The 57,671-nt window shown below is 42.1% G+C and carries 51 protein-coding genes and 3 CRISPR repeat arrays (1 of these 54 cut by a window edge); of the genes, 33 read left to right on the top strand and 18 right to left on the bottom strand.

The genetic code is table 11. The features are described from left to right. Positions 1-358: 358 nt before the first annotated feature. The 10 genes from MHUN_RS03915 to MHUN_RS03870 all read left to right on the top strand — a co-directional run bounded on the left by MHUN_RS03915 (position 359) and on the right by MHUN_RS03870 (position 13,202). Positions 359-991, top strand: coding sequence for a hypothetical protein (locus tag MHUN_RS03915; protein ID WP_011447779.1), 633 nt, complete (start codon positions 359-361; stop codon positions 989-991). Between the two features lie 177 nt (positions 992-1,168). Next, positions 1,169-1,957 carry a CRISPR system precrRNA processing endoribonuclease RAMP protein Cas6 gene (cas6, locus tag MHUN_RS03910; protein WP_011447778.1) on the top strand — a complete coding sequence of 263 codons (789 nt, stop codon included), beginning with the start codon at positions 1,169-1,171 and terminating at the stop codon, positions 1,955-1,957. 1 nt (position 1,958) lies between these two features. Then, positions 1,959-4,430: a Cas10/Cmr2 second palm domain-containing protein gene (locus MHUN_RS03905; RefSeq protein ID WP_011447777.1), complete on the top strand. Its 2,472-nt coding sequence runs from the start codon at positions 1,959-1,961 to the stop codon at positions 4,428-4,430. Further along, positions 4,427-5,089, top strand: coding sequence for an RAMP superfamily CRISPR-associated protein (locus MHUN_RS03900; protein WP_083758393.1), 663 nt, complete (start codon positions 4,427-4,429; stop codon positions 5,087-5,089). The genes MHUN_RS03905 and MHUN_RS03900 overlap by 4 nt, the downstream gene beginning before the upstream one ends. Before the next feature lie 13 nt (positions 5,090-5,102). Then, on the top strand, positions 5,103-6,176 hold the full coding sequence (locus MHUN_RS03895) for an RAMP superfamily CRISPR-associated protein (protein WP_158498151.1): 1,074 nt from the start codon (positions 5,103-5,105) through the stop codon (positions 6,174-6,176). After that, positions 6,176-6,655 (top strand): hypothetical protein, encoded by a 480-nt coding sequence (locus MHUN_RS03890; RefSeq protein WP_011447774.1) that lies wholly within the window; start codon positions 6,176-6,178, stop codon positions 6,653-6,655. The genes MHUN_RS03895 and MHUN_RS03890 overlap by 1 nt, the downstream gene beginning before the upstream one ends. A 3-nt stretch (positions 6,656-6,658) precedes the next feature. After that, entirely contained in the window at positions 6,659-7,246 is a 588-nt protein-coding gene (locus MHUN_RS03885) for a hypothetical protein (RefSeq protein ID WP_011447773.1), read from the top strand. Continuing rightward, complete coding sequence (gene csx7 / locus MHUN_RS03880; protein ID WP_011447772.1) at positions 7,246-8,019, top strand: type III CRISPR-associated RAMP protein Csx7; 774 nt, start codon at positions 7,246-7,248, stop codon at positions 8,017-8,019. The genes MHUN_RS03885 and csx7 overlap by 1 nt, the downstream gene beginning before the upstream one ends. Positions 8,020-8,030: 11 nt before the next feature. Next, positions 8,031-9,320, top strand: coding sequence for an RAMP superfamily CRISPR-associated protein (locus MHUN_RS03875; RefSeq protein WP_011447771.1), 1,290 nt, complete (start codon positions 8,031-8,033; stop codon positions 9,318-9,320). Positions 9,321-9,609: 289 nt separating this feature from the next. Next, positions 9,610-12,246: a CRISPR direct-repeat array (repeat unit 36 nt; unit sequence GTTGCAAGTGACCCGAAAATAGAAGGGTATGGCAAC). A gap of 104 nt (positions 12,247-12,350) precedes the next feature. After that, positions 12,351-13,202, top strand: a complete 852-nt coding sequence (locus tag MHUN_RS03870; protein ID WP_011447770.1) for a RecB family exonuclease — start codon at positions 12,351-12,353, stop codon at positions 13,200-13,202. 56 nt (positions 13,203-13,258) lie between these two features. Here MHUN_RS03870 and MHUN_RS03865 read toward each other — a convergent pair whose 3' ends face one another. Further along, positions 13,259-17,107, bottom strand: coding sequence for an AAA family ATPase (locus MHUN_RS03865; RefSeq protein WP_011447769.1), 3,849 nt, complete (start codon positions 17,105-17,107; stop codon positions 13,259-13,261). Further along, complete coding sequence (locus tag MHUN_RS03860) at positions 17,097-18,404, bottom strand: metallophosphoesterase family protein (RefSeq protein WP_011447768.1); 1,308 nt, start codon at positions 18,402-18,404, stop codon at positions 17,097-17,099. The genes MHUN_RS03865 and MHUN_RS03860 overlap by 11 nt, the downstream gene beginning before the upstream one ends. Before the next feature lie 156 nt (positions 18,405-18,560). Here MHUN_RS03860 and cas1 point away from each other — a divergent pair, with 156 nt between their 5' ends. Together cas1 and cas2 are read left to right on the top strand one after the other, a co-directional pair. After that, on the top strand, positions 18,561-19,556 hold the full coding sequence (cas1, locus tag MHUN_RS03855) for a CRISPR-associated endonuclease Cas1 (protein WP_011447767.1): 996 nt from the start codon (positions 18,561-18,563) through the stop codon (positions 19,554-19,556). Further along, positions 19,553-19,840, top strand: a complete 288-nt coding sequence (gene cas2, locus MHUN_RS03850) for a CRISPR-associated endonuclease Cas2 (protein ID WP_011447766.1) — start codon at positions 19,553-19,555, stop codon at positions 19,838-19,840. The genes cas1 and cas2 overlap by 4 nt, the downstream gene beginning before the upstream one ends. A gap of 243 nt (positions 19,841-20,083) precedes the next feature. Further along, positions 20,084-20,609: a CRISPR direct-repeat array (repeat unit 36 nt; unit sequence GTTGCAAGTGACCCGAAAATAGAAGGGTATGGCAAC). Between the two features lie 49 nt (positions 20,610-20,658). Here the strand turns inward: cas2 and MHUN_RS18135 are convergent. Continuing rightward, positions 20,659-21,644 (bottom strand): IS1-like element ISMhu11 family transposase gene (locus MHUN_RS18135; protein WP_143709314.1). Its coding sequence is split into 2 segments (ribosomal slippage): positions 20,659-21,251 and positions 21,251-21,644, totalling 987 coding nucleotides; the frame shifts between segments, so codons are not numbered across the junction. A gap of 105 nt (positions 21,645-21,749) precedes the next feature. Then, a CRISPR array of direct repeats spans positions 21,750-23,970; the repeat unit is 36 nt; unit sequence GTTGCAAGTGACCCGAAAATAGAAGGGTATGGCAAC. Between the two features lie 64 nt (positions 23,971-24,034). Between MHUN_RS18135 and MHUN_RS19700 the strand changes: the two genes are divergently transcribed. Together MHUN_RS19700 and MHUN_RS03840 are read left to right on the top strand one after the other, a co-directional pair. Next, a complete protein-coding gene (locus MHUN_RS19700) occupies positions 24,035-24,160 on the top strand; it encodes a hypothetical protein (RefSeq protein ID WP_275039201.1) in 126 nt (41 codons plus the stop codon). A gap of 36 nt (positions 24,161-24,196) precedes the next feature. Next, the gene (locus tag MHUN_RS03840) at positions 24,197-25,450 is read left to right on the top strand and encodes a TM1812 family CRISPR-associated protein (RefSeq protein ID WP_011447765.1); all 1,254 of its coding nucleotides are present in this window, start codon (positions 24,197-24,199) and stop codon (positions 25,448-25,450) included. 1 nt (position 25,451) lies between these two features. Here the strand turns inward: MHUN_RS03840 and csx2 are convergent, their stop codons facing one another. The 4 genes from csx2 to MHUN_RS03820 form a co-directional block, all read right to left on the bottom strand. After that, complete coding sequence (gene csx2, locus MHUN_RS03835) at positions 25,452-26,729, bottom strand: TIGR02221 family CRISPR-associated protein (protein WP_011447764.1); 1,278 nt, start codon at positions 26,727-26,729, stop codon at positions 25,452-25,454. A gap of 11 nt (positions 26,730-26,740) precedes the next feature. Next, on the bottom strand, positions 26,741-28,423 hold the full coding sequence (locus MHUN_RS03830) for an HD domain-containing protein (RefSeq protein WP_011447763.1): 1,683 nt from the start codon (positions 28,421-28,423) through the stop codon (positions 26,741-26,743). Between the two features lie 70 nt (positions 28,424-28,493). Continuing rightward, positions 28,494-30,692 carry a tubulin-like doman-containing protein gene (locus tag MHUN_RS03825; protein WP_011447762.1) on the bottom strand — a complete coding sequence of 733 codons (2,199 nt, stop codon included), beginning with the start codon at positions 30,690-30,692 and terminating at the stop codon, positions 28,494-28,496. Positions 30,693-30,700: 8 nt separating this feature from the next. After that, entirely contained in the window at positions 30,701-31,531 is an 831-nt protein-coding gene (locus tag MHUN_RS03820; protein ID WP_143709345.1) for a hypothetical protein, read from the bottom strand. Between the two features lie 195 nt (positions 31,532-31,726). Here MHUN_RS03820 and MHUN_RS03815 point away from each other — a divergent pair, with 195 nt between their 5' ends. Beyond that, on the top strand, positions 31,727-32,353 hold the full coding sequence (locus tag MHUN_RS03815) for a hypothetical protein (protein ID WP_011447760.1): 627 nt from the start codon (positions 31,727-31,729) through the stop codon (positions 32,351-32,353). Here the strand turns inward: MHUN_RS03815 and MHUN_RS03810 are convergent. The 5 genes from MHUN_RS03810 to MHUN_RS18915 form a co-directional block, all read right to left on the bottom strand. Further along, positions 32,327-33,100, bottom strand: a complete 774-nt coding sequence (locus MHUN_RS03810; protein WP_011447759.1) for a CRISPR-associated protein Csx14 — start codon at positions 33,098-33,100, stop codon at positions 32,327-32,329. The genes MHUN_RS03815 and MHUN_RS03810 overlap by 27 nt on opposite strands. Before the next feature lie 456 nt (positions 33,101-33,556). After that, positions 33,557-34,279: a vWA domain-containing protein gene (locus tag MHUN_RS03805; protein ID WP_011447758.1), complete on the bottom strand. Its 723-nt coding sequence runs from the start codon at positions 34,277-34,279 to the stop codon at positions 33,557-33,559. Then, positions 34,266-34,400, bottom strand: coding sequence for a hypothetical protein (locus tag MHUN_RS19695; RefSeq protein ID WP_275039200.1), 135 nt, complete (start codon positions 34,398-34,400; stop codon positions 34,266-34,268). The genes MHUN_RS03805 and MHUN_RS19695 overlap by 14 nt, the downstream gene beginning before the upstream one ends. A 36-nt stretch (positions 34,401-34,436) precedes the next feature. Further along, positions 34,437-35,573, bottom strand: a complete 1,137-nt coding sequence (locus tag MHUN_RS03800) for a tetratricopeptide repeat protein (protein WP_048067265.1) — start codon at positions 35,571-35,573, stop codon at positions 34,437-34,439. After that, positions 35,548-37,476, bottom strand: coding sequence for a tetratricopeptide repeat protein (locus MHUN_RS18915; RefSeq protein WP_158498150.1), 1,929 nt, complete (start codon positions 37,474-37,476; stop codon positions 35,548-35,550). The genes MHUN_RS03800 and MHUN_RS18915 overlap by 26 nt, the downstream gene beginning before the upstream one ends. A 289-nt stretch (positions 37,477-37,765) precedes the next feature. Between MHUN_RS18915 and MHUN_RS03790 the strand changes: the two genes are divergently transcribed. Continuing rightward, entirely contained in the window at positions 37,766-38,734 is a 969-nt protein-coding gene (locus MHUN_RS03790) for a histone deacetylase family protein (RefSeq protein ID WP_011447755.1), read from the top strand. Between the two features lie 7 nt (positions 38,735-38,741). On the opposite strand, the gene MHUN_RS03785 is transcribed toward MHUN_RS03790, so the two are convergent. Next, complete coding sequence (locus tag MHUN_RS03785; protein ID WP_011447754.1) at positions 38,742-39,296, bottom strand: hypothetical protein; 555 nt, start codon at positions 39,294-39,296, stop codon at positions 38,742-38,744. A gap of 244 nt (positions 39,297-39,540) precedes the next feature. Here MHUN_RS03785 and MHUN_RS03780 point away from each other — a divergent pair, with 244 nt between their 5' ends. Beyond that, positions 39,541-40,899 carry an IS4-like element ISMhu6 family transposase gene (locus tag MHUN_RS03780; protein ID WP_011447753.1) on the top strand — a complete coding sequence of 453 codons (1,359 nt, stop codon included), beginning with the start codon at positions 39,541-39,543 and terminating at the stop codon, positions 40,897-40,899. Positions 40,900-41,093: 194 nt separating this feature from the next. Here the strand turns inward: MHUN_RS03780 and MHUN_RS03775 are convergent, their stop codons facing one another. Further along, on the bottom strand, positions 41,094-41,501 hold the full coding sequence (locus tag MHUN_RS03775; protein WP_048067264.1) for a hypothetical protein: 408 nt from the start codon (positions 41,499-41,501) through the stop codon (positions 41,094-41,096). Positions 41,502-41,836: 335 nt separating this feature from the next. Here MHUN_RS03775 and MHUN_RS18130 point away from each other — a divergent pair, with 335 nt between their 5' ends. Further along, on the top strand, positions 41,837-42,010 hold the full coding sequence (locus tag MHUN_RS18130; RefSeq protein WP_011447751.1) for a type II toxin-antitoxin system HicB family antitoxin: 174 nt from the start codon (positions 41,837-41,839) through the stop codon (positions 42,008-42,010). A 432-nt stretch (positions 42,011-42,442) separates the two neighbouring features. On the opposite strand, the gene MHUN_RS03765 is transcribed toward MHUN_RS18130, so the two are convergent. After that, positions 42,443-43,006: a hypothetical protein gene (locus tag MHUN_RS03765; protein ID WP_011447750.1), complete on the bottom strand. Its 564-nt coding sequence runs from the start codon at positions 43,004-43,006 to the stop codon at positions 42,443-42,445. 393 nt (positions 43,007-43,399) lie between these two features. On the opposite strand from MHUN_RS03765, the gene MHUN_RS03760 reads away from it, so the two are divergent. After that, complete coding sequence (locus MHUN_RS03760; protein ID WP_011447749.1) at positions 43,400-43,648, top strand: hypothetical protein; 249 nt, start codon at positions 43,400-43,402, stop codon at positions 43,646-43,648. Between the two features lie 99 nt (positions 43,649-43,747). Further along, positions 43,748-43,963, top strand: coding sequence for a hypothetical protein (locus MHUN_RS03755; RefSeq protein WP_048067262.1), 216 nt, complete (start codon positions 43,748-43,750; stop codon positions 43,961-43,963). 524 nt (positions 43,964-44,487) lie between these two features. Here MHUN_RS03755 and MHUN_RS03745 read toward each other — a convergent pair. Beyond that, complete coding sequence (locus MHUN_RS03745) at positions 44,488-44,721, bottom strand: addiction module protein (RefSeq protein ID WP_011447747.1); 234 nt, start codon at positions 44,719-44,721, stop codon at positions 44,488-44,490. A gap of 241 nt (positions 44,722-44,962) precedes the next feature. On the opposite strand from MHUN_RS03745, the gene MHUN_RS03740 reads away from it, so the two are divergent. From MHUN_RS03740 to MHUN_RS03695, 10 genes are all read left to right on the top strand, one after another. Beyond that, entirely contained in the window at positions 44,963-45,199 is a 237-nt protein-coding gene (locus MHUN_RS03740) for a type II toxin-antitoxin system HicB family antitoxin (protein WP_048067777.1), read from the top strand. Continuing rightward, a complete protein-coding gene (locus MHUN_RS03735; protein ID WP_011447745.1) occupies positions 45,192-45,425 on the top strand; it encodes a type II toxin-antitoxin system HicA family toxin in 234 nt (77 codons plus the stop codon). The genes MHUN_RS03740 and MHUN_RS03735 overlap by 8 nt, the downstream gene beginning before the upstream one ends. A gap of 396 nt (positions 45,426-45,821) precedes the next feature. Further along, on the top strand, positions 45,822-46,187 hold the full coding sequence (locus tag MHUN_RS03730; RefSeq protein ID WP_011447744.1) for a hypothetical protein: 366 nt from the start codon (positions 45,822-45,824) through the stop codon (positions 46,185-46,187). After that, positions 46,177-46,509 (top strand): hypothetical protein, encoded by a 333-nt coding sequence (locus tag MHUN_RS03725; protein ID WP_011447743.1) that lies wholly within the window; start codon positions 46,177-46,179, stop codon positions 46,507-46,509. The genes MHUN_RS03730 and MHUN_RS03725 overlap by 11 nt, the downstream gene beginning before the upstream one ends. Then, on the top strand, positions 46,506-46,796 hold the full coding sequence (locus MHUN_RS03720) for a hypothetical protein (RefSeq protein WP_011447742.1): 291 nt from the start codon (positions 46,506-46,508) through the stop codon (positions 46,794-46,796). The genes MHUN_RS03725 and MHUN_RS03720 overlap by 4 nt, the downstream gene beginning before the upstream one ends. Beyond that, positions 46,793-47,668 (top strand): hypothetical protein, encoded by an 876-nt coding sequence (locus MHUN_RS03715; RefSeq protein ID WP_011447741.1) that lies wholly within the window; start codon positions 46,793-46,795, stop codon positions 47,666-47,668. Before MHUN_RS03720 ends, MHUN_RS03715 begins: the two co-directional genes overlap by 4 nt. Positions 47,669-47,760: 92 nt before the next feature. Beyond that, positions 47,761-48,746, top strand: a protein-coding gene (locus MHUN_RS18125) for an IS1-like element ISMhu11 family transposase (protein WP_143709314.1) whose coding sequence is annotated in 2 segments (ribosomal slippage) — positions 47,761-48,154 and positions 48,154-48,746 — 987 coding nt in all. Because the reading frame shifts where the segments join, the coding sequence is not laid out codon by codon here. Between the two features lie 294 nt (positions 48,747-49,040). Then, the gene (locus MHUN_RS17195) at positions 49,041-50,978 is read left to right on the top strand and encodes a hypothetical protein (RefSeq protein ID WP_011447740.1); all 1,938 of its coding nucleotides are present in this window, start codon (positions 49,041-49,043) and stop codon (positions 50,976-50,978) included. Then, positions 50,975-51,286 (top strand): hypothetical protein, encoded by a 312-nt coding sequence (locus MHUN_RS03700; protein WP_011447739.1) that lies wholly within the window; start codon positions 50,975-50,977, stop codon positions 51,284-51,286. Before MHUN_RS17195 ends, MHUN_RS03700 begins: the two co-directional genes overlap by 4 nt. Positions 51,287-51,459: 173 nt before the next feature. After that, the gene (locus MHUN_RS03695) at positions 51,460-52,194 is read left to right on the top strand and encodes a hypothetical protein (RefSeq protein ID WP_143709344.1); all 735 of its coding nucleotides are present in this window, start codon (positions 51,460-51,462) and stop codon (positions 52,192-52,194) included. 52 nt (positions 52,195-52,246) lie between these two features. Here the strand turns inward: MHUN_RS03695 and MHUN_RS03690 are convergent, their stop codons facing one another. Further along, the gene (locus MHUN_RS03690) at positions 52,247-53,353 is read right to left on the bottom strand and encodes an aldo/keto reductase (RefSeq protein WP_011447737.1); all 1,107 of its coding nucleotides are present in this window, start codon (positions 53,351-53,353) and stop codon (positions 52,247-52,249) included. Positions 53,354-53,575: 222 nt separating this feature from the next. Between MHUN_RS03690 and MHUN_RS17190 the strand changes: the two genes are divergently transcribed. Beyond that, the gene (locus tag MHUN_RS17190) at positions 53,576-55,285 is read left to right on the top strand and encodes a sensor histidine kinase (protein ID WP_011447736.1); all 1,710 of its coding nucleotides are present in this window, start codon (positions 53,576-53,578) and stop codon (positions 55,283-55,285) included. Positions 55,286-55,381: 96 nt separating this feature from the next. Here the strand turns inward: MHUN_RS17190 and MHUN_RS03675 are convergent, their stop codons facing one another. Further along, positions 55,382-55,885, bottom strand: coding sequence for a hypothetical protein (locus tag MHUN_RS03675; protein WP_011447735.1), 504 nt, complete (start codon positions 55,883-55,885; stop codon positions 55,382-55,384). Between the two features lie 232 nt (positions 55,886-56,117). On the opposite strand from MHUN_RS03675, the gene MHUN_RS03670 reads away from it, so the two are divergent. Together MHUN_RS03670 and MHUN_RS03665 are read left to right on the top strand one after the other, a co-directional pair. After that, positions 56,118-56,381 carry a hypothetical protein gene (locus MHUN_RS03670; protein ID WP_143709342.1) on the top strand — a complete coding sequence of 88 codons (264 nt, stop codon included), beginning with the start codon at positions 56,118-56,120 and terminating at the stop codon, positions 56,379-56,381. Positions 56,382-56,418: 37 nt separating this feature from the next. Next, positions 56,419-57,671, top strand: partial view of an IS1182-like element ISMhu2 family transposase gene (locus tag MHUN_RS03665; protein WP_011447733.1) — the 5' portion only. It continues 358 nt past the right edge of the window; 1,253 of the gene's 1,611 nt are visible here — the first part of the coding sequence; it begins with the start codon at positions 56,419-56,421; its stop codon lies off the right edge, out of view.

Here is a 57,671-nt window from a genome sequence, read left to right as displayed (position 1 = left end):
TAGGGTTTTCGACCATATCATAGATAAAAAATTTTTACATATTTATGTATTTTTGTATACTTTTATGTGCTTTTTCATAGAAAATTTATATACTCTTACTCTCTGATATCTATTATGCAGAACTCATCTGCCCGGTTATGTATTGCTCATTCCTCTCAAGCAGTATTTGCAGCACGGTATGTGAGCAGTATACATGTTCCTTTCACTAAAGGAATATCAGGTAATATTTTGTTTCCCTCTCAAAGTCATGGATAGTTAAAGAGTAAACCAACTTGGTGAGATTTCTCTAACGAAATCCTGGCGGAGTGAATCTAAAAAACCTGTAAATATTCTCTTGAATGAAAATAGAGGTGAAAGAATGAATAATCATCATCCCAAAGAAGTTACCTGTGCAGTATGTGGATCGTCTAGTTTACAGGATGTTCTGTTGGTTTCAAATTCAAACAGCAGTTTTAATTCGGGATTTTATTCAGTCCCTCTGGCACGGAATACCTTGATGTATCAGATCCAGGAATGTCCCACATGTCGATACTGTGCTCCTGATATTACCTTTGCAGATGTGAAGATAAAAGATATTGTAAAATCCGGGAATTATCTTCAGATTGCAAATAATGGCGAAATATCAGCTTTAATTCGACGATACTTGCAATATTCATACTGTGCCGAGGTACTTGAAGACAACAAAACTGCATTTTTTGGATACCTGACTGCATCATGGATATGTGATGATACGAATGAGATGAGACTGGGTAAAAAGTGTAGAGAGAAAGCGATTGAATTTATGATAAAATGTAAAAATAATGGAGATTATATCTGGAATCACCCGGGATTTTTTGAACTCATGCTCGCCGATCTTTACCGAAGAACAGCGCAATTTGAGAAAGGAAGTAAGATGATTCAGGTTGGATTAAGCAAGGTAGTAGAGCCTATCCTGAAATCTTCCCTTGAATTTACAAGTTCACGAATTAACCGCTGGGATACCTTACCCTGATTGCCTTATGAAATTGTTATTTTATTCATTTAAAGTACTTAAAAAATAAATGATAGAATATAAAAGTTAAAAAGAATTTTTTGTTCATAAAGAGCCATGCGTATCGAGAATTATTTCCAAATCAAAAATCGACAGACATAATTACTCCGAAAAAAATTATCCATATATGAGGTGTCTATGCAAACTACGATAATATCTGTTGATATCAGGACACATCCCCAGCTCGGAGAGGATTATACCGGAACGATCTTCAGAGGATGGCTTGGTGCATCTTTGCACTGTACAAAGCATGGAGACTGTGTTCGTAATTGTCCTGATAAGACTTCGTGCCCATACAATATGGTATTTAAGGAAAAAAATGATATTAAACCATATTCTCTTCTTTCATTCCGGGCAGGTGATCTGATCCGTGGGTTCATTAAAGTGCATGGTGATAAGCAGGAATTTGTTCCAGAAATCGTTTCTAGGATAAATGATCATTCGAATGCCGTTCATTTTAAAGGTCATCATTATTCAGTGGAAGAAATATCGGTCAGAAAGTTAGATCCTTCTCCTCCCGAATGGGGTGACAGGGTAAGGATTCAGTCTCTTTCTCCTTTATATCTTGAAAAGAATGAGAGGATGGAGATTCTGCCTGAATTAGCACATATTCTCTCTGCATCAATTCGTGCTTACAATCGTGTATGTAAATTTTATGCAAGAGATTCATATCCCTATCGGACTGAAATTGATTTAAAGAACCTTCATGCCCCTATTCTTGATTATGATATAAAAACCGTTCAGATTGCTCATAAATCTATGGATGGCAGGATGATTTCCCTTAAAGGGATTTGCGGGAATATTCTGTATGATACATCCACTGTTTCGCCAGAAGCAGGGAAAATCCTTCATTTGGGTTCTCATCTTCAGATTGGTAAGCATAGTACCTATGGTTTTGGTGGTTTTATTGTCAAATGTGAGGTCTAATATGAGTGAAAAAATTGGTGTTATAGACTGGTTTACCAAAGTCCGGTCTGATGTAACATATGGTCATGAAAGTGATGGGAAGACAGGTTTGCTCATCAATGAAATTGCTTTATCTTTTGGATCAAAAAGCCTTTATGATGCTGCAAACCGGATAAGTAAAGTATTAGAACAGAATGATTTTTTACAATCTGTCTGTTCGGATACAAGGCTCCCTGTCTGTTCACTATATCATCATCTTCGTAATACTGCAGCTATTGCGGTCTGTTTACTTGTTGATAAAATCCTTGATGATGAACAGTTTATACAGGGTTCCCTTTCTGAATATGGCCTGACTTCTGATCAGATCGGTCAATATCGAAAGGAGGACCTGGTGGGTCTTGTGCGTATTGGTTCATTACTTCATGATTTAGGAAAGGTTCGTTCATTTTCTTCTGAACGAAAATATGTTAGGTTTTATGAACATGTGTCATTGACTGAAGAAATCGTCAGGGAGATACTATCAAAGGTAGATCCTTCCTTTGTCTCACGGTTTGGTCTTGATGCTGTCCTTCCCCTCCTTGCTCGGAGACATCATGCCAAAGAAACAACAACAAGGCTTGAAAAACTAATTCATGCCGGTGATGTGATCTCTTCTTCTGCAGATCGGCAGTATGAGGTTACTGGAGAGGTAAAAGACGGAAACCTAGTTTTATATTCTAAAGATCCCGTTTTTCCTCATAAGATTAATTGTAATGACGGCGATTATGCTTGCTCTATCACTCCTCATACCATCCTATTGGGATATAAACAGGACAGAACGGTTCCAGTCAGACCGAAGAATGAGAATGAAAAGTACCGGATACTCTTCAGAGATTCGGTAGTTCAGGGCGGTCCTGGAGAATTCCTTGGGGAATGGTCTTTTCCAGGTGGCAGAATCGGGTACCTCTCTCTTGATATAATGCAGATCCAGGACTTTATCATGGAAGCGGATAAATTGCCGATGCTCCGTGGAGGGAGCGAGATCGTTTCGAATGTTCTCCAGGATATCAGGAAATTTATTGCTGATGATCTGGGAGATGAGGCTGTTTTGTTCTCTGACGGTGGCAATCTTCTGGCTTTTTGTCCTTCAAATGCAGCATGGCTGAATAAAATAAAGGAGAAGGCTGAAGAGAAGGTCACATTTGCAAGTGATGGGGTACTTCGTGCTGCAGTCACGACAGGTACGATACCGTTAAAAAATCTTGCAGGGTCATTTTATGATTTCCTGAAAGATGTTGTTAATGAACTTAATATGATAAAACAACATTCATATTCAGTCTCTATCATTCACCCTCCTAAAAAAGATCAGATCTGTGATGCCTGCAGGAACCGGCTTATTACCGGAAGTCTTCAGATTGAAGATAAGACAGAGAGGTATTGTTCAGTTTGTGCTAAAAAGGAGAATTTTGGACGAATACAACGCAATGAGGCAAGGAAAGGAAGAACCAGCAGGATTAGTCCCTGGCCATTTACATTCATTAAGGATAATAATCTCCAATATCCTCATGAATTGACAGATATCGGAGATTCTATTGCGGTTATCGCGGTTGATGGGAATATGATGGGACGTCTTTTTTCTCATACTCTGACACCTGCCGAGTATACGTTTAAGAGTGAGCAGTTTTCTCGTCGTTTTATGGGTGTTGTCGGAAAGACACTTGAGGATTTGATGGCAGCGGATCAGAATAAAAAGGATCCAAGACAGAGATTACTACTCTATAACCCTAAATCAAAAGAGAATGGAGAGAAGTTTCCTGGAACCAGCTGTGGGTTTGATATCATTTATGACGGGGGAGACGATCTTCTGATTATCATGAATGCAAGAGCTGCCCTGATATTCTGTCAGGAACTGATCACCCGGGTGGCTCAGGCATTTTCGTTTCAAAATAGTCTGACAAAGGGTTCTCAGTATGACACGTATCAGTACCATACGGTTACAATTTCCTGTGGCATTGCTATTGCGGATAATAAATTCCCTATCTATTTCCTGCTTGATCGGGCACGATCCATGGAATCAAAGGCCAAAGAGGCATTCAGGAAGAGGAGTTCTACAGATGAGTTGAATCTTATCCGCCTTCCTGCCGGAGCTGTCGCATTTACTGCGGTGCAGGGAGCTATGCCTTCTTCAGATTATGCCTGCTATGTGCTTCCTGATGATAAGAATGAGATGGATATGCTGATGAAGATCATTCATGACGGTCTTGATTCTGATAACCGTTCAGGGGTTCGTGATCTGATTACCTGTGGTGACACGGTTTTTGAGAAACTGAACTTTATAAAATACAATTATGCATCGGCTCTTCGGAAGCAACAGGGTGGAAGGGAGAGAATTGAAGCTGCCAGGGTGATGGCAGACGTGGTGAATAGTCCTGGACGGGAAGATTATGGGACTAATATCCATGGTGCGGTCAAGATGGTTGTTCCCCTTCTCTGGCATACAAGAGGTGAAGAATGATGGAAATATGGACGATTGATCTCTGTTTTATCTCTCCATTTCATACAACCGGGAATAATATGGGTTCTTTTATTCAGATTGCCCGAAATCAGGACCGTAAAGGGAACAGCATTCCCTATATTCCTGCAACCCACCTGAAAGGGGTGATGCGATGTGAAGCAGAACGGATTATGAAGGGTTCTGCAGGGATATCGTGTTTTATTACCGGCAATCCTTATTCTACTGATCATGAAATTATGGTATGTGATGAGGTGAAGGCAGGAGGATATGGATGTCCTGTCTGCTCACTCTTTGGTGTTCCCAATATCGACGGCGGAGGCGGTTTTCGTGAAGGAAAGTTACGTTTTTTGGATTTTTATCCGTCCAAAGGGAAAGAGGAAGTGAATATTCTCAGAAGGAGTCATGTGATGATCAACCGTGAATTCCAGGTTAAAGAGGAACATGCTCTCTATTCTGAAGAGGCCATTCCTTCAGGTACGATTTTTACGGGAGATATTATTATAAGGACAGGTCTGACTGATGAAGAAAAACGGGTTTTCCTGGCTAGTCTGCATACTATGGCCTGTTATGGGCTTGGGAAGAACCGATCACGGGGGTTTGGCGCTCTGAAAATTGGTGAAATTAAAAAGTCTGATGGGACTGTAATTTCGGAGGTGTAAATAGATGCAGGTGATGAAGGGAACGATAACATCAGTCTCACCACTCCATTTTGGAAATGGTCGGGCAAGAGGGACCTTTTCTCAGACGCTTTCATATGTTCCGGGGCGGACCATCCGGGGTATGATCGGCTGGTACCTGTATCAGAATTACCGGGATCTATTTGATGCATGTGGTCTGGCAGAGGATCATGAACCTGAAAAGATGCACCTCTTTTTCAGGAATGGATATCCTCTTTCAGATAAAAAACGCTCTGTTTATGCCCCTCTTAAGAGTCGTTGGTGCAAAAAATGTGGCAGTCTTATCGAGAATGATGAGAATGAATGCACTCAAATGGTAGATGGAAGACTGTGTCTGCAGGAAGGGAAGAAACATACCGGTCTCGTTGGGATTAAATCTTTTTCCGAGAGAAAACTGGTACAGCCTGATCCAGTTCCGAAAAGACTGGAGACAAAGTGTCCGATTACCAGGGATGGTCATACAAGTATGGGAAGTGGCTGGCAACTTTCACCGTACCATGTGGAAGGAATCGAACCGGGGGTTCCTTTTGGGTTTGTGATGCTTGCAGAGGATACAGTTGCTGATGATGTGGTTCATATTTTGAATGATGCTTCGTATGCCTGTGGGCTTGGAGGTTTTCGATCACGGGGGTATGGGCTGGTTGATATTTCCGTGGATTCGCAGGTTTCAGATGATGAGCATATTGCATCCCGGTCGTCAGAGTTTTCAAAAGGGGATGAATATCTTCTCATTCTGAATGCTCCCTGTATCCTGCGATCAGGGGCCAACTCGACGATTGGGCTTGACAGGTCGTTTTTCGAAGCGATTAATAAACGATTGGAATCAAGAGGTTATAAAGGAGATATCGCTCCAGGTTCTGATCCCAGTCCGTATATTACCCGGTCGGTTGTCAGGGGCTGGTCGCTGAAGAATGGAAATATGGTGGATGAGATTGTTCCTGCTACCGGTCCGGGGAGTTGCATCATGGTCACGGGTTCTCCGTCGTCTCTTGCGGCTTTGGAGGTGTTTGGAATCGGTGATATGCAAAGTTCAGGGTATGGTGAGATGTTTGTCTCAGGGGTGATCTGATGGATATGATTGATATGAATCAGAAGGCCTGGGAGATTGCCGCTTCAGCAATGATCCGGAAAGGAAAAGAGATTGAGTGTTATTCAACCGGTCAGGTGAGGTTCTTTTTCGAACAGGCCAGATCATCAAGGTTTGAGCATATAATCAAGGAGCAGCAGGATCGGTACTCGCCTCAGCCCTCTGATGGAAGGGGTGGAAATGATCCAAAAGTGATAGATGAAATGAAAATACGCAAGGGGATCCATAAGAAGGTCGGATCTGAAGTTATTTCGGCAATGAAAGATCTTTCTGCCCGAGATAGGATGAGATTTGTCCAGTACCTGCTCTGGAATATCAGAATTATTGAACAACTTCGTGGGGATGAATCAAAGATACGCCAGATTCTTCGTGCCGAGCAGGTCAGGAACCCGGATGCAGTTCTTGAAAAGATACCAAAGCCGAAGTTTCAACAAAGTTGCAAAGTTTCGGGGAGGAGATGAGAGATGCAGATGAATGCTGATGAACTAAAGAAGATAGTGCTCATGTCATATGAGCTTACGGTGCTTATGCCCAAGCCAATAAAGAAGGATGATAAGTTTGTTATTGATTCACGGAGTAAATTCAAAACTCTCCCTGAAGCTCTTCGTCAGATGGATGATGCAGCAGCGTCTATCACCCATTTTGTCAAGAGTGCCGCGTATTTTCTGCCCCGGAAAGATGCAGGAACGAAACCGGAACAGATGCTCCCGTTCATGAACAAACTAATGGAACAGGTGGATGAATTGAACAGATCCGGTGGTGAGCCTGAGCGGGTGAGGGAGCAGCTCAAGTATCTGATCGGGTATGCAAACTGGAATGCCGATGCAGTTTGTGCGATTCTCACTGCCATGGGTGAGTTAAAGTCGCAGGATACTATCAGGAAGATGCTTGAAGCAGAACTCAAAGTTGTTGGTGCTGATCATGAGGTTGATCAGGTGTTTTCACAGATTCAGAAATGGGTGAAGAATGAAGGGGGATATCATCAGAGTGGTGATCAGAACAGGCAGAGGAATCAGGATAGAGGCGGATATTCCCAGAGGGGGAGGTACTGATGTTTTCATCGTTTGAGAACAGGGCGGTGATCTCCTGGGATATTGTGACGAAGTCTGATCTGCATATCGGAGGTCACGGATCATCTGGGCCGGCTGATGTTGATCTTCCAGTGCTTAGGAATAGTGAGGATTTTCCAATAATTCCCGGGAGTAGTATCAAGGGGGTGCTTCGGACTGAACTTGAACGGCTTTTGCGAGGATGCTCCATTGAGGTCTGCACGATTCCGGATGTGTGTTATTCATCGCGATGGCTGAAGGAACACCCAGAAAAAAGAGATAAAGCAGTGGATCCCTGTCTTGTCTGTCAGATCTTCGGGAGTGGGGGGAATTCATCACCTGCCCGGATCCGGGATGCAACTGCAAAGGAAAAGTTTACCGTTATCAGAGACGGGGTTGCAATTGATAGAAAATCAAGAAAGGCTAAACCAGGCAGTAAGTACGATCTTGAGGCGGTGCCAAAGGGCACGGTTTTTTCCGGTTATGTAATGCTAGAGAATTGTTCATTGTATGGACAAGATTATGCCCGTCTTGGTGGGCTTCTCTCCCTGGTAGAGTTTTTCAATGCCTGTGCAGGGACGATGGGTCATGGGGTCTCCCGGGGATATGGGGAGGTTGAGGTCAGGATCAAAGAGATTTCGGTGATCTCAGCGAATGATTATCTGAATGGGAATTATTCCGGTACAACCTATGGATTTGGAACTCCCCAGTATGATGCGTTTGTCAGTCAGGCATTAGCTGCCTGGAGAACCTGTGTCGCCGGGAAGAAGGAGTAGGGGAGGATCGTATGGATTCGTTAGACCGGTTTTCAAACCGGTACGAGATTGAAGGGACTATCGAACTGAAGACACCGATGCGGATTGGCGGGGGTCAGAATGCGGCGATGTATTCGCTCTCTCCTGCTCCTGTAATTGAGTGTTTTGATGCAGGTTCAGGCGTATTTGAGCCATATATTCCAGGAAGCAGCCTGAAAGGGATCCTTCGCAGTACACTTGAGCGTCTGGTAAGGACATTTGATGACTCAAAGTGCTGTGTCAGTGTCGGGAATAAAAAAGAAGGAATGGTTCTTTGCGGAAATGACACCTGTATTTCCTGCCGTATGTTTGGTTCGATGAACGGGGGTGCAAAGGTGAGAATTAGGGATTCACACCTGACCGATGAGTGCCGAACCAAGGAGGACTGGCAGGGATATCTTCGGGAACAACCGCACTTTGGTAGTCCCAGACCTGGTGGAAAAGGACTGATGCGACCGGAAGAGTCGGTATCTGCAGGTACTGAATTTCGGTTTCATATTGATCTTGATAACGGGACTGACGAAGAGGCAGGGCTCATGATGCTCGTTCTTCGAGAGTTTAATTATTTTCGGGCACATCTGGGCGGCGGTTCTACGAGGGGTCACGGGTTTTGTTCAATGAAAGGTGTCACTCTTACGAAGTTATCTCTGCAGGATGGAGTTATATCCAGGGATAAGGTTTCAGGAAAAGATTGTTTATCTGCTGCGAAACGATATCTTGCCGGGATAAACAGCTCACCTGATAGCGACAGAGGGTTTGATCGGTACTGGAAAGCATTCTCAGAACCGGTTAACCGGTTTGATGACGGACATGTTGTCGCTACGCTGATTGTTACCTGTATAACTGATTTTTCGATGAAAGGGCTTGATGAGCCTACGGTCACAAACGGGCTTGGGCCGGTTATTCCCGGTTCGACGATTAAAGGGTTCTTACGGCACAAGCTTGAACAGAGAGAAACCGATAAAAAAATCATCGATTCCATTTTTGGAGGATTAAACCAACGGGGCCGGCTCATCGTATCAGATGCCTGGTATGCTGGTAAAAAAGGAATTGGGAATGAGTATATACCGAAGCGATCAGCGCTCATGATGTATATGGTCTTTGATAATATGACTCAAAATGAAATGGAGCATATTACTCAGTTTTTTGATAAGGAAATTCAGATCACCGGGAATACGAGTGCCGGGATTTCGAAATATAATCAGGGGAGTCCGAAAAACAGGGTTAAAATTCGGGTAGAATCGGTGAACCGGTTTTCAGCAAAAAAGTTCCTTGCAGAATAAGTATCCCCTTTTTTCAGGAGATATGAGTTATCTATTATCATAAAAAAAGGAGAAAAAATTGGGCCCTTTTAGAGGGGTTGCCCAGTTCTTTATAAACTAAAGGTTCGAGATCGATCCGGGTAAAAATATTCTGAACGAAGGCCGATTTGGGCGTAAATTGAACCATTACATTTATATATTATGCCTACTTCTTTAAATACTGAAAGCTCAAAATCGATCCAGGTAGGTTCCCTGAAAATCGGGGGATGGAAAGATGGGTTTTGAGCCAATCTAAGCGAAAAAAGTGGCGGTTGCAAGTGACCCGAAAATAGAAGGGTATGGCAACACGCCCGCGCCCGCTTGTACGAGCTCAATCGGGGTTGCAAGTGACCCGAAAATAGAAGGGTATGGCAACGATATTTACCATATAGTTATTCTAGTATCTGATTTGTTGCAAGTGACCCGAAAATAGAAGGGTATGGCAACCTTAGCGTTTAATAAGGTTAACTTGTCATACGCAGTTGCAAGTGACCCGAAAATAGAAGGGTATGGCAACATGCTTTGAGGATAATCAGAAGCCCTCTAGAATGTTGCAAGTGACCCGAAAATAGAAGGGTATGGCAACTTAATACAATAGAATTTTTATTTCATCTTTAATAGTTGCAAGTGACCCGAAAATAGAAGGGTATGGCAACTCTTATACTGCGCCTCAATTTCGGCGCGCTTTAAAGTTGCAAGTGACCCGAAAATAGAAGGGTATGGCAACGGGGCATCATCTAACCACGCTCCTTTGTGGTATTTCGTTGCAAGTGACCCGAAAATAGAAGGGTATGGCAACAAGTCCTTAGCGGCTTCAATCTCGTCAAGTGTAAGTTGCAAGTGACCCGAAAATAGAAGGGTATGGCAACACGGATATAGTTACGTCATGTTTACGCAGTCTTACGGTTGCAAGTGACCCGAAAATAGAAGGGTATGGCAACGTTATCAGGTTACAGGATAGGACCGCGTGTGGCTGTTGCAAGTGACCCGAAAATAGAAGGGTATGGCAACCTGATTTCATCTGTTTTTTACTTTAGTGTGATATAGTTGCAAGTGACCCGAAAATAGAAGGGTATGGCAACTTGGAAGCCCCTTTCCAACCTAAAAGCAGAATGTAGTTGCAAGTGACCCGAAAATAGAAGGGTATGGCAACAACCTCATGCAGGGCCTTGCAGCACCAACGGAGGCAGGTTGCAAGTGACCCGAAAATAGAAGGGTATGGCAACTACATCAGGGAGATCTATAACACCTGCAGCAACCTGTTGCAAGTGACCCGAAAATAGAAGGGTATGGCAACTTTCCCTCTGTTCTTCCATCAGGTTGTGCACCTGGTTGCAAGTGACCCGAAAATAGAAGGGTATGGCAACTTTACAATTTTTTTATACTTCTCATTAGACTCTTGTTGCAAGTGACCCGAAAATAGAAGGGTATGGCAACTCATCCTCATTCATCTCACTTATAAGAGAGTGAGATGTTGCAAGTGACCCGAAAATAGAAGGGTATGGCAACACATACTGGGGCTGGATCATTATTCTGCCAGTTCGTTGCAAGTGACCCGAAAATAGAAGGGTATGGCAACCAGAATCAAAGATCTCATTATGGGTTATTTTGAGGTTGCAAGTGACCCGAAAATAGAAGGGTATGGCAACCATGAAAGGCGGGAACATAACATGATCCATTATGTTGCAAGTGACCCGAAAATAGAAGGGTATGGCAACCAGAATCAAAGATCTCATTATGGGTTATTTTGAGGTTGCAAGTGACCCGAAAATAGAAGGGTATGGCAACCATGAAAGGCGGGAACATAACATGATCCATTATGTTGCAAGTGACCCGAAAATAGAAGGGTATGGCAACCGGGACAGACGGCAAATGGAAACGCGAGTACACAGTTGCAAGTGACCCGAAAATAGAAGGGTATGGCAACTTTACCGCACAAATCGCAGAACGTATCATTAACGTTGCAAGTGACCCGAAAATAGAAGGGTATGGCAACTCCTGATACCACCAGTTGCCCTGTGCAGCACCTGGTTGCAAGTGACCCGAAAATAGAAGGGTATGGCAACTTATCCAGAAATCGGATAAGCTCCATGAGTTCAGTTGCAAGTGACCCGAAAATAGAAGGGTATGGCAACCAGGAAATCATTCCACTATTTTGTCAAGCATGTTAGTTGCAAGTGACCCGAAAATAGAAGGGTATGGCAACGACGTTGTTTCTATTTCATTTCTCGAACATTCCCTGTTGCAAGTGACCCGAAAATAGAAGGGTATGGCAACATAATAGACCTCATGTAATGTGGCTCTATCTAATGTTGCAAGTGACCCGAAAATAGAAGGGTATGGCAACTCTGTATCCGTACCATAATCACTCATCCTTACGTGTTGCAAGTGACCCGAAAATAGAAGGGTATGGCAACTATAATCGGTCCATAATGTGCCATACCTACCCTGTTGCAAGTGACCCGAAAATAGAAGGGTATGGCAACCACTGACCTTTGTAAGTTACAAGTCACCCTAAAATGTTGCAAGTGACCCGAAAATAGAAGGGTATGGCAACTACATCTATGTAAATGTTTAATGTGGGGTTTTCTTGTTGCAAGTGACCCTAAAATAGAAGGGTATGGCAACTTACACTCGATATATCACCATAATGATCTACATAGTTGCAAGTGACCCGAAAATAGAAGGGTATGGCAACTGGTATACAGATGTATGAGGTTAATATTGGGTAGGTTGCAAGTGTCCCGAAAATAGAAGGGTATGGCAACCCACCATACCCGTTATTGGGTTGAACAAGTACCAGTTGCAAGTGACCCGAAAATAGAAGGGTATGGCAACTAACTCATAAGATCGTTCGCGCAGTCATTACGATGTTGCAAGAGACCCGAAATTAGAAGTATATTCCACCATTTTAATGAAATCTGAATAAAACCCTGTTCTATTAAATTAAAAAAAATATTACATTGCATACCACCCAGATTAAACGTTAATCCAATACACCGGTGAAATCCAATGACAAAATTAAAAGACTGGTTTTACAATAACAACTCCTGGTCACACACGAAATATGAGCTCTGGCATCGCTGCAAAAGAAAATTCTGGTATCAGAATATTGCCCCGTACCTTCTCGATCCTGGTAATCTGGATGTTGGAAAAATAAGTATGCTCAAATCTCTCACTCCTAAATATGCTCTCCAGGGCAGGATTATCCATGAGATTCTTGAAGACCAGATGAACAAACACAATCTAGGAAGAGAACCAGATCAGGAAGCTATGATATCTCAGTATCTGAAAAAGGTTCAGATGTACGAGAATACCTCACGAACAACCATTGCGGAATTCTACAACGGAGCACCAGATGAGACCTTCTTTGACCAGATCAGGGAGACCGGTGTCACTCAAATACATACGTTTTTTTCGGATCTCTGGCCACATATCAAAGGTAACATCTATATCAGGCATGAAACCTTCGACAAAGTTCTGGTCGATTCCACAAAAGTATTACTGAAGGTAGATTACATCAGCCAGGATCCTGGAGGAATTTTGATCATCACCGACTGGAAGACAGGTGCAGAGATGGAAGATTCACCGATCAACAGGTTACAAATGGGAGTGTATGTCCTCTGGGCCAGTGAATATTTCCAGAAGGACCCACGTGATATCCGGAGTGAACTGAATTTTCTTTCAACCGGCTCTATCCATCCTTATCTCTTTACTGAAACCGATCTTGATGATATCTGGGCACTCATAACCGATGAGTTCAGAATAATGAACAGCACCTATGAATACGAAAAATTCCCCCGCAATCCGAGTTCAAACCATTGTATTGATTGTGCCTTCAAAGCCATCTGCGATCAAGGATAAGATCATCAGATCATACCTCAGCTTTTTTACCGATATTCCCGGATTGATATGTATACTCAAAGCACGAAATATCCCTCTCCCTCTATCGTCATGCCATCAGGATCTTCTCTCCTCTGGTATACTGAATCTGGTGAATCAAGATCGATAACATGGACATCATCGAGAATATCGGAGAATTGTTCCACGGTTTTATTATGGCAGGTACAATAGATAACCTGGGTATGTTCTGCAACCGAACCGATTGCACGAATTGCTCGTGCATGTCGATCCTCATCACAGTTGATAAGAATATCATCAAGCACCACAGGCATGGGTTCATTTTGCAGGCAGTATTCAGTTGCGTAGGCAAGACGAAGGGAAATATACAGTTGTTCAGCAGTCCCCTGACTCAGAATATCAGGACCTTTCATGATACTGTTATCCATGATAACCTCAAACTCGTCTCCGGATATCGGAAGAATAATCCGGCTGTATGCACCGTTTGTCATCATACGGAAGTATTCTGTCGCCTTTGAAACGACGGCAGGTTGCTTCTCTCTCTCAAACTTCTCAAGAGACTGCCTGAGCATTTCCGCAGCCAAGGTCTGGACCGCCCATTTCTGTGCGTACTCATGAATTGACGTATGAATAATATTTCTCTCAAGTAGGAGCCTGTTATGCTCTTCTGACTGTTTGAGTATCTCTATCTCGGTTCCGATGCTTCCTATCTCTCTGTCTATAATACTTATCTGCTCCCTTAGTTTACTCACTCTGGATGAACCTGTTTCAATTGCAGCCATAACCTCATCTTTTGACTGCAATGACAGCTCATGGGAGACTTGATTATATCCTTGAGGATCTCCACAAATCCTGTTTATTATTGCTATTTCCTGGTCTATCTCCTGAATAACATTCTTTTTTCTCTGCAACATGGAACGGTATTCACAATATGAGTCATAATCTGGAACACCTGATTCGGATAGGAGAGATTCCTCCTCCATTTGAACCAATTCCCGTTCTTTCTTCTGATTATCGATCCTCTCTTTACACCCTTTTATCCTCTCGATCATGGAATCTCTTTTGCGTACAATATCTTTCTCATTTGAAAGTAGTGATACTAGCCGTTCAGTGAGGAAATTAATCGTACTATCTTTGGTTGATTCTTCGATAAGTTGACGAAGAGAATACACCTGCTCCTCGTATGACCGAATCTGTTTTTCTAATTCATTCAGCTCGTGCTGCGTCTCTTTCAACCCTGTATACTGTGTCCGGGCGGCCAGAACTTCCTGAATTAGACTTTCTAGACGGTCTGGGTTGCATTCTGCAGGAAGTCCTGACCGAGTCAATATTTTATTGAAGTTTTCCCGTTCTTGTACAATACGGTCAGAGATTGAGGTGTGATATTGGTGTGCCTGATCAATTTTCTGTTTTCGTCTTTTAATTTCCTCAAGAAGAGTGTTGGCTCTCTCTTGTTTATTGAGTTCTGTCTGTACCTGCTCGGTTATGAGATCGATAGATGCTGAAAGCTCGGTAATGTCGGCAGGAAGTTTTTCAATTGAAAAAATTATGATGAGTGGAGTCAGCATCTCCTGACATTTGGCCAATGCAACTTGTTTTTTATTTTGTATCCTGGCTATCTCCTGATTAATCCGGTTGATTTCAGATGATTCTCTGGATACGACCTGTATCATGGAAAGAAGTGAGTATACATTACGGGGAGATGGATTTCTCTCTGCCAAACCAGGGGAAAGCATTTCTACAAGAAAAGCATGCCACTTCTGTAAAGTGATATCGAGTTCCCGTTTCGCTTCTTGCAGCTTTCCTTCCAGATATTGAATATTTTCTTCTGACTTGGCTTTTCTTTTCAGAATCTGAGACAGAGTAATCTGTAATGCTTCTGCCTGTCGTGATCTATCGGATAGTAGTTCAGTCTGGCTAATTATCCGGTCTATCTCATCCGACTTTAGGATTTTAATATTGAGTCTTTTGGAATAGGTTTCAATCTCCTGCTCAAGCTTGTCATCTTCTTCTGCCCGTATATTTTGGGTATTCCTGTCGTTCAGATATAGCACACCTGAAATGAGAAGGATACCAATGCCAACACCAATAAAAATAAACTGGCCGGAGATGAATCCTGCAGTAATACAGAGAAAACTACCTATGAACAAGAGGGCGAATATTGTAAAATTACTAGCAAAACCGGGAGAAATTCCGGATTCTCTTCGTTTATCTCTTCGATTGAGAAGTTCTTTAAGTTCATAGAGGGCTTTTTGCCGTCTTTTTAATGCATCGACCGGGTATATTTTTCCCAGCGATTCTATTGTGGCCTCCGTCTCCTTTTGATCATTACTGCACTGATTGAGATCCCGTTCTAACAGAGTATCTGCTGTCTTATATGCCCGTAGTTGTTCTTCATGATTTTGTATCTCTTCTTCAAAGGCACGAACCGACGAACTGACGGCATCGTATTGGAAGGTGGTTGTAAACGCTGGAGAGATTTCTAGGCCTTCATTCACAAGGTATGAGAGGGAATTGTCATACCTTCTCTGTGCTTCCTCAACCTGTCTTGAGAGGAGGGTCGCTTCCTGTTCGAGAGATTGAATTTCAGATATGGTTTTCTTTATCTCGATGATTGAATCCGCTGCGGTAAGTTTTTCTTTGTCAGGAATCGGAATATCCTGTTTGATTCGAAAAATCTCCTCTTCAAGACTCTTTATATGATTATTTATCTGTAATAGTTCCCGTTCAGAATTTTCCAGGGTTACTTTGGCGGTAAACAGGGCATTTTTTATCTCAGAAGTAAGAATGATGGTATCCAATTTCTCTTCAGTCCAGAATGGGCCGAGACCTTCGAGAGCGATGTCCAGATCACGCCTTTTCCCGGATAGTTTTGACCTGATGGTGGGCAATTTTCCTATATCGGCTATGTACTGCTGATAGAGACGATTTATTTGTATGATCTCTGATTCTTTCGACAGAATTGCTTCATTCGATATAATCTGTTCGATTTGTAAATTCAGATCATCATATTTCTCTATCTGTCGTTTTAGTTCCTTATCAATCTCTCTCTTTTTTTCCTGCAGTTCCTCAATTCGTCGATCCTGATCTATTGAGAAGGTATCAGGTATGATTATTTCGTTGAGTTCATTCTTCTTTTGTGCAATGGTGACCCAGGAATCCCGCGCCTCGGAGAGCATCCGGTAATGGGAGAGTTCTTTTTGAACGATTAACTCTTGTTCCTCCAGTCTTTTCTTCTCCTGCTGAAGTTCTTCAAGTTTTTTACTCTTGTCATGATACTCTTCAGTTTTTGCCTCTATCTCACGAATTTTTCTATTTATCTTTTTTATTTCAGCAATGAGAGCATTGATAATAGGTGCGCTGCCTCTTTGGAGGAAAAGTTTATTCGCTTCTTTGAGACAATTTTCAGCGATGACATGAGGATTCGACTTTTTGATGCTCAGAAGTCCGCCGATAAGGAAATCTTTTACCGAGTTGTCATTCACCAGAGTACCCCCGTTCCAGAGATCAAGGTGCGTTAGGGCAAATATTCGGTTGTAAAAGTCTTTTCTGATCTTTCCCATATGAGCATCCAGATCTTCTATCGAGGCTGATGTTCCATCTTCCAGCAGAAGATACTGTTGAATTTTCCGATTTGAAGCTTTTACCCGGTGGATGGTATATCTTGTGCCGTCTTGAAATATGACAGATAATTCTCCTCCTTTCACCAAACCTGTAATGGGTTCATACTCTTTTGAAGCAACTCTTCCGGTGGGAAATCCAAAGAGCATTCTTCTGACAAATTCCAAAAATGTAGTCTTCCCGGCTTCATTTTTGCCGGTAAGGATGGTCACCCCGGTTCTGGGAAATGAAAATTTCCGGTTAATGAGGGTGCCAAACCCTTTGATGTCAAGTTCTTCAATCTTCATCTGCTGCACCCAGACTTAAAAGAAGGTGATCTTCAGCCTTTTGTATCAGGAGTTTTATCTCCTCTTCTGACATCTCTCCTAAAATCTGACGTAATGTATGGTGATGGAAGAGGGGAGCGAGTATCTCCCGGGTTTTCGCACAGTCCGGTTCTGCAGCAAGAGATTCTGCACTTTTGCATATCTCATCAAAGATATCCCCTTTTCCTCTGATTGCATCCCGGTCCATTGTTCCTGTCGTCGCGTCAATCACGGTGGAAAGATAACAAAATGGCGGGTGAGGCGTATATTCCTGGTATGTCTGGAGTATCTCGTTTAACAGGTCTGTTTGTACTAGGCTTTGGTGGAGTTTTCCACTACCGGTAAGGATTATTGAGAGAATAATGGATGTTTTCCCCTTGCCTGCCGATGATGTATTGATAACCTTTTCTATGGCAGTATTTAATTCATCTTCCTGTTCCATTCCCTGAATAGAGATCTCCCTTGTTTCAAACCTGACCGGAGCAGTCTCTAAAAATTCTGTATGCACGGTTCCATCAGTATGTATTTTCCCATAAATGCAGCCCCTTGCCCCGGTCTCCCGCCAGTTCCTCCCCTGAATATTTCCAGGATAGATGATAACCGGGTCTTTCTCTTGCACCGTATATCCGGCATGGATATGGCCAAGTGCCCAGTAATCATATCCAAGGCCGGTTAGATCTGTTATTCCAAGGGGTGCATAGGGAATATGATCACCAGGTGACCCGATGGTACAATGAACCAGCCCTATCCATGGAATGGATGTATCATGTTTTCGGGGGAAATTCGTGACAGGATTATCAAATGTCTCAGCGCTTGCATAACTTCTTCCGCATACTCGTGCCACGATTTTATTGTTGTGACTGATATCTATCGATTCACACATGTCAGACTGTACCAGGAAAAATGGCGGGTTATCTCCTGCGATATTTAGGATATCATCCCATATGGCAGATTCTCCCGGTCCTGGTCTCAAAGGATCATGGTTGCCGGTTGCGATGATAACCTGGATATGGTGTTCTTTCAAACGGGCAAGCCCCCTGATAAAATGATGCAGTGCACGGAGGTTTTTTTCCCTGCTGTCAAAGACATCTCCTGCTATGAGGAGTACATCGACTTCCTTTGCAATACACAGATCAATGATGGCGTCAAATGACTGAAATATGGAACGGTGAAGAAAATCAGCTAGAGAACGGTTTTTTTCAGATATTCCTGAAAACGGGCTTGCCAGATGAAGGTCTGCTGTATGAATGAAGGATATCTCCTTATTATAAAATTGCATGGGTTATTCCACCATAAGCAATCCTTTAGGTTTATAACTTCATTTCGACCCTCATCAGGTATTAATAATACGATTTGAACCTGATGCTCCTACAGTCCTCACTGATATGAATGTTCATGCAAAGATTAATTTTTTTCAGCGGCAGAATACCTCCGTATGAATTCGGTGCTGATTACAGGTGCCGGCTATCGAATTCGCAAGCGTGGGGATGTGTTGACGATTGAAACGGGGAAGGATAGTGATACTGCTGAACCTCCCAGGACCCTCTCACCACTTGGTCTTGACCTGCTGGCAATAGCGGGCGATCACTCAATTTCCACTGCTGCGGTTCGTCTGGTAACCTCTCATGGTGGGGCCATTGCACTCATGGACGGACTAGGAAATCCTTTTGGACATTTTCTCCCTCTTGGAAGATCTGCTCTCATTGAACAATATGAGGCTCAGGCTTCTGCTCCGGAGGAGAGAAGACTTGAGATTGCCCGGTCGATATGCACTGGGGCACTGGAGAATAAACGAACGCTTCTTTCAAATCTTGAACGTATCCGTGGATTTGATCTCTCACGAGAGATTAGACTTGTTGAGGATGCACAGGATAAGGCTCTCGAATGTCAGAGTCTTGATAGTCTCCGGGGCGTAGAAGGATCAGGTGCTCATGCGTATTTTCAGGGTTTTTCATTGGCTTTTGATGAGGAATGGGGTTTTTTGGGCAGGTCGCAGAATCCTGCAACTGATCCAGTGAACAGTTTACTCAGTTACGGATACGGGATGCTCTATATTCAGGCCAGGCAGGCACTGGTGCTGTCAGGGTATTCTCCTTATTATGGGGCATATCATGAAACATATAAAAAGCAGGAGGCACTGGTATACGATCTGGTTGAGGAGTTCAGACAACCAGTGGTTGACCGGACCGTTGTGACATTTCTTGCTAAACATATGGCCACACCTGATGATTTTACCTATCCAGATGAGGGTGGTTGTATGATCGGAACGATGGCAAAGAAGAAGTATGCAGCTGCTGTACTTACTCGAATACATGGGAAAGTAAAATATGAAGAACAAACATTTCAGGATATTTTCAAAAGGCAGGCGGAAAGGATTGGAAAAGCACTGACTGAAGGGGATGAGTATGTTCCGTACCGGTACCGGACATGACAGTGAAACATCTGATCGTCTGTTATGACGTGGAGAAGACAAAGGACCGGAACAAGGTGATAAAAGTCCTGGAATATTATGGACTGATCCGGGTGCAGTACAGTGTGTTCATGGGAAGCCTTACGGAAACGAGACTTCATCAGATGAATGCACGAATCAAACGGGAATTTACAAAGCCTAGTATTAAGATACTGGTGATTGAAGTCTGCAATGCCTGTATGGAGCGTGCTCTTCTCGTTCATGAAGAGTTACCCAAGGTGAACCGGCAGTTTGAGGTGATCTAAAAGAAGGGTTTTTCAGGGCCTGTTAGAGGGACTACCCAGTTCTTTATAAACTCAAGGCTCAAAATCGATCCGGGTAAAAAATATCCTAACGGAGGCCGGAATGGGCTTAGATCGAAACATAAAATTTATATATTATGCCTACTTCTTTAAATACTGAAGGCTCAAAATTGATCCGGGTAGGATCTTTGAAAATCGGGGGATGGAGAGATAGGTTTTGAGCCAATCTAAGCGAAAAAAGTGGCGGTTGCAAGTGACCCGAAAATAGAAGGGTATGGCAACATCATCACCAGTGATACAGGAGAACAGGCTGTCGTTGTTGCAAGTGACCCGAAAATAGAAGGGTATGGCAACCGAACGGCGGGTTCTGACGGGGGAGTGTTTTTCAGTTGCAAGTGACCCGAAAATAGAAGGGTATGGCAACTTTATCTTTCCTCCTGTATCGGTAGGCTTCTTTAGTTGCAAGTGACCCGAAAATAGAAGGGTATGGCAACTAAAAATGAATCATAAGGAATATAACGGTTGGTGGGTTGCAAGTGACCCGAAAATAGAAGGGTATGGCAACATTTTTCGTCAATTATACTGTTCACCATTTAAGTTGCAAGTGACCCGAAAATAGAAGGGTATGGCAACTGTTTCAAGTTTTTTACTCGATGATATAATACAAAGTTGCAAGTGACCCGAAAATAGAAGGGTATGGCAACTTAGAGTATTTGGTGGATATGGTAGTATTGCAGTTGCAAGTGACCCGAAAATAGAAGGGTATGGCAACTTACAACCTTCTTTTTCGTTTTTATGGGATTTTTAGGTACTGGCCTCCTTTAGAACTGAACATGGTAGTTTAAAAACTCACTCCAATTCCAAAGATGATCAGTAATACTTTCTAACATTGCTGGAGACTTGTGACTACTTTTTACTTCGATAAAATTATGCACAAATTGAAAGATATTTAGCGCTGAAATGAATCTATTGAGTTTTTTTGAAAAAGAGGCAGTTTTCCTTCCAAAACGGCTCAATCGTTGTCTGATTTTATTATTGTAGCCCTCAATGACTGAGGTAGAGATTGCTTTACTATCTGGATTTCCCATAATTTTCTCTCGAATGACATAAACAAGTTTATTCTTCTCTTTTACTTTGATCACCTGACCATAATCCAAGCATGGCTCACAATATAATTCAGGTAAACAAATGCTATATTGGACGTTTCCATCAGTAAAAATCGATATTTTGTTTTCTGGCGTTGGAAGTTCCATTCGGTTAAAAAATCGAACTAACATATCTGCACAAGTATCAATATTTCTTTTTCCAGATTCAAATGCTAAAAATAATCCAGAATCCCTTTTAAAACAAGTATAGGACCAACAATCACCTAATTCTTCAGAGTCAGTTGTTAGGAGATTCTTGTTTTTTTTTGAACAAACTCCCAAATTTCATCCATCTCACAATCCCCCGCGGAAATGTCATGAATAAAATAATCGTTGAGTTTTTCAGCATGTTCACCGATTAAGTGATAATATCGAGATATAGTGTCGCGATGGTGTCCGGTAACTCGAGATACTCCTCGAATTGAAGTTTTTTCAGTCGAGTGTTTCGCAATTATGAGAACAGCAGTTCGTGGTAAACGAGAATCATACAGAGGAGTATTTTTAGTTTCAATAAAAAAACGTCGACAGTGATGGCAATAGTACTGTTGATTGCCTGCAGAATTATGCCCATTTTTAGTAATATTCTTTCCATCTTCAATTTGAAAATAAGTACAATCCGGATTTTGACACGTAATCAATATAGGACCACGTTTTCCAACCATGAAAATAATTATATCTAAACTTATATTAATTTTTAGTACATAAAATTTAATACTTTATTTGCACTTAGTATTACCAGCTTGCTAACAGGGCACTACCGATTTTTAGTTGCAAGTGACCCGAAAATAGAAGGGTATGGCAACAATGTGAGACTGAATGACTGATAATTAGGTTACACGGTTGCAAGTGACCCGAAAATAGAAGGGTATGGCAACGAAAAAATATTTATCGTTCAGATGGAATTTTGGGGTGTTGCAAGTGACCCGAAAATAGAAGGGTATGGCAACGTAACCTGGTTAGAACATGAGATCAACCTTATGAGTTGCAAGTGACCCGAAAATAGAAGGGTATGGCAACCTGTTAATGATTTGCAGCATGGAAGGACGGTACAGTTGCAAGTGACCCGAAAATAGAAGGGTATGGCAACAATAAATCTTGTGGGAAGGGGCACTACATTTGAGAGTTGCAAGTGACCCGAAAATAGAAGGGTATGGCAACCATCATATAGAGATAGAGCACAAGCTGGAGAAGTTGTTGCAAGTGACCCGAAAATAGAAGGGTATGGCAACTTCGACTGTGCACAGGGGACAACTCAAGTCCTCGTTGCAAGTGACCCGAAAATAGAAGGGTATGGCAACCAGCGTGAATATCAACATCTGCAACTCTGCCCCCGTTGCAAGTGACCCGAAAATAGAAGGGTATGGCAACTTGCGGCTAATAGTGGTGCCACTCAAGTCACCACAGTTGCAAGTGACCCGAAAATAGAAGGGTATGGCAACTTACAATTTTTTGAAATTTGTTGTTCGACTCTTCCTGTTGCAAGTGACCCGAAAATAGAAGGGTATGGCAACAAGCGGGTGCCCTTTAAGCACCAATACCTCATCTGTTGCAAGTGACCCGAAAATAGAAGGGTATGGCAACCCGCTTGTTTCCATTCTATGAGGATGGAAACCTTGTTGCAAGTGACCCGAAAATAGAAGGGTATGGCAACAGTATCTGGTAAAGATTTACCTTCCCTATAGATTGTTGCAAGTGACCCGAAAATAGAAGGGTATGGCAACTTTAAGAGATTTTAGGGGGGCCCTCTTTTAGTTGTTGCAAGTGACCCGAAAATAGAAGGGTATGGCAACCAGTTCTGTAAGCAGCTCCTTTACGGAAAAAGTAGTTGCAAGTGACCCGAAAATAGAAGGGTATGGCAACCTCACATCCGTACTTTACGTGACCAACGTATTGGGTTGCAAGTGACCCGAAAATAGAAGGGTATGGCAACATAGACCCCATGGGTCTACCTTGTAATTCGAGATGTTGCAAGTGACCCGAAAATAGAAGGGTATGGCAACTTGTTATATGCTATAAAGGTAACCTGAAATCGGTTAGTTGCAAGTGACCCGAAAATAGAAGGGTATGGCAACATTCGTGATACCATCGCCTGGCGACGGGCTATTTGTTGCAAGTGACCCGAAAATAGAAGGGTATGGCAACGATGTCCACGTAGAGTTGTTCTAATGCAATGTTAGTTGCAAGTGACCCGAAAATAGAAGGGTATGGCAACCAAGGTGGCAACGTGCAGGCGTGCGGGCACGCATGTTGCAAGTGACCCGAAAATAGAAGGGTATGGCAACACATACAGAAGAGTAGAACATAGGTTAATTGATAGTTGCAAGTGACCCGAAAATAGAAGGGTATGGCAACCACTTCATGGCTGACACGTCATCTCGTGACAGGGTTGCAAGTGACCCGAAAATAGAAGGGTATGGCAACCACACGCTCTTGAGAGACGGCTTTCCAGAATTCTGATAGTTGCAAGTGACCCGAAAATAGAAGGGTATGGCAACTGATTGCCCGGCACCTGTTTGCATGGGATGAAAGTTGCAAGTGACCCGAAAATAGAAGGGTATGGCAACAGAAGTTCTATGATTGCTTTCTTTGCACTTGAGTCGTTGCAAGTGACCCGAAAATAGAAGGGTATGGCAACTATGCGCCGGGTTTCTCAATCGTGCAGGGGAATAGGTTGCAAGTGACCCGAAAATAGAAGGGTATGGCAACCAGTTCAGTGATTCTGTTTACTATGTCATCTGCTGTTGCAAGTGACCCGAAAATAGAAGGGTATGGCAACTGAATAAGTACATTAAACGTTTTGAAGGAGAAATAGTTGCAAGTGACCCGAAAATAGAAGGGTATGGCAACTTTCCAGTCTGCCCCAGGCCTCGTCGCGGTCTGCGTTGCAAGTGACCCGAAAATAGAAGGGTATGGCAACGTGAAAATTATATTTCAATATATTATGGTAATGTAGTTGCAAGTCACCTGAAGAAAATATGAGACTTACCTGTCGAATAGCATTGCCAAAAAATAACCCGACCTTGATAAAATTCCTGGAATATTATGCACTGATATGTTCATCTGTGAAATTTGCGGAGAAGAATTCGAAGACGAGGACGAATCCGACTGGCCTCAAATCTGTATCACCTGTCGTGAAGATGCCGAAACTGACGAACTCCTGGCACTCGATATCATTTAAGACTTAAAAAGCCAAGATGTATCCTGTGGTCTCTCAATGCGGAAATGTCTCAGTTTTGTCGGAACCGGAGAATTAAAACCAGCCAGATACACCCTTAACGGATCTCTATGCGATACTACCGTTATACAAAAGGCACTGGCAGAGTTCTACCATCCTGACATGATAACCCTCTTTGTCACCGGAAAAGCCAAAACAAATAATCTCTCCACCGTCATTACCAGCCTCTCAGAACATCCACACACCCTCATTGACATCCCGGATGGTCGGACGGAATCTGAACTCTGGGAAATATTTGATAAAATATCTCATGCAGTTGGCCCAGATGATGAAATCCTTCTTGACATAACCCATGCGTACCGGTTTATGCCCTTCCTTGCATTCCTCACCGCCCTATACATCAGGGAAGTAACCGGTGCAACCCTTTGGGGAGTCGTGTATGGAGCGTACGAAGCAGGTGAAGATTTCTGTGATCACACCGGTCAGACCCGTAGAATATCACCCATATCAGATCTCACCTCATTCATCACCCTTGTTGACTGGATGATGGCTGTCAGATCCTTTGTCTCCTTTGCTGATGCAAGGGGCATGCAGGCCATGGTGACTGCATCCCGGATTCCTGGATCCATTTCATCCCCCTATCCTGATACGGATCCATATGAAACCCTTACTCATCTTGCCGATTCTCTCCGCCAGTTCACCGCTGGCATACAGCTTGCACGCCCCATCGAAGCCGCAAATTCCGGTATCGAAGTCATGAAACACCTTGCCAATGTCAGAAATAAGATACATGCAGACTTCCCTGCCTTAAATCCGGTCCTAGAAAAAATAAATGAGATGCCCCCGTTTGCACAAACCCGATCCTCCTCTCCCTCCTGGAGCACCCTTGAATCCCAGCTGGCAATCATATCATACCAGGTGGAAAAGGGACTATATCTGCAGGCCGCCGAACTCGCCAGGGAATGGATGGTCTCTGCAGTCATCTGCCACCAGGGACTCTTCTCCTCCTGGCTTAAAGAAACCGTCAGAACCGATGCTGAAGAAGCACTCCATGCTCTGACCATCAGGAAGAAACGAAAAAATTATAAGTCCTCACCAATGGTAAGAAGGCTGGAACAAATCACCGGATGGGAAAAAATCGCTAACACCTGGCAGAAAATTAGCCGGGTGAGAAATGATCTGGCACATTGTGGCATGAGAGAAATCAGGAAAGATGCAAAAACACTTGAAAATAACGTACTCGCAATACCAGGAGAACTCGAAAATGTATATCAGGAACTCAGCAAATTATGAATTAACCCGGTAATCCCATCATCAGAGCATAAAACTTATCAAGAACGTCAGGAAATTTATCAACCTTTTTTTGCAGTTGCCGGACTTTGAGGCTTTCTGGGTTCATCCCGCAATGGGCCAGTTCATTCCTCATCTGCGAGGTCCTGCTCCAAATTCCGGTCATCTCCTTCCAGGAAACATGACTACAGAACCAGTCCAGGAACCTGGGTTTCTCCTTATCATTACGAAGAGACTGGGCTTTAGACTGCGTACTCAGTACCTTCTCTGCACCAGAGAGTGAATTCTCCGCTTCATTTCGGGTCTCTTTTTTCAGCCATTCTTCCCCGGCCCCTGCAGCAAAGAGCAGTACCGTTACCATCCATTCCCGTCCCAGCGTGACCGCCTGCTGATACAGCCCCATCTCAAGCTGAACCTGAATAAGATCACGCTGCTTTTGAATCACAGCATCGGTCAGGATATTAGGCTCCGGCAACGCGAAATGTTCTATCTCTGATATCTTTGATAAAAGCGGCGTCAGAACCGGAGTATGCTTTTTAATTGCTCCAGTAGCAGCTTCGAACCGTTCCTGAATACTATATGCAGTCTTCATCGCCTCGACCGGTCGTGACAGCCGTACAGACGCGGCATACGTTGACATCGGCCCTAACAGGTCCATAAGCGGTTTTGTCCCTTTTCTGCTCTGGATTTGTGAAAACTCCTCATCAGAGATCTGGTTAACCATCTGCTCAAGTACCCCGGCATCGGCATGATGAAGAAAAGACCTGACCCCTGCCATCCAGTCAAAAATACTCACAAATCTGGTCAGATCAAAGACCGGTGCCCGAGAAATCTCTTTCCCGGATTCCAGGTGAATCGTTTCACGAGCCTCAAACGCGCCATACACCACACCAGACAGTGAAAAGGGTTTTATTTCCCTCAAATACGCAATCGAAAGCAGGGCAATAAACGGCAGGGATCGAAACCCGTGTGTGATATCAAAGATAATATCATCATTCTCATGCACCGAATCGGTCACTATTGAAAAGATATCCCAGATCTCATCTTCGCATTTCCCATCAGGGATATCCACAATAGTAATCGGAGTAGAAGGAATCGCAGCCTCAATGATGGGAAGATTCCTGCTTCGTGCCTCACGTGTCACAAACAGCACAACCTCATCAGGCTTATAATACCGGCATAACGCCTCCTGAACGACAGCTGTATGATACTCCTCACCATTCAGACGATATATCGTATCATATAACTGCCCGGTACCGACAAAAGAAAGTAATTTTGTCATCTCATCTCCCTCTACTCATCTGTAATATCTATAATCTCTATCCGAATCTTATAATACCGTTTTAATGGTTCAGTCTCACGTTCCAGATCCTGAATTTTCACGAAGGCCTTTTCCCGGTCACGAACAATCATTACAAAAGTCAGAACATCATCCCTTATATTCAGAGAAAGCCCTAAAACCGCCTGATGGCTCTCCCACTCACGCCTGGAATCTTCATTTAAATGCTTATCCAATTCACTATAGAGTGTCCCTTCATCATTTTTCTGAGCCCTTCGGTAATCATTATCCATCCCATCGGCAACCCTGAGCAAAATATACAGATGATCTCTCTCCTTGCCTGGAAGTTCCATCTTCTTCCGATGACGCAGACACATATCAGCAATAAGACTCACCTCATCATGATTCAAAAACCCGGAAAACAACCCCTCTTTTTCCCATGAACGAACCATCTGTTCTGAAAACTCATGATGGCGACGGTGTATCTCGTCAAAATCCGGACAAATTGAACGATCGATCCCATACCCGATATCATGGAGAAGGCAGGCCCAGTTAAGGATTTTCTGTTCTTCATCTGAAAGACCATACAGTGACCCAAGCGTCCGTGCATTCGCGATAACATGCTCTACATGCCCCCATTTATGCAGGGTCAGAAAGTACGGAATCTCAACCCGCCTTAAAAACCTTGCAACATAGGAGTAGAACTGATTAGAAAGAATCTGTCCGCTTTCTTTGATCTCTCCCTTATCTGGATGAGATAACAACGAGATGAGATCGTCGACCATCTCATGAGAAAAATCAATATTCGGAGCAGTAACATGCCCACGAAATCTGGTCATACCAAGCAACAGGGCCACCGGTAGGTTATCTGATTTCCAATACGTCGTTAGAAGGATTACTGGGTTATCAGGGTTCTGATAACTAACTCCAAGAGCATAATCCTTTCTATACTGCCTGCATGCCTGATCCAATTGTTTATAGCCAAACCCTTCCGCTAATCTGGGGATATACAGAAATGAATCATACTCCATCACCGTATCAGGCTTTGGAATATCCGGAGAGAAATGGTTAAAAAATGAAAAATCATCCTGCCGTATTGCATTAAGACACCCTTCAATATCAGTTTTCGCAGCATCTATTCGTGCAGCAAAAATCTCTTCCTCTTCAGTTACCGGAAGAACAGCATCATCCCTATCACAAATTGCTCCATATCTCCCCCATTTATGAGTAAACTTATCCGGTTTCCCGTAATGAGTAAACATGGCTGATGAAGATATTACAACCTCCGCACCAACCTGTGAAACCTTTCCATAATGCGTAAATGAGTTCTTATGATGATCAATCAGGACAATTCTCGGAACAATCTCGAGTGCTGATTTCATCTCCTCAACAATCTGATCAACAGATAAAGACGGGCACCGGTTGTCAGGCTCAGGAAAGGGAATATCAACAATAACAACAATGGAATAATCGGAAACAAAATTCTTCATATAATAGGGAAACGTATACTGCCAGAAAAAACATGGTATATGAGTCCCATAATCTGCATATTCCTGTTCCTTCTCCGGTAATGGCCGGATATACGAACATACAGTAATCACCTCAAACCCTTCTCCCTTTAAAGCCCGTTCGGAAAGACCAGTCATAATAATGCCATGCCCGTCTGTCCCACCAAATAAAAGTGCCCGTTTAATCATAATTCACCATTATACCATATGTCATCAAATATCTCATACAAATATCAGGAAAAAAAGAAATCCGGATCATTTAAGATTCAGAACCGATATCCAGATAGACCTCCTGAACAAGAGGATCTTTCGGGAACCACTCCGGGTATGCAAAGATGGTTCCAATAGGCCCGGCAATATCGGTTTTTTCTTTCAATTTATTCTGCACATACTCTGCTTTTCGAATATTGTACTCTTTCACATCTTCAATTGAAAGATTGAGAGTATAGTCAATAAACTCAACTTTCTCATCATTATATGTCTGACTTGGTATCTTCACCACTTTCATTGATGCAAATGCAATATTATCTCCAAGTGCACTCTCATGAAGCATATTACATAAAATAAATAGTTCTTCGCGAGGATTTGTAAGAATCTCCCCCCCTGAACCGATTGCAACCGAAAGGTGCCGGTCACGGGACTGCTCAATCCTATTCTTTATAATTTTATCCACATCTTTCTGTGAAAACTTTAGAGTCTGGAAATAATCAGCCAGACTCTTCATATGGGCAACATTGATATCTCGCACTAAAGAGACGCTGTTCATAATATCTTCAGAAAGAGCAGGATTTAAAACCCGACCGCTTCCAGACAGACCAAGCCGTTTTTTCAAGACATTCTGGCGGTATGCATCCTTCTTCCTCGCAAAGGTAACGATAGATGCAACACCCAGGATCTTCTCCTTCGAATCACGGTTTTGAAGAGAAAGTTTCTCCCCTATCTTCGTATCAACATATTGCTTTAATGTTCTGACTTTCAGAGTTTTTACCTTTAAAACTTCAAGATCATGCAAAATCTTCTCAATCTTCTCCTTTCGTTCCCGAAGATCCGGCTTTTTCAAAGGACTGACCAGAAGTGAGTCTAATTTTCTCACAAGTTCCTCAATTCGGGAATTAAAAAGCTCAACAATCAGATTATGTTTCTCTTCTAATCCAACAACCCCTGCCCGCTCAATCTGGTCACATGACCAGCTCTCACTTCTAAGCGTCTCCCACCAGGTATCCAGTTCTTCCTCATATTCTGACTGAATATTAATCTGAAGTTTATTGATCTGATTCTGCAATTTCCCCACAAAATAAGCCAGACCCAAAAGACGATACTCCTGGAACACTGCTAACGCCCGGTCCTCAAGAAATGACTCATTCAAGTTCCGCAAAAATTCTTTCATCGCATCAATGACCAGCTTACGCAATTCTGCCTTCACCGATTCATTCTCATCAATAACAGGACCGAGAAGATCATTTTCCCCTGCAAGATATTTCACCAACCGAATAGGAATATTCAGTTCGCTTTCTCCAAAAGAGGCAAAAGGACTTGGAACATCCTTCCATAGATTCTCCAAACCTTTTGGATACTGGGGAAGAGCAAACATCATAGTTACAATAATCTTATTTGCATGGGAGAGATAATCATCAACCATCTCCCCCTTCTCCTTCCGAAGCTTCGTCGTCAGCTCTTCATCAATACCGAACAGGAAATACCGTTCAAAAGGCCGTTCCGTAACCTGAATAGGTTCACCATGAAACGGAAGTTTCAGGGTTACAGGGGCAACATCTGATGCTGCTGCCAGAACCTTAACCTCCTCAAGAGCAGCAAAGGAATTAGCAAAATATCTCTTTGTGAACGTTGCAGTTGAGATGTCGGTAATATTTGTCCCGGAAGGAAGAATACCAACCCCATAGATATGCGGAGTAATTCCTTTATTACCCAGGATTTCCTTTACTATCTTCTGCAGATAGATGGCGAGAGCCGGGAAAGATCCACTACCTGTTCCCCCACCCAGAGAATGAATAATCCAGATTGCAATGTGACCCCGCTTCTCACCGCCACCTTCCTTCTCTTTCCAGAGATTTGAGAGATCATGTATATGGGCAGTAATCGTCCTTGTTATCTCTTCCTTGTGAAGATCAAGCAGAAATCGTCCATACACCCGCTCCTGAAGAGCACCTCCCTTTTGCATAACGACCCATTTATGCAGATATGGACAATTTTTTTTCAGATTCATCACATCGTACTGGTGATCGGTAATCGCAATTTTCGAGGTATTTGGTGCAAACTCTATGATCCTGTTCAGATCATCAATATTTGAATCAATTGCAACAAACCGGTAATTATCAATGATTCCATTCTTCTCAACAAAAGAGATGAACTCCTTGACAACACTCACTCCCCCCATCCCGACACCAATTGCAAGGGTTGGGATGATACCTGACTCCTCAAATAAATCCTTATCACTCATAATATCCCTCAGAATTTATCCCCGGTCTTCTTTGGTTTATCTGGATTTTCTATCTTTCTGCTACCATCTTCAGGCAAATCAGTTCCAATTTTATTATTCATAATCTTATCCAGTTCAGACTTTACATAATGTTGCAGTTCAATAATACTGGTGGATGGGTTTTCAATCCCGTCAAGTCTGCTTTTTATCTCTTTCAGAATACTCACATCACGGGAAACTATCTTCTTTGAGGTATCCTGCACATTCATGTCCTTCATCTTCACAATGAGGATGAGTATAATCACAATCGCAATTCCAAGAGCGGCAAGAATAAGAAGAATCCCAGTATTATTTGTACTGGTCCGGGTGGTTTGCAGAGTATGCCACGCAGACTGGTCCATAGCAGTTGTAACCGTTTTTTGTTCTGATATTTTTTGTCCAAGTTGAATATAGGAGATCTGCATCTGAACAGGGGTAATCATTGACTTTTGAGTACTCTTCGGATATACATGAAACGTTATGGTCAGTTCCTCTCCTGCTTTCAGATGGTCACAGAAAAGAACATTATTATCGAGCGTAATATTAGCTTGTGTCTCGATTGGAAACAGCGATTTTCCAAAAGAAAGAGGATCAATAAGCCCATCCATCTCTAAAAAAACAATTTTCAGGTCTTCAACGTCATGAGGACCTGATTTGATAATAATTGTTGTCTGAATCTCTTCGCCAAAAGCAGGTGTTAAACCCCCGGAATCAAAGACAGATGATGACGTCAGATCTATGGCTGCTGATGCAGGAATACATAAAAATAAAAGCAGTAATCCCAGTATAAGTCCGCCCTGAATTTTATGAAGTTTAAGCATATTAGCCATTACTTTTCTCCAATACATAAACATATTGATTTTATTCTGAACAGATAGAAATGGACCATCACCGATTTTGTAAATCCACAGTCATGAGGAATATGTAAATCTCTCTTGATTACTGGTCAACACCTCATGTTTATCACATATCATAAATAATAAAAATACTGATGGATATTAACTAGTACTGAAATTATGAATGATCCATGTCTCAAATCATTTTTTACAGGTATACTGGTTGGGATCATCCTGACCTGTCTCTTATTATTTCTTTCCATATCGCTCGTACATCAGGAAAAACCAAACTCAACGCCAATCCCGACAACCCCGACCCTGAATCAGTCCGTGACACCAGTGGAAACGGAAAAACCTTTCGAAGATAAACGTCTGGCATCTGATATTCTCACGACTGGAAGAACAATACAAGACATCTATACACAATTATCCAATGAAATATCAGAAGGTGATCTGAATGGAGCCATGCTTACTTTAAATATCCAATATGCCGATGAACTTTCAGGAGCAGTAACCAGGGCGAATTCATATCACATCAGTCCGGAGGGGAAAGTCATGCTCAATTCATGGCTGGCATACCTTGATAAACTTCCAATGGTCTTATACCGGACCCAGATGCAGATAGAAAATATTGGTAAAAACTATTATGCAAAGGCCCATGCGGAAAAAATCTCTGCGGATAAAATCCTCATCGTTGCTGATACCTACCTGAAGGCAGCAATGGACGAGGCAAAAAAACTGAATGGAGAGCCGGCAGAATTACGCCTCAACAAAGTCTCATTACCCCTTTCCAACAAGGACATCTAAAAATTTTGCTCCATAATCGGAAATATACAGATTATTCCCCTGACGCTCAAGAATTCCATGATGAAGAAGAAGAGAACAATCCTCTTCATTTAACATATACGGATCAAAAACCACCCGGCTTAAGAGGGAACTGATATACGAGACAGGATAGGGAAGTGTTGGAATTCGGATCAACTCATATTCATTCTTTGGAGGATACAGGATGTACTCAAACATCTCCCGGTTATCTGCATATATCATAATTTTGTCCTCTTCTTTTTCAGCCCGGAACAATCTCATCATCGTCGGTCTCATTCGTTCCAGGTGTTGATTGAAGAGTTTTACCTCATGGTTCACAATATGATACACTCCATCCACATTAAGAAGTTGCCCCAGGAGTGCAAGAGTGATACACATGTTCTTTCTTCCGCCGGCCACATTGAGCAGAATACGCTCACACCCATAACTTTCACGTTCTTTCTTAATCACACGTGCTGCAATTGCCATGAATGTGAGATTTTCAACATCTGAACTGATATCATCAAACGGAAGCAGCTCTACATGAACCCTGATTCGGGGGTATCTGGATTTAAGTCCAAGTTTTACGACATCACAGCCGGCTAATACCTGTTCATCCTTTGTCGCGAGGAGCACTAGATCAGATACCGGTTCATCAAGTGCGTCAATACCTGCAGTAATGACCGGGGGGCTTGTTCCTATTGGGGCAATAATTGCAGTTTTCATATCCTTGTTGAAAGCTCTGGGCATGATTTCCTAACCTCTGCTATTATCTACTATCCATTCTCCGGTCGCATAAAGATACCGGAAAAGCATGAATTATCCTCATATAATGGTGAGGAAAGATCACTCTCAAGCTTTTCCTCTTGTGATGAGTATAACTTTTGCCCTCAATTATACTAAATGCACTATTAATCTTAAAATGAGATCGTATCTTTCAAGGTCAGGTCTTAACTGAATTTTCATTGCTGAAACATACTATGAATTCGTATCCGTAATATTTGATTATGTCAGTTTCTTTATATTATGTCGTTTTTTCGCTCCATTACCATCTCAATACAATTTTTCAAATGGAGAATAATGATTTAACAAATAATAGAGAAGAGAATATCCTTGTCATGCTGAATAGTAGTATTCCCATCGGAATTGATTAAATTTTAAACTAGAAGGAGAATTTTAGAGGAATTACCCTGTACCTCCTCTCCCCTACTGGTACATTTTATCCTCTTCCACATTTCCCCTCATTCGTCGTTTCATAATTTTAATATCCCTGGCCTTGGATAATTTCATTGCAAGCATCTCATCCATGTGAGCATATGCCTCATGCATCTCTTCTTTTTTGTACATTGCCATCTTGGATGCCTGAAATCCCATAGCTTTCCCATCATCAAAAGCCGAGGGATCTGCTGAGAGATACACAAAGTCCCAGTCTTTTGCTTCTTTCTCTATAATGAGGGATCGGATTTGTTCCAGAGTATACTCAACCGATGCATTCTCCTGCCCGTCGGTAAGTATGGCAACCATCACCTCTTCATCCTCATGTGTTCGCTCCTCAATCGTCCTTATTGTCTTTCCGATAGCATCAAAAAGAGCAGTGTTCCCCCGTGGAACATATGTCCGGTCATTCAATGGTTGAACTGCTTGAATTGGCACACCCACTTCTCTGACAAGGTACTCATCATCAAAGAGCACAACTGTCATGAGTGAATTTGGATTGCTATCCTTCCTGGCTTTAAGAAATGCATTAAATGATCCAATAGCGTCATCACAGATGGGATCCATGGAACCTGACCGGTCCAGAATAACCGTGATATCAAGCCTGACATCTTCATCTGCATTCGTCCGGCCCATTTCGCCCCCTGCATCAGATACAGGAGTCGCTTTATATTCTTCCATATTCTTCCCGTTTGTTTTATCATCGTTTGTCATGGTACCACCTCATCTTCTTCTCTTCTTCCTCTCGCTTCTTTCTCTCCTTCTCCTTTCTTTCTTCTTCCTCCTGCAGATGCAGACCTAACGCCTGATGCAGCCAGAATCCAAATATATCCATGATTATCACCTCCTCAAAAATACTGACGTAATATGCTCACCAATACCCATCCATATAGCCGGTAATGGTTCTGTGATCCCGGTTCAAACCCGGAACACTCCATGACTCCTCCACCTCTTTAACAGGAAATGCCATGTACCCGAATCTGAACAAAAGATCCACAAAAGCATCCTGGGCATCAGCATCATCAAGAGAGAGGAGAGCCTCACAGAGATTATTCCTCGGGATTAGCTCTCCCGGATGACACCTGATTGCCTGTTTGAAATCTGATACCGCCCCTTCAAAATCTTCAAGTCCTAGTTTAGCAAGTCCCCGATTGTTCCAGGCTCCCCAATCATCAGGGATTTGAATCGTGGCTTTGTTGCCATACAATAACGCTTCCTGGTATCGTCCGATAGCTGCCAGACACCAACACAGAGCTGAATTTGCAACACCCGAATCGGGATTAAGCTCCAGAGCACGGACGAGAACATCCTCAGCTTCCTCATACCTGGAAAGATTATCTAAAAGAAGCCCTTTATATGCCAGGTACCGGGCATTATCAGGATCATCTGAAAGCAGCTCATTGTATAGTGCTATCCCCTGTTCATACCTCTCCGGATCCTCCTCAAGATCTCCGAGTATACGACATGCATCGGCCTTGATACTCAGAACTGCTGGATCTGATGATGAAAGACCTGTCAGGAACCTGCAGACGTCAATCGCCTGTCTCCTAACTCCGAACCTGTTCTGGCGGACAGCCTGCTCATACACCAGTTTAGCAAACCTTACCACATCACCCTGAGATATCCGCTTATACTCATCAATGAAACAGTTTAGACTGAGTGCATTCAATGCTGCATTCATCAATTCCAGAGTTTCATTGTCTTCCTCTCCGTTCTCTATCGCCATTGATAACTGATGAAATCCTTCTCTGTCCTGCCTGAGTTCAAATAGGACCCGTGCTAACGCAACACGAAGCGAATAATCAGCAGGATTCTTCTTTATCTCTTCTGTGAGCATTCCGACTGCATTTCTATATTCACCAATATAACCGCGAAAAATTCCGTTTTCAGTCTGAAATATCCGGACCACACGTTCTTCAACAGATTCGTCAGAAGAATTCTCACCCGAGAGAAGTGCAGCTGCGTTCTTCAGATACCGGACTTCAGGACTGTTCGGGGAAATAATCATCACATTCAGAGAAAAAAATCGAGGCTTCCTGAGGAGATGCTGCCTGAAGCAGAAGCTTGACATACAGCCGCAATGTCTTTGAATTAAACCCGCTAAATCGAAAACTCTCACGAATAGCATACAATGCAGCATCAGTATAGCCATCATGCATAAAGGTCTGTGCCAGAAAGAAAAATTCCAAAGGCCTGTCAGGATTGGCCATGATGAGACGAAAGGCTGAAGTAGCAGCTTCAAGGAAATCTCCAGAATGAATAAGGCACCGGATGAAAACCTCCATGAGAGGGGCTTCTGACAGAAGAACATCCTGATACGAGAGAAGTTCGAAATATGCGGATCTATACAGATCCAGATCAACCAAAATACGGACATACATATTCAGGGCAGGTAGATAATCCGGATACCTCTTTCTGGTCTTCTCCGTCACCTGTTTAGCCTCATCCAGACAACCAGCCGCTCTGAGGGCAAGGGCCCGGACCATACACAGATCCGGATCATCTGACATAGATAATCGTTCTGAACAGATAGCAGCATCTGTATTTTTATCTTCCAGAATGTAGCAATATACCAGGAATGCACGGTATTCTAAAATATCCGGATTTGTATCGACTAACATTTCAAAGAGAGGAATAGCCGAATCATATCCATCAGTGCAAAATATCATCAAAGCCATTCCGTCAGGATCAAAAATATCCGGATCTCTGAAATAGCCTTCAATCCTCATATTCAGTATAGTAATGAGCGAAAATATTCGATCCCGGGCTATGGCGGCTATAAGGCACCGGATTGCTCCCATGGCATCACCAGCAGAATAATATGCAGATGCCTTCAGATATCCTGATTTCCAGGCGTATGGAGTTGTTTCAAGAGAATCAGCATATGAAATAACTGAATCATACCGGTCGGTGAAATTGCACAATGATATCATGGGAAGAATGAGGTCATTCCGATCAGGTTGCTGCTCATGAACCCATAAGAGATATCTCTCAGCTTCATCAAAATTTCCTGATTTTATGAATTCTTTTGCTCTGTATAGTGGATTTTCATGATCATCAAAAGGACCAAAAAAACCGGTTATCTCCTTTCGAATATTAGCTGCTGCATCATGGTGTCCAAGCACGGAAAGAAGATCAGCCAGTTCTTTCCTCGCCCGCATATCTCGTTGATTGCTCGTGCATGCAAGCCGGAGGAACCTTTCAGCCGCAGCAAGATTATTATTTTCTCTGGCTGCAATTCCTTTGGCATAAGCCACAAATAGCGTCTTGTCAAATTCCTCATCGATCGAACAAGCAAGACTATTAGCAGCTTCATTCTCCTGATTCTGAATAAGAGACATAACTTTCAGGGCACGAATGATCGCAAGAAAGCTGGCTGCATCGGGCTCATCCTGATAATCTTCAAAACAACAGTCACAGTACTCGATAACTGATTGTGTATCCCCAATACATGCCTTGCAATAATGCATGAATACCTTGTTATACCCTGCCAGTTCGTTTGACATCATGTCAAAATGACTCATCACTGAAAGAGCAGAATAATAATACCCCTGGAACATGAGACTTCTGCCAAGAGCTGATCGTCTATCCTGGTCAAAAGGTCTGATATCGCGTAATCTTTCAAGTAAACGAAGCTGCTTTACGAATTTATTAAGATTTTGATAGATGGTTGAAGCCAGATAGATGAGATCTGGATTGTCAGGCAGCATTAAAAGAGCCTGCTCTGCTATAGGGAGAGCACGTTCATACTCTTGAATTTTGATAAGATCAGTTATCCGGGTAAGCAGATAATCAATCCAGCATTGTCCTTCCTGATTCGGGATATTTTCCATCTTTTTCCTCCGGCAATAATTCAGGGTAGCATGTAATTCAGAGCGTTCACGTGCCACACATTCCTGTCCCCTATTCATGAGACCAATCTGTTTATGCAGAATAAAATCCGATAACGATTCATGAACATTCGCCTCTTTGTTTATCACCCCGCATTGTATCGAATCTTACAATGCAAATCAGATTTAAAGAGATTCGCTACAAAAAACAATAGGAATTGTAGGTATGGTTCAAGAAATCAATAATTATTAATACTTCTGAAAAATTTCTGTCCACCTACAAAATAATCCTCATTTTATGGCTTCAGTTCAAATAATCATCCCGCAAATGGAGTGGTGTTGCTCCCGGATGGGAAAAAAGAGGTGAATTATGGAAACGGGAATTATTTACACACCACTCTTTCAAAACCATGAAAACTATCCGGAATGTCCGGACAGAGTGAAGGTTACTGCGCAGTATCTGATAAAAAACGACATAAAAATGTTTACTGAACCACGGGTATTTGATGAATCGTGGATCCAACAGGTCCATACCCCGGAATATATCAACAATATCATCACAACCGGTTCTGTTGATTATTCGGATATTCATTACGAACATGCCTTAAAATCCGCATTTGGTTGTTTAACCGCCGGTGAGATGCTTATTCAGGATGAAGCTCAGAATGCATTCGTCCTCAATCGTCCTCCCGGACACCATACGTATGCCGACCGGGGTGGAGGATTTTGCTACCTGAACAATGCAGCAATTCTGGCCAGATACCTGCAGATGCATGGGATGGAAAAAATCATGATTATTGACTGGGATGCACATCATGGCAATGGGACCGAATCGATATTTTACGATGATCCTTCCGTACTCTATACATCCATCCATCAGTCTCCTCTCTATCCCGGCACAGGAGAAATTCAGGATACAGGAGTTGGACAGGGAGAGGGATACACCATCAATATACCGGTCCCTCCAGGTACCGGACACAATTCGTATATGAAAATTTTTTCCGAGATCATCCTGCCGGCAGGAAAACAATTTCATCCAGATGCTGTTGTCATATCAGCCGGACAGGATAGTCATAAAAAAGACCCTCTCTCTTCTCTCTGTCTCTGTTCTGGAAGTTACTATACCATGACAAGACAGATTCTTACTTCTATCACACCTAATGTCATCGGAGTCCTTGAAGGTGGATATAATCTTGCATCACTTCCAGTATCTGTCCATGCCATCGTGACTGCATTACAAAAAAAGGAATACACCGGAGGGATTGAAAAAGTCAATGAACCCGATGGAATCATGCAGATAATTAAATCAGTAAAAAGCACCCACCCAAACTGGTGGTGATAGGAACTTATAAATTATCTTTTCCTAATTGTGCTCCGGACAGGTAATGAGTGATACAATTTGGATCGATCGCATACATTTGAGAATACATCATCTTTCTGATGAAACCAAAGTCCAGATATTCCGGGGTGTCAGGTAATCTGGGCATTAATCTGAACATTAAAGAAAAATTGGTTGGGATAAAACAACCAGCTCCTGATTGGAATAATTTCTGAAAAAGTTGCAGAGGCGCTTTCCCACAGTATTCCTTTTTTGTCAGAAATTTTATTATTGAACAGAGTTGAATCAACAAGTTAGAAGGAACGTTCATTTTGTTATGTTCAATAAGGAGATCAAATTCACCAAGTAAGATCAACTCCTCTAGTAATACGATATCCGACTCATCGATCTCCCGATCTTCCCGAAACCGGTATAACATATCCCACCTGAGGTTGTGACTGTAATACCCAATATCATAGAGTAAATGAGATATCCTTTGAGAGAGATTCGCAATTTCCAATTTTGTGTTAAGACCAGAGGGGGTTTTGATGTACATATCAGCATACGGGTCATATACGGTCATGTCAGAATGCCGAATTGGACTATAAAAATATTCTTCTTTGAAAAAATCTCGAAACCATTGAGAGTTGAGAAATATTAAGAGACTTTTAATTATTTTATTTCATGCATGACAGCTTTATGGCCTGATACCTAACAGAGCCAAAATCAGTGTTACTTATCAAGAATACATTTTCAAATACAAATCGATACCTTTATATATTTTCGGCGCCGCCCTACGGTGAGCACCGTCGGGCGACCTAAAGAATATGAAGAAGCCTTCTTCTAAGGGTCTAAAAAACCTAAAATCTTGGGTATTTCAAAAATTTACCTTTGATTTTATTGAAAAGACAGCTCGGGAAACAGGATTTATGCAGAGAAAAAGGAAACTCGATCCTGTTCTTTTGATATTTACCCTCATTTTTGGAGTCAGCAGTCATATGAAACCCACATTAGACGAGATCCATCGTCATTATATTGACCTTGATGATAATCCAAAGATACTAACCTCAATTCGTAGCCAAAGTTTCAGGAAGCGGTTTAATTTAAAATTAGTAGATTTTCTGAAATCACTGATGGAACATTATATAGATCAAATGGTTCATCAGTCTCCTGCTCATTTAAAGGGAATTGTAGGGGGTTTCAAAGATATTTTAGTTCAAGACAGCAGTATTATTCGAATTAGTAAAAAACTCTATGAATTGCATCCTGCAGCACGTTCTCGCGATGAATCTGCTGGATTAAAGATCCATGCAATTTATAGTGTTGTTTCTAATTCAGTAAAAAATGCAATTATAACAACAGAAAGGGTTCATGACTCTAAGATGTTAAAAATTGGACCTGAAATAGAGAATATTCTCCTAATAAACGACCTGGGATACTATTCTCTAAAAATTTTCTCTAAAATTCAACAATATGGAGGTTTTTTTGTTAGTAGAATAAAAAGCAATGCTGTTTTTAAGGTTGTTTCAATCAATTCAGGACCTTCTGAAATAACATCAATTGTTGATCATATTCGTTTTAAAAGCATTAATGGCTACGATTTTTTAGATCTAATGCCAAAAAAAGGAGTTTATGATCTCATTTGTTCATTTCATGTTGGAGACAAGCGGATTAACAAAATTAAAACTCCAATTTTTCAAGAATTCAGGGTAATTTGTACCTGGAATCCTCTTACTGAAAAATGGCACCTCTATATCACAAATATCAGTAAAGAGTTATTTTCGGCTGATGATATTTATGATTTATACCGATTTCGTTGGGTGATTGAACTTATTTTTAAGGAATTAAAAGGGGATTACGACCTTGGAAAAATGTTTCTCGGAAATGAGCCAATGGCGTTTATTCACATTTATTCCATGTTACTACGGTTTATTATTAGCAGAGATCTGTTTTCCTGGATTGTATCTACGTCTCGAAAAAATGATAAAGGAAAATATACCCCGATGTTATGGTCAAAAGTATTTTCAGAGAAAGGATTGGAGTTTTTGAGTGTTTTGAATCAAAATTTATTTGGCAAAGGGAACGTAAACAAACGATGGGTTAAATTAGAAAAATCACTGCGGCACCTTGCAAAAAGCCGCAACATAAAAGAAACTCTCTCATTGAAATTTTCTGAAATTTTGTAGGTCTTTATCTTCGGATCGATAGTCTGAAGGAGGGTTATGTACTATTAGTTATCGTTAAAAAACCGGAAAATACTCGTAATTCTCTCTTTTTTTCTATCGTCTCTTTGAAGTTTCAATGATTGTAGTTTAGACCACTATAGTGAGACATTTGCGCGTCTGGGTTAAAGAAATGGATCAGAGAAGTATCTCTATCTTCATGATAAGACATACAGTGTAATACGAATTATTGAAAAATTATGCCTCAAGATCTGGATTAATCTACAAAGCTGTCTTACATGTATTTTATTTGTACCTTTCTCTTTGAAAAAATTATCTTTCTGATGGGAAAGGATGAGGTTTGCTATAGGCCCCATATCTGATTTATAGAGGGTATTAGAATCTTCATCGTCTACTTTCGTAATATAACCCATTTCAATCAATTTTCTTCGTGTGTTTATTACCCAGTTTTCAGACACCCCCGTAGTAGCTCCATGATAAATCAGTTTAAGAGCCTGTTGAGGGGTCTTTGGAGAGATAAAAGCGGCATATACGGTTGCCAATTTCCAGTCTTCATCAAGATTTGAAATATTGAATTCCTGAATATTATGTGGTGGAGTAGTCATCGTCACTGATTGTATTGTTCATGAATGTACATCAGTTTTACGATATTGAACATACCTCGTTATCATATCACATAATCTTATCAATTCTTCAATTTTTCCAAATTCACTCTTGGGACTTGACCTAAAGAATCTGCCATATCTGGAATCATCGTCGAATTGCCCGATAATATACCCTCCGGAGAATAATTCCGGTTTAGGAAATCTTTTGCATTCCACACCAGATTTCCCAGACACCGTCTGGGATATTAAAAATACCATCCATATTTTAAGGGAAAGATGTTTATTGCTCAGAAAATAAGATACAATAACGAATTGTATTAATCTTTGAGATCTTAATGAAAAGAACCATCCTCTGTGAAAAAGATGAAGAGGGACATTTCGTTATGGAATGTCCTGAACTTCCAGGCTGCCTGACTGAAGGTGAAACTCTCGAAGAAGCTCTGGAGTCTATCAACGAAGCAATCGCTGGTTGTATTACCAGTCGGATAAAAACTGACACATGTGAATAATCAGTGTTATCCGACGTTTATCTGGACTTCAGGGACAGGCGACATTCAGTTTCAATACCAGGTAAACCATCTCCCTTTCGATAAAGAGGAGAAACGAAGTGAGTTGCTCGACCGATTAAATGAAATTCCAGGATTCAGTATTCCCCAGAATAGTCTGCGAAAACCACCTCCTTTTCCATTGAAGGCATTAATCAATCCGAAGTCTCTCCAGATGTTCATAGATACGATGAACTAGGTAATTGATGAGGTGAAAAGGGGAAAACAAATTTGGAAAATTAAAACTATTTTATTCCCATATCTTTTTGAAAGTATCATTCATACTATCAATTGATTCACGTTCCCGTTCAGCAAAAAAAGACGGGAGAAAAGATATTGGACATTGTCCATACGGGTATCAGCATTTCAGTTATCCCTTACCTCTCCCATCTGGCCTTACCCACACTCTCCTAAACACGCTTTCACATCATCGGCCTTCAGACATGCAATTTCCTGAGCCAGACAGTTATTATTTTCAAGTGCTGTCCCGATTATTTCAAAATAAATACCCGTGATTTCAAACTTGTCGACCTCAATCGCATCAAGTTCATTCTTTTCACGAGCAAAGGATTTCAGAGCCTCTCCTTCGTAAAATTCGAGCGGATGTACACCCAATGTGAGAACCTTGTTTTCATGAGACAACGACAGATTTGAAATCCTTATCAGAGATACTGATTCACCGCCAGCACCGGAGAAGACAACAGCTGCATTAACCGGACCGGTGATAGACTGTACGAGTGTATCAGGAATTAAAAGACTTTTTTTCCCATCTGAAAAATGGACATACGGAATGATATCCTTTACAATAATATCCGTTATTCCTTCTGATCCATGAATGATGGAACTATCACCGCCCTGAACGTATATGACGTACCGGGGAGATTCATCAGCTATAGAGGCTCCTGCCAGTGAAACCAGGATGAATACACATATGAATCCAGATGATAGGGAACGATTCATAATTCATCTCGCTCTGTATGCGATATGTTTGTTTCGATATGAATCCAGGTACGATACTATGGTTGCCACTTTGACAAGAGACTCTCAACGAGATTATTTACTATCGTGATATTATTGTTTATGGCTCAAGTTCATTGGTTCTTAGTTTTTGGGCATTTTGCTCGATTCATACGTCTCTAAGAACATAATTCTTATGTGGCAATGTTGAGATACAATAACGAATTTTAATTACCTCATTGATCATCATGAACCGAACCATCCTCTCTGAATAAGATGAAGGAGGACACTATGTTATGGAATGCCCGAAGCTTTCAGGCTGCCTGAATGAAGAAGAAACTTTCAGTTATTTTTTTTCGGTCACATTCTATCTATGAAAAGAGATAACATGTGAATATGGATACTCTTGTACAAACATATCAGGACGGTGAATGGTATGTCGCCGTTGATCTTGCAACAGATGTAGCAGATCAGGGAAAAACAAGAGAAGAAGCAATATCACGATTAAAAATTGGACTGAAAGAATACTATGAAACACATCTGAAAATGCTTGAGAAAGACAAAAAATTTGAGATAATCACAGTAGAGATTCCATATAGTGGGAACTCTTCCAGTTCTCTCAGTACTTTTTCAGAAAGGATTTAAGTATTATATTACGAGTATGAAAGCATATCTCTCCGTTGAAGGAGAAGTGGGCCATCAGGTGTTTGTGCAATTTTTAATAAACAATAATCACGTGATTTCATGAAAAAAGAAAATAGATTTCTATCACCTCCTGCAGCCCTACGGGTAACCAAAAACGAGGTTCCTGTTACAGATGATGATGAAAAAACAGCAGAAAAAGCTTTTGATACAGTTGCAGAACAACTCAATCTAGCACCATTAGATGATACCACGCTCAATAGTATTCGGTCGAAAAAGAAAGGATCATCTAACTCCCCTGCAGTTGCTCAGCATTAACTCTGGAACTCCTTTCCTTCATTATCTTCTTTTTCATCCCAGTGAAAAATTTATAGAGCCCTGCAAAACGGATTGGATTATTCGGTATAAAAAAGATTATTCCAAGACGTGCATTTGAATTGCACTCCATAGAATTATGCAAAATTTCGAAATTATTTCAGAAAGTTTTGCATTATCCTATAATCGGGAGAGAATAATTAAGAATTAAGTGAATGCTTGTGAAAAGACCTAAATATTTCGATTAACATATCGATTGGGTTTTCTGTGAAGATTCATAACCGCAAGGATGATGATACTTCCGTCAGTCTTTCCGGGTGAATATAATATCCCGTATGGAAATCTATTCAGGATACACCTACGGGAATGAGTTGAAAACTGGGCATATGATTCAGGGAACTGTAAAATTCTAGTTATTGCCAGATACACTTCATGACTGAATTCTATTCCAAGTCCTGGACGACATTTCTCATAATATGATACTGCCTGCAACAGTTCTTGTTCTGCTTCGGGATGAAAATAGAAATTCATTGATTTAAAGCGCTTTTAATATTGGAAAAGACCTTATTTCCGGATATCGGGGTAACAGATCCGGTTTCCAGCTCTGAAAATCTCTTCTCCCCTACTTCAGCCCAGAGACGATCGATCTCCGGATCAGAGGGAAGGTTGAGACTCTCTATGAGGCGATCAATCAATTCTATTCGTTCGTGAGCAGGGAGGGAAAGCACTTCCTGTTCAATTTTCTTGCATATGGATGTCATTTTCCTAATCACTAATATGCATTCCAGATATTTTTAGTCTACTGTCTTTGTACCCTGATACCGAAGTTGCAGAGATCTGTTATCGGCTCACAGCGAAGAAGTTGATTATCGGTGGAGAATATAAATGGGGTTCTCAGACACCCTCTGGGAAATTATTTTGAATCCTGGCATATCAGAGAAAGATGTTTATTGCTCAAAAAATAAAATCCTATTACGAATTTTAATAATCGTATTGATCATCATGAAACTAACCATCCTCTGTGAAAAAGATGAAGAGGGACATTTCGTTATGGAATGCCCTGAACTTCCAGGCTGCCTGACTGAAGGAGAAACCCTCGAAGAAGCTATGGAATCTATCAATGAAGCAATCGCCGGCTGTATTACCAGTCGGATTAAAACTGCCACATGCAAACTTTTGAACAATAATCCAGAAAACTTCTCCTTCTCTTTTGAGATCCCTGAAAGTACCCATGCCTAAATTACCCAGGGCATCAGGCGATCTCCATGTTGCAGCTTTTAAAAGAGCCGGATGGATAGTGAACCATATCGAAGGCAGTCATTATATCCTGATTAAAGAAGGAAGCCCAGTTCATCTGTCGATCCCTGTGCATTCAGGAAAAGAACTGGGCCCAGGATTGCTTCGGAAGTTAATCCGTACAGCCGGGGTGACAAATGAAGAATATCTGGAATTCTTTAATCGGTGACCAGCAGTATCTCTCCTTTTTTGAAAAACCTGACCTCAAATACCCAACTCTTTTCCACCACACTCCCGTACCTCCTCCCAGGCACCACCTGCCCCGCTCCCTCTTAGGGCGTTTAAATACTCTCGATCACATTTTTCCAAACCATGAGCCCCAAATCTTTAAATATCTAAACCCTATTCGCGAAAGTAAAACCCAGCCCATCCCACACTCCAATCACCCGGATAACTATCACACCGTTCTCCGTTCTTACCCCCCTTTTCACTTTCACCCTGTTTACCTGAAATTCAAATACCCCTTCATGCAACCTTGAATGGAGGATCGTTCATCCTCACAAATCACACCTATTGCCGCTTCGGGAAAAATAACCCCTTACCGCAATTATTCAGGAAACATCCGATGCCCTCCCAGAAACAACCGGGACCAGATGCAAAACAGGATGTATCAGTACTTGCAAACCATCTAAGAAGACCCCGAATCATTCAGGGATTTACCAATGACAACACAAACAGCCAATTCTCTCTCTCGACTAAAAACCCTGATGATCGGGAGAATCTATTCCGGTATACACAATCCGGAAAACCAGAACAAAAAACAACCATGGAGAAGACCATGCGACAAAAAGCACGATTACGAAGAGAATACCCCCGCTCTATCATTCAGCTTGCCGGCATAACGATTCGGGCAGGGGCAGTTCTAAGCTATAGATTTATACGGATAATATCATTTCCCCCACAAAAAACCGGAGCCGGCCATGTCGTCTGAAACAAAAACACGGCGATGTGCCATCTGGTTTGCCATCAGTGATCTGAAAACACATGGCTATCTCATCGACCGGTGCTGCGGAAAAGATCGGATCTTTGATCTCATCGCCTGGAACCGTGACACCATCCTTGGCCTGCTTGTATGCACTGCACGAACCGAAAACATCAGATCCTGCCATGACGAGATAACAAAAATCTCTGCCCTCATGCAGGATCGAATGGTCCCCGGCAGGTCAGAACTCTGGCTCTACCATCCAGGCGGGCGGTCCCGCTATCAGATACTCCCCGGCGGAGCGATATCCATCAGGGAGGCAGGATTATGAGATCACGGCACCATGCAGAGGTCAGGAAGGCCGTTCTCAATGCAATACGGCCATGTGATTCCCTCATCAGCCGGTTCCAGATTGAAGATGAAATAGACCAGTATCCGGAGAGGTATACGGAATTAGCCGGATGTAGCAGAAAGGGGCGACGTCGGATAATCACCCTGGCCATGAATGCGATGTTCATCGTCTGGAGTCAGTCCTGGGGAGTCCGTCCCTCATCCTTTGTCTGGGAAGTCAGGGACCAGGAAGGACATATCCATAACCATCCGGAGGTCAGGAGATGAACCCGGAGGAATCCATCCGGACCGCTCTCTCTGTTCTTTTTCCGGAGGGATCAGTAGTCGAGCTCAGGGCTCTTGGTGAACGGACTCATTACGGGTATTACACGGATTTTGACCGACTGGCACGAGATGCAGCAGTTCTGGACTCTACATCAGGCATATCAGGGATTTACATCACCTTAAACCAGGTCCATTCTGATCTCCTCTCCCGGTGTGCAAATCGGATGAAACGGGCAGGCCAAAGAGAACCGCAGACATCGGATGGAGATATCATGCACCGACTCTGGTTCCCAATCGACATTGATCCGGTCAGGCCTGCCGGGATATCCTCTTCAGATGCAGAACATGCTGCAGCACGTGACAAGGCAGAAAAGATCCGGGAATTCCTCTCCGAAAGGGGATGGCCTGACGCGGTCATTGCAGACTCCGGGAACGGAGCCCATCTCCTCTATGCCATCGACCTGCCAAATACCCAGGAGAGCACAACGCTCATCAAAAACTCCCTCACCGTCCTCTCCACATTCTTCTCTGACAAAGAGTCTGAAGTTGATACCTCGGTCTCAAATGCAGCCAGGATATGGAAATTATACGGAACCCTCTCAAGAAAAAGGGATTCGACCAGTACCCGGCCTCATCGCAGGTCTCTTCTCCTGGAAGTTCCACAAGAAGTCCATGTTGTGGAGTATCAACAGATTTCTCATCTCTCATCGCTCTTTTTCGGATGTCCAGTGGAAATGAACCCCTCGGAGGCACAAGGAACCAGTACCTCAGGAGAGGATCTCGGAGCCTGGCTCTCCTCACATGGCCTCTCATACAGGAAGAAACCATTCGCTGGTGGGAGAATTTTCCTCTTTGATCACTGTCCCTTCTGGTAGTGCCCTGTTAGCAAGCTGGTAATACTAAGTGCAAATAAAGTATTAAATTTTATGTACTAAAAATTAATATAAGTTTAGATATAATTATTTTCATGGTTGGAAAACGTGGTCCTATATTGATTACGTGTCAAAATCCGGATTGTACTTATTTTCAAATTGAAGATGGAAAGAATATTACTAAAAATGGGCATAATTCTGCAGGCAATCAACAGTACTATTGCCATCACTGTCGACGTTTTTTTATTGAAACTAAAAATACTCCTCTGTATGATTCTCGTTTACCACGAACTGCTGTTCTCATAATTGCGAAACACTCGACTGAAAAAACTTCAATTCGAGGAGTATCTCGAGTTACCGGACACCATCGCGACACTATATCTCGATATTATCACTTAATCGGTGAACATGCTGAAAAACTCAACGATTATTTTATTCATGACATTTCCGCGGGGGATTGTGAGATGGATGAAATTTGGGAGTTTGTTCAAAAAAAAACAAGAATCTCCTAACAACTGACTCTGAAGAATTAGGTGATTGTTGGTCCTATACTTGTTTTAAAAGGGATTCTGGATTATTTTTAGCATTTGAATCTGGAAAAAGAAATATTGATACTTGTGCAGATATGTTAGTTCGATTTTTTAACCGAATGGAACTTCCAACGCCAGAAAACAAAATATCGATTTTTACTGATGGAAACGTCCAATATAGCATTTGTTTACCTGAATTATATTGTGAGCCATGCTTGGATTATGGTCAGGTGATCAAAGTAAAAGAGAAGAATAAACTTGTTTATGTCATTCGAGAGAAAATTATGGGAAATCCAGATAGTAAAGCAATCTCTACCTCAGTCATTGAGGGCTACAATAATAAAATCAGACAACGATTGAGCCGTTTTGGAAGGAAAACTGCCTCTTTTTCAAAAAAACTCAATAGATTCATTTCAGCGCTAAATATCTTTCAATTTGTGCATAATTTTATCGAAGTAAAAAGTAGTCACAAGTCTCCAGCAATGTTAGAAAGTATTACTGATCATCTTTGGAATTGGAGTGAGTTTTTAAACTACCATGTTCAGTTCTAAAGGAGGCCAGTACCTCCCTTCTCCACTGCTCACACAGACGGAGCATATGCCATTCAGTTTGACAATGGAGGAATCTTCGCCGGATGTCATCATAACTCCTGCGGAGGAGGCAGGCAGCGATGGCATGAACTTAGGGAACGGTTCGAAGGAACCAAAGGACGGGAGAAGCAGGACTATGAAACGTACCGGAGAAAGAGTATCCGCGAAAAGGCACAGGCAAAGGCGGAATATTATGGGAACCATCCGGAGACCACGGAAATTATCCAGACCACGAATCCGGATACCGATATCTCATTGCATCGAAAGACGGCATACGAGATTCTCACGAATGGTAACCCTATCGAGTACATCCTAAACTCATTCGCACAGGAACATGAGGGTGATTTCGTCATCGCCCAATGCCTGATCATGTCATTTGCATCCCGGACGGTGATTAATTCAAACGGACTTCATGTCCTTGTCACCGGTGAATCTGGCAAAGGAAAAAGTCATGCCTTTGATACCATGATCCAGCACATCCCCCAGGACTCCCGTCTGGATGGCCGGGTCAGCGATAAGGCATTATTTTATGCAGAAGACTTAAAACCCGGCACTGCCCTCTGTCTTGATGATGTCTCCCTCTCTGATTCAATGCAGGAGACGCTCAAAGGAGTGACCACCTCATTTAAAAAACCGTTCATCTACCGGACGGTCAATAAGGACCGGAAAGGCCAGGTCTGCATTATTCCCGAACGGTGTGTCTGGTGGATTGCCAAGAAGGAAGGAACCGGTGATGACCAGATATGGAACCGGATGCTGACCTGCTGGATAGATGACAGCCGTGAGCAGGATGAGAAAGTGCTGGTACGGGAACTTGCATCAGCCGCAGCCCTTCCTACAGAAGAGACCTTAAACAGGGATGAAGTAATCGTATGTCAGCAGATATGGGAACAACTCTCACCGGTCTATGTGGTCATTCCCTATGCAACCCGGATCCGGTTTACCTCATCAGCGAACCGGAGAAACCCGGGGATGCTCCTGGATCTCATCAAATCCATCGCATGTCTCTGTCAGTTCCAGCGTGAAAAAACACAGGCACACGGGCAGCCGGTCATATATGCAAATATCGATGATTTCAGGTATGCAAACCGGATATACCAGGCACTCAATGGTGAATCAGGAAGTCAGATAACAAAACTGACCAGAAGTGAATCAGACCTCATTACCGTTCTCAGGAGCGGGAAACAGGAGTTCACCGCTGCAGAGCTTTCTAAACTCACCGGTTCATCAGAACGGACTATCCGGAAACAGATCTGCGGATACAATAGTTATGGAAAGGATTACTCAGGGCTCCTTGAGAAATGTCCTGCTGTCTCCTACCTTGACCGAACCGTCACGGATGAGGAATGGCGTGTCAGAAGAAGTTGCAAGTGCTTTGTCTGGGACGATGAGGTATACCAGAACTGGGTATCTGGTGGAGGGTGCTGGCTCGATTCCGAGGGGTCTGACCAGGATAAGCAGAGCCCTGATCATGATGACGACAGGAGTGGGAGGGCGGGAGAAAATCCGCACAGGACGGGAACTCCCACCCCTGATGATTCGGACAATTCGGGAGTGGAATCTGAAAATACCTCTTATTATAAAAATAATAATACTAAGAATACGAAAGGCCGGGAAGGTGAGGGTGCATATGAAGCACCTGCACCTGACTATCCATCACCCACTGCGGATTTTGCTCCCACCCCTCACAATACAGGATACGAAAATAAGAAAGATCCAACCGCCCTTTCCAAATCCGATACAAAAACTGAGGGGCGGGACAAACATCCTGATTCCCCCGGACCAGATGATCTCCCACCCCAGAAGAGAGAACAGGTCAGATTGACCATAGCAGCGATTGATCCTGAAGCATATACTACAGTTCACGGCATCCACTCCGGACCATGTGCTATCTGTGGAGCAAAATGGGTTCATTACACCGAAAAACAACCGCCCGGTGATAAGGGAGAAGAAAAAACTTCCCGGGTCCTCTGTCAGAAATGCTATTCAAAGGCGGTTGCCAGGGTGAGCCTGTCCTTTATCACCCTTCCCGGAACGCTGAATACCGCCCGGATGGTAGAGGCAGATAAGGACTATGGCCGATGTCCTATCTGCAACCTTGGGGGGATTTCCTGGTATGATAATGAAACAAAGACCGGTATCTGTTCTACCTGTTACTCCCGGGAGCAGGCACGGAACGGGGGCGGACAGTGACATTCATCGTGACATCAGAACGAGACAAGCCACCCATCAGGTATGAAAAGGTCGGGAGGCTCCGTCCCGGAGAGGAGGGTATGATTGACGTTATCACGGATGGGAATGGGGTAATCAGATCTATCCCGACCGGAGATCTCATCCTGATGCTGAACGGGCTTACTGTTCCTGGCCTGAAACTATCGGAATCCGGGAACCGGATTATCATCTCCGATGAATACGCCGTCCTGGTCACTCAGGTCAGGGGAATAATCCGGGACTGGCCCAGGAAGAAGGCGGCTTTGTTTCTGATGGAAGAAAGAGATTGATTTGTGTAGAGAAGATCTGACATATACAGGAGATGAAGTGATCAATCAATTGCAGGATAGGACACGTTACGACAGGAATGAGTGATGAAATCGTCTTATCCCTAAAAACACAAGGGTTTTGACCAGGTAACTAAACAACTATTCATCTCATTTCGATATCCTTAATTCGTACCATGAAGAACCTTTTCATCAGGAACAAGTGGGACTCCATGAAAAAAATGATGTGTACCGGCATATTGGTACTGATTGCTCTGCTTTCAATATCGTTCGTATCTGCTGAAGACACCCCTTCTGATGCAGGTGCAGATTACATCTGGAATGGAACATGGGAAGGCACGAACTTCACCATATTCATTGAGCAGGATGCTACCGGGATCACCGGAGAATATGAACCGGCTGATGGTGTAATGGTAGATCCTGGAAGACTGGAAGGCTCAATTTCAGATGATGGGATAACCTATTCAGGGGTCTGGATAGAGTCAGGATCCGTGGTTCAGACTCTGGCGGATGACAACATGTCCTTTACGATAAACGGAACAATCGACCCGTTTGGAACTATGACAGAACAAGTCCTTCACTCTGCGATTGCAACCAGAATCGGTGAGATCGTGGATCCGGAAAATCCATGGACAGGGAACTGGACGACAGAACGGAAGATCTATTCATTCCTTCAGGACGGCACCACGATCTCCGGGACAAATCACCCGCTGAAGGGAGTAAATGACGAGTCAGGAGATCTGAATGGCACCGTATCAGAGGATGGGAGAGAATATTCCGGAAACTGGACCGAAACGGGTATCTTCATCTTTACCATCTCCGAAGATGGGTCGTCCATGGATGCCATCATTCATGAGAGTCTTAATCCTGAATCAAATGCAGACCGGGTAACCTTTACAAAGACTCTCTAACCCTTTTTTGTGAGTATGGATCTGCACGGATCTATTCACCACATCCACATTTTTATCCGAACTTTTCTGCAAGTTCCTGTAAGATTTTCCGAATGGGCAGATGTTGCGGGCAGATCTGTTCGCACTCCCCACACGCAACACAATCACTGGCTTTGCCATGACCAAACACGGCATGCTGGTAATGCACCCGGGGAAATGACCGATCTCCATACCGTTTCATATCATTGAATATCGAGATAAGAACTGCAATCGGTATATTCTGTGTGCATACGTCGATACAGTACCGGCAGGCAGTACAGGGTGCAGCAATACTCCTGCTGATAATCCGGGCAGCCTCCTGAAGTATTGCATGTTCCCTTTCTGAAAGGGGAGTCAGATTATCAAAAGTCCTGATATTATCCCTCATCTGGTCTATCGTATTCATCCCACTCAATACCATGATAACCCCGTCAAGACCTGCAGCAAACCGGAGCGCCCATGAAGCAGGAGAATCATCCGGCCTGACCTCTCTCATGAGATCTTCTGCTTCCTTCGGGATTACGGCAAGTCCTCCGCCCTTCACCGGCTCCATGACGATAATTGGTTTACCATAGATTCGTGCAATTTCATAACACCGTCGTGACTGAATAGAGATATGCTCCCAGTCAAGGTAGTTGATCTGCAGCTGCACCACGTCAACCTCCGGATGGTTTGTAAGAATCTCCTCAAGCAGGTCAGGAGTTCCATGAAAGGAAAACCCGATCTTCCGAATAAAGCCCTCCTCTTTCTTCCGGTGAATAAAATCAAAGACTCCAAATTCCAAAACCTTTGGATACCGGCTTTCCCCCAGGTTATGAATGAGATAGGAATCAAAAAATGAGACATTACATCGTCTGAGTTGTTCGGTGAAGATATTCTCCAAATCCTCAACGATATTCAGGTTATATGTTGGCATCTTATCCGCAAGAATGAAGGACTCACGTGGATATCTGTCAACAAGGGCTCTCCGTAATGCATCTTCAGCACCCATCAGATGATAGGAATACCCGGTCTCAAAGTAGGAATATCCTGCTCCCATGAACTCATCGACCAGATGGCTGAACAACTCCTGATCGATTGAGGCATTGTCATTCGGATTGGTGAGGGGAAGACGAAGCGTTCCAAATCCTAATTTTTTCATGTTCCCCCGGATTGAATTATGAACATATATGAAATTTTGAAATTTTCTTTCTCTTTTATTTCATAATGCAAGACAAAAACATTTCTGTACTGAAAAAACCTTTTTTAAAAATATCACCGAATGAATGGAAGATACATCCTTGGTTTTCACAGTAATCTGAAAACAATGAGTTAATATTAATAATGAATAATGCACTCTCTTTATTATTCAGGATAGTAATTGATGATGAATTTTTTGGATATTAAGACGTTAATCTTTACAATAGTCATTATTGAAGTTTTCCTGGCAACAATAATGATGTTATTCACAAAGCGCCAAAAAGGATATCCAGGGTTCACTCTTTGGGCTCTCCATTTATTTTTTTTAATAATATCCATGAGCAATATGATTTTCAGGGACATTATTCCTCCAATTATTTCTGTCCCCCTATCAAATGTTTTTAATATACTGGCTATTTTAATGGTCTTCGAGGCATCTCATCGGTTTTATTATAATAAACCCATTGATAAAAAATGGTACATCATTGTTCCCCTTGTTTTCATTGGTGCAGTGTATGGTATCCTATTGTATGATGATATAACGTTCCGGACAGTAATGATCAGTGGTTTTTCAGCGATTATAGCTTTTCAGGTAGCACATGTATTTTTCAAAAATATTTCCGATGATGAAAAAATTATTTCTTCACTCCTTTCTCTCTTGTATGGTTTTCTCGGGTTTACTCTGATTTTTAGGATTATTGACTTTACACTCCATCCAACGGGAAGAACTCTTTTTGAACAGACAACATCAACGAGTGCATTATATCTTGGAATTTTATTTATCTCCATAGGAGCGACACTCCTTTTCATCATTTTAAATCTGGATCGTCTGGCACGGGAACGTGACAAGTACTTTAAAGAAAAGGAAATGATTGCATCCAGATATGAACTTGCCGTTGAAACTGCCGGAATGGGACTCTGGCAGATTGACCAGGATACCCTCAAGCTCACAGGGGATAATCAAATTCTTGAGATGGCTGGGATAAAAAGTCCGGATGATGCATTTGAATTATCCCTTGAAAAATTAATTTATCCCGAGGATTTATCTCGTTTAATTACCTACATTAAAGGGGCAACAAAAGAGAATGAAAAAATATCTGCAGAATACCGAATTGTTGGGAAAGATGGAGATATTAAATATCATATCTCACATGCAAAAAGTTATCGAAAAACCGATGATTCCAGATTATATTTTATTGGTCTGACGATTGACGTTACACCATTAAGAAAGGCTCAAATTGCCCTGAAGAAAGCTTTGGAAAAATTATCAATACTTTCATCGATCACCCGGCATGACATATTAAACAGTATTACTGCAATTTCATTGACAACAGAACTTTTGAAAATGGATATAACAGATCCTTCCATTCAAAAAGAACTCAATAGTATTGCCGAAAGTACGACTGAAATAACCAGACTTATTAAATTTACCGGGGAATATCAGGATCTTGGAATTTCAGAACCTATGTGGATTGATATTACAAATATTTTAAAGAAACTTTCTTCAAGTCCCTTGTTGAAGAATATTATTTTAAAAATTCCAGAACCAGGTGTTTTACTTTATTCAGATCAGATGATTGAAAAGGTAATATACAATTTAATAGAAAATTCAGTCAGACACGGACAAACAGTCACCACAATTTCATTATCGTATGAATATGATACGCAGGATCTTCTGGTACTCTATACTGATGATGGATGTGGGATTGAGGAATCGGAAAAGAATTTAATATTTAAACGGGGTCATGGGAAAAATACGGGTTTAGGACTTGCACTCTCCCGGGACATTCTCGCAATTACGAATCTTACCATTGTGGAAAATGGAACTCCAGGAAAAGGGGTTCGTTTTGAAATCCGTGCGAAACCAGGATCATTCCATGATAACAGAAAATAAAGATTCAGAAAATGATAAGATCATTCACTTTTTTTTCAGATCAAAAGAATTTGGATTTTTAATTATAAGTAAGAATAAAATATAAAAAAAATTGGATTAGTCTCCCCATTTCATCAATCTTCTGGATTCAGCCATATAATCTTCATCATACCTGATGGAATCATACACTTGTTTTAAAAACGGACCATCTTCTGCAAAAGTAGCTGCAGGCCCATAAATTCCCCAGAGGTATGCTACAACCGTCCCAACATAGATATCATAGGTCCCAACGGTCAGATATGCAATAACCGGAACTCCGTTTATTCTGAGAGAAACCTCCATAGGTTTGACATGGATCCCACCAAAGACACTGATGCCGCTCACATCTGCATCAGGATAACCCAGAATCTGAACACTATCAGCGAACTTTCCTCCCAATGCCAGATCCTGACTGAAGTAATTCTCCACATATTGTTCAGGAGTTGTTCCAAGGGGAAGCAGGTTTGGATATTGATGCACCTGGGATAGAAACATAATCCCGTATGTCGGGTCCTGTGGGTTTGTTACACTAATACCAAGACACTGAAAATTGTCAATATTCCACCCGGCTGGTAGAAGCATCGTCAACGCACCTGGTACCTCATGTGCCCGTAGGGCCGGAACAGCAGCAGATGATCCTCCTGTTACGAATCCGAATTATATCAGCAGGAGCATGATTCCTATACATGCCTGATCTGTTATGGTCTCTCACCGAGAATATATCAGTCACTCAGTTCATCAGAGTTTCTCCAAGATGAATCATGATTCCATGAACACAATTCTTTATACTTCAAAAGTCCTACAGTCAACAATCATGAATAATCCATATAAACATCTCCTGAAAATTCGAAATGGGATGTTCATTCTTTTTATTATTCTCTCTATTGGCTTTATTATATCACCAGGAATATCTGAACCATTGACGCCCCCGGAAAATACAACCGACCCATCTCTTCCTTTTTACTTTATCGCGGTGCATAATGAACCATATCACGGGACATTTCAACAGGAACAAAAATTAAAGGCTGCATATGAGGCTGTTGCACAAACACAAAAAAAGCTTAATATAAATTATTAAAGCTTAATTATATATATTATTAAGATCAATATATTATATGTCTCATCGCTATAACATGATTAGAGGATATGGTAATGAACAACAATTTTTACTCCCTGTCAATGCGATGGACTGGCTATCTGAAAATGATATTACTTATGGCATATTAGAAATTCTTTCGATTCTCGATATTAGTCCATTTATTAATAAATATCGTGACGATGGTCGCGGTTCTGCCTTTTTTGATCCTCGTTCAATGCTTGGAATAATAATTTATTCAATGATTCGTGGAGAAAAATCTAGCAGAAAAATTGAGATGTGCTGCCATTATGATATTGGATATCGGATTGTCGCCAATAATCTTACACCTGACCATACAACGATCTATCGTTTCAAGAAGAATAATTCAAAAGAAATCAAATCCCTTTTTAAACAATTATCTCAAATTATCGTAGAATCCGGGATAGCAAGAATCGGTGTCCTAGCCCTCGATGGATCAAAATTTGGCTGTAATGCCTCTTTATCAGCCAATAAAAAATTAAAATACCTTGAAGCAGAGCTAGGTCGGCTTTTTGATGAATCACAGGAAATTGATGAGTTAGAAAACGATGATATAAATATTCAGGATATGGAGATTAACCGACTACCTGAGCATCTTTCAACAAAAGAAAAACGAAAGGAAGTTCTTAATCGGGCTAAAGAGAAATTAATTGAACGACATGATATCGAATCTAAAAAACAAGAAAAAAAGATTCTGGACCGCGAAAAAGAAGAATTAGAATCGGGTAAAAAGAAACGAGGTAGAAAGCCTTTAGAGCCTAAAAAAGAGCCATCTTCAGATTCAAAAGTAAATCTCACTGATCCTGAAAGTCAGATAATGTCAACCACCAATGGCTGGATTCAAGGGTATAATGGGCAGATTATCGTTTCTGAAAATCAATTTATCCTCGCTGCAATGATATCAGATGAGCAAAACGATAAAAAATTATTAATACCTATGCTAAATGAACTCGAAGACCTTTTTACGGGTATTCATCCATCAATTTCGCCTAATATACTACTATCTGATGCAGGTTATTTCTCATACCCGAATTCTTTAGCAGAATTGGATTATGGCATTCAACTCATCATCCCTCCTTCTAAAGAAAGAAAAATTCCAGAATATTCAGATAATGATGGGTATATCTCACGAATGGAAATGATATGTCGGGCGATTTGTATGGGAGAAATAATCACATTTCCGGAATTGCAAAGTATCGGGACGTTTGTTTGGCAATCTTTTATGAACAGAGAGAAACAAGCAACAACTCA

The sequence above is a fragment of the Methanospirillum hungatei JF-1 genome, from assembly GCF_000013445.1.
Lineage (GTDB): Archaea > Halobacteriota > Methanomicrobia > Methanomicrobiales > Methanospirillaceae > Methanospirillum > Methanospirillum hungatei.
The sequence above is the reverse complement of the archived record's forward strand: the minus strand, read 5'-3'. Positions and strand labels throughout refer to the sequence as shown.

What these genes read in the sequence shown, in the direction of transcription:
- MHUN_RS03915 (WP_011447779.1), top strand. Translation starts at nt 359, where the DNA reads ATGAATAATCATCATCCCAAAGAAGTTACCTGTGCAGTATGTGGATCG.
- cas6 (WP_011447778.1), top strand. Translation starts at nt 1,169, where the DNA reads ATGCAAACTACGATAATATCTGTTGATATCAGGACACATCCCCAGCTC.
- MHUN_RS03905 (WP_011447777.1), top strand. Translation starts at nt 1,959, where the DNA reads ATGAGTGAAAAAATTGGTGTTATAGACTGGTTTACCAAAGTCCGGTCT.
- MHUN_RS03900 (WP_083758393.1), top strand. Translation starts at nt 4,427, where the DNA reads ATGATGGAAATATGGACGATTGATCTCTGTTTTATCTCTCCATTTCAT.
- MHUN_RS03895 (WP_158498151.1), top strand. Translation starts at nt 5,103, where the DNA reads ATGAAGGGAACGATAACATCAGTCTCACCACTCCATTTTGGAAATGGT.
- MHUN_RS03890 (WP_011447774.1), top strand. Translation starts at nt 6,176, where the DNA reads ATGGATATGATTGATATGAATCAGAAGGCCTGGGAGATTGCCGCTTCA.
- MHUN_RS03885 (WP_011447773.1), top strand. Translation starts at nt 6,659, where the DNA reads ATGCAGATGAATGCTGATGAACTAAAGAAGATAGTGCTCATGTCATAT.
- csx7 (WP_011447772.1), top strand. Translation starts at nt 7,246, where the DNA reads ATGTTTTCATCGTTTGAGAACAGGGCGGTGATCTCCTGGGATATTGTG.
- MHUN_RS03875 (WP_011447771.1), top strand. Translation starts at nt 8,031, where the DNA reads ATGGATTCGTTAGACCGGTTTTCAAACCGGTACGAGATTGAAGGGACT.
- MHUN_RS03870 (WP_011447770.1), top strand. Translation starts at nt 12,351, where the DNA reads ATGACAAAATTAAAAGACTGGTTTTACAATAACAACTCCTGGTCACAC.
- MHUN_RS03865 (WP_011447769.1), bottom strand. Translation starts at nt 17,107, where the DNA reads ATGAAGATTGAAGAACTTGACATCAAAGGGTTTGGCACCCTCATTAAC.
- MHUN_RS03860 (WP_011447768.1), bottom strand. Translation starts at nt 18,404, where the DNA reads ATGCAATTTTATAATAAGGAGATATCCTTCATTCATACAGCAGACCTT.
- cas1 (WP_011447767.1), top strand. Translation starts at nt 18,561, where the DNA reads ATGAATTCGGTGCTGATTACAGGTGCCGGCTATCGAATTCGCAAGCGT.
- cas2 (WP_011447766.1), top strand. Translation starts at nt 19,553, where the DNA reads ATGACAGTGAAACATCTGATCGTCTGTTATGACGTGGAGAAGACAAAG.
- MHUN_RS19700 (WP_275039201.1), top strand. Translation starts at nt 24,035, where the DNA reads ATGTTCATCTGTGAAATTTGCGGAGAAGAATTCGAAGACGAGGACGAA.
- MHUN_RS03840 (WP_011447765.1), top strand. Translation starts at nt 24,197, where the DNA reads ATGCGGAAATGTCTCAGTTTTGTCGGAACCGGAGAATTAAAACCAGCC.
- csx2 (WP_011447764.1), bottom strand. Translation starts at nt 26,729, where the DNA reads ATGACAAAATTACTTTCTTTTGTCGGTACCGGGCAGTTATATGATACG.
- MHUN_RS03830 (WP_011447763.1), bottom strand. Translation starts at nt 28,423, where the DNA reads ATGATTAAACGGGCACTTTTATTTGGTGGGACAGACGGGCATGGCATT.
- MHUN_RS03825 (WP_011447762.1), bottom strand. Translation starts at nt 30,692, where the DNA reads ATGAGTGATAAGGATTTATTTGAGGAGTCAGGTATCATCCCAACCCTT.
- MHUN_RS03820 (WP_143709345.1), bottom strand. Translation starts at nt 31,531, where the DNA reads ATGCTTAAACTTCATAAAATTCAGGGCGGACTTATACTGGGATTACTG.
- MHUN_RS03815 (WP_011447760.1), top strand. Translation starts at nt 31,727, where the DNA reads ATGAATGATCCATGTCTCAAATCATTTTTTACAGGTATACTGGTTGGG.
- MHUN_RS03810 (WP_011447759.1), bottom strand. Translation starts at nt 33,100, where the DNA reads ATGCCCAGAGCTTTCAACAAGGATATGAAAACTGCAATTATTGCCCCA.
- MHUN_RS03805 (WP_011447758.1), bottom strand. Translation starts at nt 34,279, where the DNA reads ATGACAAACGATGATAAAACAAACGGGAAGAATATGGAAGAATATAAA.
- MHUN_RS19695 (WP_275039200.1), bottom strand. Translation starts at nt 34,400, where the DNA reads ATGGATATATTTGGATTCTGGCTGCATCAGGCGTTAGGTCTGCATCTG.
- MHUN_RS03800 (WP_048067265.1), bottom strand. Translation starts at nt 35,573, where the DNA reads ATGATTATTTCCCCGAACAGTCCTGAAGTCCGGTATCTGAAGAACGCA.
- MHUN_RS18915 (WP_158498150.1), bottom strand. Translation starts at nt 37,476, where the DNA reads ATGAATAGGGGACAGGAATGTGTGGCACGTGAACGCTCTGAATTACAT.
- MHUN_RS03790 (WP_011447755.1), top strand. Translation starts at nt 37,766, where the DNA reads ATGGAAACGGGAATTATTTACACACCACTCTTTCAAAACCATGAAAAC.
- MHUN_RS03785 (WP_011447754.1), bottom strand. Translation starts at nt 39,296, where the DNA reads ATGACCGTATATGACCCGTATGCTGATATGTACATCAAAACCCCCTCT.
- MHUN_RS03780 (WP_011447753.1), top strand. Translation starts at nt 39,541, where the DNA reads ATGAAGAAGCCTTCTTCTAAGGGTCTAAAAAACCTAAAATCTTGGGTA.
- MHUN_RS03775 (WP_048067264.1), bottom strand. Translation starts at nt 41,501, where the DNA reads ATGACTACTCCACCACATAATATTCAGGAATTCAATATTTCAAATCTT.
- MHUN_RS18130 (WP_011447751.1), top strand. Translation starts at nt 41,837, where the DNA reads ATGAAAAGAACCATCCTCTGTGAAAAAGATGAAGAGGGACATTTCGTT.
- MHUN_RS03765 (WP_011447750.1), bottom strand. Translation starts at nt 43,006, where the DNA reads ATGAATCGTTCCCTATCATCTGGATTCATATGTGTATTCATCCTGGTT.
- MHUN_RS03760 (WP_011447749.1), top strand. Translation starts at nt 43,400, where the DNA reads ATGGATACTCTTGTACAAACATATCAGGACGGTGAATGGTATGTCGCC.
- MHUN_RS03755 (WP_048067262.1), top strand. Translation starts at nt 43,748, where the DNA reads ATGAAAAAAGAAAATAGATTTCTATCACCTCCTGCAGCCCTACGGGTA.
- MHUN_RS03745 (WP_011447747.1), bottom strand. Translation starts at nt 44,721, where the DNA reads ATGACATCCATATGCAAGAAAATTGAACAGGAAGTGCTTTCCCTCCCT.
- MHUN_RS03740 (WP_048067777.1), top strand. Translation starts at nt 44,963, where the DNA reads ATGAAACTAACCATCCTCTGTGAAAAAGATGAAGAGGGACATTTCGTT.
- MHUN_RS03735 (WP_011447745.1), top strand. Translation starts at nt 45,192, where the DNA reads ATGCCTAAATTACCCAGGGCATCAGGCGATCTCCATGTTGCAGCTTTT.
- MHUN_RS03730 (WP_011447744.1), top strand. Translation starts at nt 45,822, where the DNA reads ATGCCCTCCCAGAAACAACCGGGACCAGATGCAAAACAGGATGTATCA.
- MHUN_RS03725 (WP_011447743.1), top strand. Translation starts at nt 46,177, where the DNA reads ATGTCGTCTGAAACAAAAACACGGCGATGTGCCATCTGGTTTGCCATC.
- MHUN_RS03720 (WP_011447742.1), top strand. Translation starts at nt 46,506, where the DNA reads ATGAGATCACGGCACCATGCAGAGGTCAGGAAGGCCGTTCTCAATGCA.
- MHUN_RS03715 (WP_011447741.1), top strand. Translation starts at nt 46,793, where the DNA reads ATGAACCCGGAGGAATCCATCCGGACCGCTCTCTCTGTTCTTTTTCCG.
- MHUN_RS03695 (WP_143709344.1), top strand. Translation starts at nt 51,460, where the DNA reads ATGAAGAACCTTTTCATCAGGAACAAGTGGGACTCCATGAAAAAAATG.
- MHUN_RS03690 (WP_011447737.1), bottom strand. Translation starts at nt 53,353, where the DNA reads ATGAAAAAATTAGGATTTGGAACGCTTCGTCTTCCCCTCACCAATCCG.
- MHUN_RS17190 (WP_011447736.1), top strand. Translation starts at nt 53,576, where the DNA reads ATGATGAATTTTTTGGATATTAAGACGTTAATCTTTACAATAGTCATT.
- MHUN_RS03675 (WP_011447735.1), bottom strand. Translation starts at nt 55,885, where the DNA reads ATGCTTCTACCAGCCGGGTGGAATATTGACAATTTTCAGTGTCTTGGT.
- MHUN_RS03670 (WP_143709342.1), top strand. Translation starts at nt 56,118, where the DNA reads ATGAATAATCCATATAAACATCTCCTGAAAATTCGAAATGGGATGTTC.